This window comes from Ruegeria sp. BG11, assembly GCF_056538565.1.
Genome location: NZ_JBQFTH010000004.1, coordinates 287,978 through 340,031, shown reverse-complemented (window position 1 = coordinate 340,031; position 52,054 = coordinate 287,978). Strand labels below are relative to the sequence as shown.

Here is a 52,054-nt window from a genome sequence, read left to right as displayed (position 1 = left end):
TCAAAGACAAATGATCCCGCAAAAAACCAGACAATAACGTCCGACCCTCAACATCACCGCTCACAGACATGCCATTCACAGTCAGCGATATCTTCATCACATTTTCCTCCCTTAAATCCGTAGCTCAACCGCCCAAAACGCGCTTGAGCCAGCCTTTCTTTTCGGTTGCCTCTTCCGTCTGTTGTTCGGGTTCAGCTGCCGCTTCGCTAGCGGGGGCCTCTGGCTCGACCTCTACCGCGCTTTGGAAATTCTGAAAGAACTGGTCCGCCATTTTCTTGGCGAACCCGTCCACGACGCGACCACCCAGTTGGGCCAGCTTACCGCCCACGCGCGCATCCACGTTGTAGGTCAGCAAGGTGCCTTCGGGAACGTCAGACAGCGTGACATCTGCTGCGCCCTTGGCAAAACCGGCAGCGCCACCCTTGCCTTCGCCCGACAATTTCAGGCTTTCGCCGGAAATCATGTCGGACAGGGTCACTTTCCCTTTGAAAGTGGCTTTGACGGGGCCGACTTTCTGCACCACGGTGGCGTCGAACCCGTCCTCGGCGGTTCCGTTCATCTCCTGGCAGCCAGGGACGCATTCGCGCAGAACATCTGCCGACAGCAGGGCATTCCAAACCTCGGACCGTGGCGCGGCTATTGTGCGGCTGTCATGTAACTCCATGTCACTCCTCCAGAGTTTTTTCCAACCTAGGGCGTCGGGGCCGCAAAGCATATGCGACCTTGGGCGTAGTCAGCGAAGTTCGGGAGGGGTATGCGTCAGCCCGTAATCCTCGAAGATTTTGGCGATGCGGCCATCCTGAAGCGCGGCATAGATCGCGTCATCGACCGCATAGCTCAGGCCGCGATAGGCAAAATGCACGGCCACGCCGCTGGTCCAGGTGCTGACAGCAAAGCCGGGCAGCGGAGGGGAGTGGATATCCAGATCCGGGGTCAGTCCGGCCTCTAGCTGGGCGCGGGGGCCCATTGCGGCCATCGTTTCACCCGCGGCCAAAGCCTCCATCGCCTGATCTGCGGTTGGGAACCGGCTGACATTCTGAGACAGTTGCCCACCGGGAAAAGACGATAGGTAGAAATCGGCAATTGAATCGTTTTCAACCGCGACGGTGTCAAAACGGAAATACGCCGGAACCGGAGGGTCTTCGGGATAGGCATCGCGGCGAAAGGCGATTGCGATTTCCTCGTCATGATACTGACCGGTGAAAACCACCTGTTCGACTCGGCAAGCAAATTCGCTGTCATAGGGAATGTGCAGCATGACATTGGCCACGCGCCCGTTGATCAGCGGGCCCTTCCAAATCCAGTTTCGCAGATCGGCCTCTAGGTTTTCTCCCGCTGCGACCAGATTGAACCGAGGCTCGACCCCCAGATCCTGTGCGATCAGCTTGCCGATTTCGATGTCCACGCCCTGTATCTTGCCATCCTCTTCAAAGGACCAGGGCGCAAAGTCTTCGTAGGCAGCGAATTCGATATAGCCGCGCTCGACAATGGTATCGAGATCCGCGCCCACGATATCACGGCTGGCATTCTGGGGTTTGGGTTGGGGCACATGGTCTTCACACCTGGCCAGAGCCGACCCGGCGGACAGGGTGGCGACCAACAGGGAGAGAATGAAATGGCGTCCGATCATGTACCCCAGTCTGCCGTTCTATTGCGCGGCAGACAATCCGATAGTCAGCTGTTCCGCCGCTTGTGCGAAATCCGGGGCCTCGCCCGAGATCAGCACCGCAGCGCGCAGGGCCACCGAGTCGGCCACAGGCGCGCCTGAGCCGGTTTCGATTGTACCCGCGATCTCGGTCAGTTCGGATTGCAGGGCGGCTGTGTCCCCATCCGCGCCCTCGGCCATGGCAGCCAGCTCGTCGCGGATTTCCTTCAACCGGTCCGAATGATCATCCAACGCGCCGTCGTCAGGGCGGGTCTCGATATAGGTGCGAATGGCCCAGGCGGCCTTTTGGCCCAACAAATCACCAAAGGCGGGCATCTTGGTGATACCGTTCTGGGTATAGCCCTCGCGGAAGCGTTCGATATACCACTCATCGCCGTATTCTTCGGCCTCGAGGTAGCGCAGGTCGGGGGCCAGTCCGCCCGATACGACGCCCAGTCCGTGGCAGCGCGCGCAGTTCTGGTTGTAGCCGGAATCGCCGATTTCGATTGCAGCCTGCCAGACCTCTTCGCCCTGATCGCGATAGGGGTTTTCGATCAGCCATTCCTCGCTCACGTCGGGAAGGGCATCCGTATTTACTGGCTGGGGCGCGACATCTCCATGTGCCAGCGCCATTCCCGCTGTCACCGTTGCCGCAAGCGCCGCGCTGTAAAAACCAAGACGCATCTCATCCTCCTATTGAAGCTTTCCCCGGTCATAGCGCAGGCAAATACATCGCGACATTCGACCTTGGTTGCAGATGGGCAAAATCTGCGACTAAGGTCGAATGGCTTTCCCATTTTCGACCGGCTTTTACTTTTAGGGCCGGGGAGGAGGCGCAGAATGTTCAGGTTTTCTTTTGTTCTTGCAGCCTTGGCGCTGGCATCTGGCGCTGCGCAGGCCGAGGTTGCGATTTCAGTGACTTACCTGCAGCAAGAAGTTGAGCGTCCTCCGGTGCTGTCCAACCTTGATCCGATTCCTGAAGACCTGGGCATGGCGGGCGCCGAGCTAGGTCTGGCTGATAACCTGACAACAGCCAAGTTTCTGGGGCACAAATACGATCTGACAGTGACCACGGTGCCCGAGGGCGGGGACTGGGCCCAAGCCGCGCGGCAGGCTTTGGCCAATAGTCCCTTCGTCATTCTGGACGCGCCTGCGCAAGCGCAGCTTGAGGTCGCCAATCTGCCCGAAGCAGCGGGTGCGGTGCTGTTTAACGCCTCGGCTCCTGATCTGTCGCTGCGCGAGTCCGAGTGCCGTGCCAACCTGTTGCACACCTTGCCATCGGACGTGATGCGCACCGACGCTCTGGCGCAGTTCCTGGTCAAACGCCGGTGGGAAGATATCGTCCTGATCGCTGGCGAGCATCCGGGGGATCAGGCCTTTGCCGAGGCGCTGAAACGGTCGCTGCAAAAGTTCCGGTTGGAGTTGCAAGCAGAAAAGACATGGGTGTTCGATGCCGACTTGCGGCGCAACGCAGCGCAAGAAGTGCCACTGTTTACGCAGGATTTCGGCGACTATGACGTGCTGCTTGTCGCTGATGAGCTGGACGATTTCGGCCGCTATATCCCCTTCAACACGTGGGAACCGCGCCCCGTTGCCGGGTCCGAGGGGTTGCAGCCCGTCACTTGGTCGCGCGTGGTTGAACAATGGGGCGCTGTGCAGATGCAGAACCGTTTTGCCGATCAGGCAGGGCGGGCGATGCGCCCCAAGGACTACGCCGCATGGGCGGCCTATCGGGTCCTGGGCGAGGCGGTGACGCGTACTCAATCCGACGATCCGGCGGTTCTGCGCGACTATATCCTGTCGGATGATTTCGAACTGGCTGGTTTCAAAGGCCGCGCGATGAATTTCCGGGCCTGGAACGGCCAGTTGCGGCAGCCCATCCCTCTGGTCACGGATCGCGCCGTAGTGGCGATGGCTCCGCTTGAGGGGTTTCTGCATCAACGCACTGAACTGGACACGCTTGGCATTGATGAAGCCGAAAGTCAGTGTCAGGCATTTAAGGAGTAGTAGCGATGAGACTAGCAGCACTTCTGGCAGCGACCGCGCTTAGCGCTCCGGCCACTGCGGATGAGATCTGGATCAGCAATGAAAAGGACGACACGCTCAGCGTGATCGACATCGAAACGCTTGAGGTGATCCGTACGATCGAGACCGGAGAACGCCCGCGCGGGATTACGTTCTCCAAGGACTACTCGGTTCTCTATATCTGCGCGTCCGACAGTGACTCGGTTCAGGTAATGGACCCCGAAACGGGCGAGATTCTCCATGACCTGCCCTCGGGCGAGGACCCCGAACAGTTTGTGCTGCACCCAAATGACAAGCATCTCTACATCGCCAACGAGGATGACGCGATCACCACGGTGGTGGATACGGAATCGCGCACGGTGATTGCGCAGATCGACGTGGGGATCGAACCCGAAGGGATGGCCGTGTCGCCCGATGGCAAGATTGCCATCACCACGTCCGAAACCACCAATATGGCCCATTGGATCGACACCGAGACACAAGAGCTGTTCGCCAATACTCTGGTCGATTCCCGCCCGCGCCATGCCGAGTTCCTGAAGGACGGGACCGAGCTGTGGGTCAGCTCAGAAATCGGCGGCACCATCACCGTGTTCGACGTGGAAACCCAGACCGAAAAGGCCAAGATCGAGTTTGAGGTCGAAGGCGTCCACCCCGACCGGGTGCAGCCCGTGGGATTTGAGCTGTCCAACGGCGATGAGACCGCCTTTGTCGCGCTGGGGCCTTCGAACCATGTAGCGGCAGTTAATGCTGAAACCTATGAGGTTGAAGACTACATCCTCGTGGGTCGCCGCGTCTGGCACATGGATTTCAACGCCGACAAGTCGCTGCTGTTTACCACCAATGGCGTGTCTGGCGATGTGACCGTGATTGATGTGGCCAAGCGCGAACCGATCAAGACGATCAAGGTTGGGCGTTTCCCCTGGGGCGCGGCCTTCCGTCCGATCAACTGACAAGATTGAGGAGACTTAAGTGATGAAGCGACTGATATGCGTGGCCGCGATGTTGGCTATGACTTTGCCCGCTGCGGCTTTGGCCGACGATGATGATGACGACGGCTTTGGTCTGGCCGGAATACTGTCGGCCAAGAACAAGGAAGACCTGCCTCCGATCATTCTCTCCGCCGGTGTCCCCTTGGCCGAGGCCCCGTGGGAGCTGAAATCCGGCACCTATTATGAGTTCGAAATCCAAGGCGATGGCAGTCAGGAACTGGCTCTGGTCGGGCCAGAGTTCTTCCGCGCGATCTGGGTGGACGAGATCGTGGTCGAAGGGCTGGAAATCCGGCCTCTGGGCGTCGATTCCGTTGAGTTTGACGAGGCGGGCGAGATGGAAATAGGCTTTGTCGCGATCAAACCGGGCAGCTACTATCTGAAAGTGCCGGGCAGCACCGGCGAAACGCAGCGGCTGGAGATTACCATTAAGTGACAGGGCTTTCGGTCCGCAATGTCAGCTACGCCTATGGCGACAAACGCGCCCTTGATGACGTGAGCTTTCACGTCCCGCAGGGCGCGTTTTGCGCGTTGCTGGGGCCCAATGGCGCAGGGAAATCGACGCTGTTTTCCCTGCTGACCCGCCTGTTCACCACCCCTCAGGGGGTGATTGAGGTGGCGGGGTTCGATATCTCGAAACAACCCCGTCAGGCCTTGGCGCAGATCGGGGTGGTGTTTCAGCAGCCGACGCTGGATCTGGACCTCACTGTTCATCGCAACCTCAGCTATTTCGCTGCCTTGCATGGCCTGTCAGGGCGTACAGCCGAGAGCCGCATCGCCGCCGCTTTGGAACGTCTGGATATGGCCGAACGCGCAAGCGAACGCACCCGCGATCTGAATGGCGGCCACCGCAGACGGCTGGAGATCGCGCGTTGCCTGATCCATGCGCCCTCGGTCCTGTTGCTGGACGAACCGACAGTGGGGCTGGACGCAGCAGCCCGCAGCGCCATCACCCAACATGTGCATGATCTGTCGGCGCAGGATGGGTTGACCGTGTTATGGGCCACCCATCTGACCGATGAGATCACCCCCGACGATCAGCTTGCCATCCTTCACCAGGGCAAGATGCTGAAACAAGGCACCTGCCGGGACATCACCTGCGACCAACCCCTGCAACAGGTGTTTCTGTCTATGACCGGAGCCTCCGCATGACGGGCGCGCTGATCGCCCTGCGCGCGATCCTGATCCGCGAGGCGCTGCGCTTTGTCCGCCAACGCAGCCGGTTCATCGCCGCTTTGGTGCGCCCGCTGGTCTGGCTGATCGTCTTCGCAGCCGGGTTCCGCGCGGCCCTGGGCCTGTCGATCACGCCGCCCTATCAGACCTATATCACCTATGAGATCTACATCGTTCCGGGCCTCTGCGGCATGATCATGCTGTTCAACGGCATGCAAAGCTCCCTCAGCCTTGTTTATGACCGCGAGATGGGGTCGATGCGGTTGCTGCTGACCAGCCCTCTGCCGCGATGGTGGCTGTTGTTCTGCCGCCTGCTGGCCAGCACCACAATCTCGATCCTGCAGGTCTATACCTTTCTGGCGGTTGCCGCGATCTACGGCATCGATATGCCGTGGTACGGATATCTGTGCGTCTTTCCCGCACTGATCATTGCCGGGCTTATGCTCGGCGCATTGGGTCTGGCGCTGTCCTCGGCCATCAAACAGCTTGAGAATTTTGCGGGGGTGATGAATTTTGTCATCTTCCCGATGTTTTTCCTGTCCTCGGCGCTCTACCCGCTTTGGAAGATGGCCGAAAGCTCGGCCCTGTTGCGTGATATCTGCGCGCTCAACCCTTTTACCCACGCGGTCGAGCTGATCCGGTTTGCGCTCTATGGTCAGTTCAACGGCCCGGCCCTTGGCTGGACCATCGTCGCCGGACTGGCCTTCCTAGGCCTCGCGCTGTGGGGCTATGATCCGGCCCGCGGGACAAAACGCCCCGGTCGCTAGGCCGTCTACGACCATGGCAGAGGTGAAATGCGCCCCCCGATGCGCTAGGATGCCCTTCAAACGGAGGGTTCTTTCATGATCCGTATCGCAATTGCATTGCTGTTTCTGGGCACAGCGGCCTCGGCCCAGACGGTCGAGGATGAGTTCGGCACGCTCAACCCGCAGGACACGGGCTTTGGCCGCGTCATGAGCAATATTGAGAATGGCATCACCGATATGACGACCTGTGCGACCGGCTACTACATCACCAAATCCGGCCGTCACGAGATGGCGCGCAAGCTGTTCGAAAGCTGCGCCAATGCCGGGTATACCGGCGCGATGGCATGGATGGGGCAGTTGGACAATAACGGGCTGGGCGGAGAATATGATCCCGATGCCGCCGCCGCTTGGGACAAACGCGCCGCTGATTTGGGCGACCCGGTGGGCAAGTTCAACTATGGTCTGAACCTGCTGCGCGGCCACGGGGTGGTGCAAGACCCCGAGCTAGGCCGCGCCTATGTGGATGAAGCCGCAAGCGACGGCCTGAAGATCGCCAAACGTCTGCAAGAGTCTGGCTATGATCCGAACGAGGTCACGCCGGACGCAGATGAGTGGAAATACGCGCCACTATTCTGAGCTGGGTGCGCTGGAGTAGCCGAACACTGGAAAAGGCGCGGACGCCCGATGGTGCAAGGTTGCCCAAATCGCAACCAACCTCTGATCAGTCGATCACGACCTGCGGTAGCCAGTGACTGTCGGGATCGGCCTCGTGGATGTCTGCCTCAGATACGGGCCTCAGATCTCCGTCTTCGGGTGGGGCCGATAAGATGCCCATGTCCATTTCATGCAACTGTCCGATCAGGCGGTCGCCATCGCGCTGCAGGCGGTAGTAGACCCCGTTCCACATATCAATGCCGTATTCGGTGGCGCCCTTGTGGATAAACAGCAGGTCGTATTCCAGATCGGTCAGATCATCGTCCGAGACATCGCGCCGCAGAGCATAAGGGTAGGGGACATGGCACCAGTGTTTGTCCGCCCCCTCAAGACAGCGAAACGGGCGCATGGACAGGAAATGGTCTGCAAAGGGGCCCGCGCTCAGGTCGATTTGATAGGCTGTGGCGTCGCCCTTGGGTTCGAAAGTCACGTTTCCGATCAACAGCTTGTTGCCTTCTCCGTCGACCAGAGAAATGGTCTTTTGCCCGGACAGCGGATCGGCCAGCGCGGGCTGCGCGTAGATCAAAACCGCAGGGATAAACCAAGTGAAAAGCCGCCGCATCATCGCCTCGCGCATCAAAAAAGATGGCTCAACCTAGTTGAAATCGGGTGATAGCGCCCTACGACCAATGTGCAATTCCAACACCGGTGCCTGCCTGCGAATATTACTCTCGCCAACAATCCCGACGCGTCGGAGATTCGGCGTGGAGGAAAGACATAAGTCTAGGGAGGATACCGATGAACCGGTTTATCATGGCCGCCGCTGCGAGCATTGTCGCAACCGGCGCAGCCTATGCAGAAGTTACCGAAGACGATCTGGCCAATGACCAAACGATCACCACTCAGGTTGTGACCAATGGTATGGGGCGGCATTTGCAGCGCTACAGCCCGCTGGACATGCTGAATAAGGACAACGTCAAGAACCTGCTTCCGGCCTGGGCCTTCAGTCTTGGTGGAGAAAAGCAGCGCGGGCAGGAAACTCAGCCGCTGATCTATGACGGGATGATGTATATCACCGGGTCTTATTCACGCCTCTATGCGATTGATCTGGAGACCGGCAAAGAGGTCTGGCAATACGATGCCCGCCTTCCCGAAGGCATTCTGCCCTGCTGTGACGTGGTCAACCGGGGTGCTGCCATCTATGGCGACAAGGTCATTTTCGGCACGCTGGACGCACGGATCGTAGCGCTGAACAAAGACACGGGCGACGTGGTCTGGCGCGACAAGATTGCTGACTACAAGGCGGGCTATTCCTACACGGCGGCGCCGTTGATTGTTGATGGCCTGGTCATCACCGGCAACTCGGGCGGTGAGTTCGGTATCGTCGGCGCGGTTCAGGCCCGGGACGTCAATACCGGCGATCTGGTTTGGGAACGCCCCGTGATCGAAGGTCACATGGGCACGCTGAACGGCGAAGAAAGCACCATGACTGGTGAGCTGAACGCGACCTGGCCCGGTGACATGTGGAAAACCGGCGGCGGCGCGACCTGGCTGGGCGGCTCTTACGATGCTGACACCGATACGCTGGTCTTCGGCGCAGGCAATCCGGCCCCGTGGAACAGCTGGCTGCGCAATGCGGGCACCCCCACCGAAGGCAACAAGGGCGACAACCTTTATGCCGCCAGCCGCATCGGGATCGACCCCAAGACCGGCGAGATCAAGTGGCATTTCCAGACCACCCCGCGTGAAGGTTGGGACTATGACGGTGTGAACGAAGTGGTCGCTTATACCGACCGCGAGGGCAACCAGCGCTACGCCACTGCCGACCGGAACGGGTACTTCTATGTTCTGAACCGTGAGGATGGTGGGTTCGTCTCGGCGACACCTTTCGTCAAGGATATCACATGGGCCGACGGAATTGATGAGACCGGCCGTCCGATCTTTGTCGAAAACAACCGTCCCGGTGATCCGGCCGCTGCGGCCGATGGCAACAAGGGAGAGGTCATCTTTGCCTCGCCGTCCTTCCTGGGCGGCAAGAACTGGATGCCAATGTCGTTCTCGCAGAACACCGGCAATTTCTATGTGCCTTCGAACGAATGGGGCATGGATATCTGGAACGAGCCGATCACCTACAAGAAAGGTGCCGCCTATCTGGGCGCGGGCTTTACCATCAAGCCGAACTACGAAGATCACATCGGCTCGCTCAAGGCCATAGACCCCGATACCGGTGAGTGGAAGTGGGAATATAAGAACGACGCTCCGCTGTGGTCGGGCGTGATGACCACGGCTGGTGGTCTGGTCTTCTTCGGTACACCTGAAGGCGAGTTTATCGCGCTGGATGACGAAACCGGTGAGAAACTGTGGTCGTTCCAGACTGGCTCCGGCATCGTCGGTCAGCCTGTGACCTGGGAACAGGATGGCGAGCAGTATGTCTCGATCATCTCCGGCTGGGGCGGTGCGGTTCCGCTGTGGGGCGGTGAGGTGGCCAAGAAGGTCAACTACTTGAACCAGGGCGGTACCTTGTGGACCTTCCGCCTGCCGAAAGAGCTGGCCTCGGCGAATTGAGGCGGGTTCTGACTTCAAAGATCGCGCGCTCGGCATCCGGGCGCGCGTTTTCTTTGGTCTACGACCTTCCGCCAGTAGGCGTATGCCAACGGTGTTGCTAGACTCAGAGCAAAGAGAGTTTCAATGCAAAGGCGACCTTGATGCTTGCAGAACCCGCCAGACAGACCGACTTTGAGAATGTTCTGATTGTCGACGATCACCCGCTGTTCTGCGACGCCTTGTCGATGACCCTGCGCAGTGTGGCCGAGATCGGCGAAATTCACACCGCAGACCGTTTGGAAAACGCTATGGAGCTGGTGTCCAAAGGGCTGAAACCGGATGCGGTGATGCTGGACCTGAACCTGCCGGATGTGGATGGCCTGGATGGTCTGGTGCGCTTGAAATCCGCGGCGGATGCGCCGGTGATTGTTGTGTCCTCGTTGACCGACAACCGTGTGATCAGTCAAGTGATCAAGGCAGGAGCATCGGGATACGTGCCCAAGCATAGCCAGCGCGATGTGTTCCGCACCGCGTTCGAGACGGTGCATGCGGGGGGGATCTTTGTCCCCGATGGCTGCGTTCTGATCGAAGATGAGGAAGAGGATGAACATAGCGATGCGGTTAACCGGCTTGCCGCGCTGACCAATCAACAGGGCCGCATTCTGCAACTGATCTGCGAGGGCAAGTTGAACAAGCAGATCGCCTATGACCTGTCGATTGCCGAAACAACGGTTAAGGCGCATGTCACTGCAATCATGCGGAAACTTGGCGTTCAAAGCCGCACTCAGGCGGTTCTGATTGCCAAGAAAGCATCGTTTGCCAGCGTATTGCAAGAATAGGGTCAGATACTCTAACCTCTCAGCAATCGTCGGGCTTTAGGGAGGAGTCGCGATGAACCAAGCATTCGGATGGGCCAGCGCCCAGTCCGTCAGGCCAGGCATCGTAAAGACGGCATTTGCGGAATGCAGCGCCGATAACGCAGTCAGGGAACTGTCCAAGTCGTTGGGGGATGATCCCATGGCGCTGATCATTCTGTTTGTCAGCCCCAATGCCGATGCCGCGGCGGTGATCGCCGAGGCTGAACAGGAATTTGCGCCCACGATGGTGGTCGGATGCACCACCGCCGGAGAGCTTGCCGAAGGTGGCTATAACGAGGATCAGATCGTCGCACTTGCCTTGCCGCGCTCACATTTTGAAACGCGCACCATTCTGTTGCCGGACCTGAATGATTTCTGTGCGCAAGACATCATTGCCGAAATGATCCATAACCGAACCGCAATGACGCGCAGCTTTCCCGCTTGGGAAAACGAATTCACCTTCTTGATGATCGACGGCTTGTCCACCAAAGAAGACGAGCTGACATCCGAGCTGGCGATGGGGTTGGGGCCGGTGCCTCTGTTCGGTGGGTCTGCCGGCGACGGGACCGAGTTCGGCCATACCTATGTTCTGCATGGATCACAGGCGTTGGAGAACGCGGCCATTTTGGTGCAGGTGCGAACCTCGTGCCCGATCAAGGTGTTCAAGACAGATCATCTTGTTCCCGCCGCGCAGCGTATGGTCGTGACCAAAGCCGACCCCGCCAACCGCATCGTTCAGGAAATCAACGCAGAACCCGCAGCGCGGGAATATGCGCGCATCCTTGGCAAAGACCCCGAACAGCTGACCCCCTTTACCTTCGCGGCTCATCCGGTCGTCGTCCAGATCGGAGGTCAACATCATGTACGGGCCATTCAACAGGTTGCGGGTAATGGCGATCTGGTGTTCTTTTCGGCCATTGATGAGGGGCTGGTTCTGACCCTAGCCGAACCGCGCGACATGACGGTGCATCTGCAGGAAGAGATCGCGGCGCTGAACGAAAAGCAAAAGCCCGACACGATCCTGGCCTGCGACTGTATCCTGCGGAGGCTCGAGGCGCAGGAGAAACAGAAAACGCACGAAATCTCGCGCATTCTGTCGGACAATCATGTGGTCGGATTCTCGACTTATGGGGAGCAGTTCAACTCGATCCACGTCAATCAGACGTTGACCGGGGTCGCGATCTATCCGCCCGGGGACGACTAGCGGATGATCGAGCATCTAACCGACCCGCGGGATCCGATCGAGCGCCAGAATGAAAAACTGCTGAGGATCGTCGAGGCGCTGATGCGCCGGGTCGAAGAATCTACCGATGCTTCGGGTGCTGCCTATGCGCAATTCCAACGCGCCGCCGTGTTGGAACAAGAGATCCGCACCCGCACGGATGATCTGGAGCGTGCTCTGGACCTTCTGAACGCATCCAACGCGCAATTGGCCAAGGCCAACGAGGAGACCGAAGCTGCTCGGGCCAATTTGGCGAACGCGATCGAGGCGGTGAAGGATGGCTTTGCCCTGTTTGGGCGCGATGAAAAACTGGTGCTGTGCAACAGTCGCTTCGGGCTGCACATGCCCGATATCCAGGGCCGGCTGAAACCAGGTCTGCGTTTTACCGAATATGTCGAGCTTGTCAGCCGATCGAGCTCTCTGTTGCTGCCTGAAGGGGTTGCGCCTGTGGACTGGGCCGAACTTCGGTTGACGCGTCATGCGGATGACCATGTGGTGTTCAATGTGGGCCTGAGCGGTAATCGCTGGATGCAGGTCTCGGAGCATCGCACGAAAGATGCAGGCACGGTTATCCTGCAGACGGATGTGACCGATATCATGCGGGTCGAGCGGCTGGAGCGCGACCGCATCTTGGATGACAAATCGCGCCTGATTCGGGCCACGCTGGAACACATCGACCAAGGTGTCTGTATCTTCGACAACAAGCATCGATTGATTGGCTGGAACAACCGAGCCAGTGAGTTGCTGGCGATCCCGGTCGGGCAATTCCAGATGGGCACGCAGTTTGAAACGCTCTATGACCGGCTCGGTTCGAATATGAGTTTCCAACCGGGGATGAGCTGGGGTGATTTGTCCGACTGGACCAAGCGGGCCACCTCTCGGCGGCCCTTGCGGTTTCTGCTGCATCGGGGGCGGTCGAAAATCCTGTCTGTCTTTGCGCAGGAAATGCCCGACAAGGGCTATGTGATTTCATTTACCGATGTGACGGCGGAACGAAAATCGGCGCAGGCGCTTCAGGACGCCAAGGAATTGCTAGAAAAACGCGTTGAAGCGCGCACCGTTGAACTGGCCGACGCGCTGGGCGAGGCGGAACGGGCCAATGCGTCAAAGTCCCGGTTTGTTGCCGCTGCAAGTCATGATCTGTTACAACCTCTTTCTGCCGCTAAGCTTTATGTGGCTTCGCTGAAAAACGGGTTGGATCAGGCGGAAACGCATGATGTGGCCACAAAGGCGGAAAGTGCGCTCAATAGCGTGGAGCATATCCTTGAGGCTCTACTGGATATTTCGAAATTGGATTCCGGCAGCGCGACAGTCCACCTCTCGACCGTGTCGGTTGGCGATATGTTCAAGCAGATGGAGGACGCTTTCCGCCCGGTTGCACATGCCAAAGGATTGGAGTTGCGAGTGGTGCCGACCAGCGCCCTTGTAGCCAGTGATGCCAGCTACTTGCGCCGCATCCTTCAGAACCTGCTTTCCAACGCAATCCGCTATACCGATACTGGCAAGGTTCTGGTTGGGGTGAAGCGTCGTAAAACCCGCGTGTCGATCGAGGTTCTGGATACCGGAATTGGCATCGCCGCCGATCAGCGCGACATGGTTTTTCAGGAATTCAAGCGGGTGCAATCGGACGCGAGTGCGGCCGAAGGCATGGGCCTTGGTCTTGCTATTGTCGAGCGCGCCTGCGGGTTGCTCAACCACCCGATTCATCTGCGCTCCGAGTTGGGAAAAGGAACGGTGTTCTCCGTCGAAGTCCCTGTGGTACAGGACCAAGGGCAGTTCAGCGAAGGCCGCCCCGCTGCTGCTGACAGGAAAACGGGTCAACTGGCGGATATGATCGTTCTGCTGATTGAAAATGACGCAAATCTCAGAAATGCGCTGACGCTGACGCTCGAGTCCTGGGGCGTTCACGTGCTGGAGTGTGGCGGTGAGGAACAGGCCGTGGACCTGCTGCGTGAGATCGGTATCACACCCGATGCGATCGTCGCGGACTACCAGTTGGATAACGGAAGAATCGGGACTGAAGCGGTGCGTCGGATCAAAACGGAATTCAGCGATGTGCCCGCCTGCATCATCTCGGCCAACCGGTCGCCTGAAACGGCGGAAGAATGCAAGGCGAACGGGTTGGAGTTGATACACAAACCCATCGACGCCAAAGAGCTTAGACATCAATTGGTCAGCTTGATTTCGCGTTGATCTTTGCACGGGTCTGCTCGCGGACCGTGACAGCTAGATCTTGGCATTGATGTTGCTCAAGATCGACCCGCGCTGAACGAAGGGCTGTTGAGTCTCCGAATGCTGAGCCGGTTCGATTATGGGGAGTGATGCGTTGCGTAGTGTGAAACGGCGGTTGCTGAAATCGAGTATTCTGGCGCGATTCTCTTTTGGTAATTTTTTGTGAATAAAATGGTATTTAAGTTAAGAGCCATTGAGTGTTTTTGGGTATATCACTAGGGTGCGCGCCATGACCCAGACAACGAAAACAATCGGAACGACCTGCTATCGCCATCTCGGCAATGAAGGGCTGGAAACCGCCCGGTTCGATGATGAAACCTTCCTGCGGGTCTCGCCCGAGGCTGTCAGCAATTTGACCTCAACCGCCTTTGCGGATGTCTCGCATCTGTTGCGCACCAGCCATCTTGCCCAGCTACGCGAGATTCTCGATGACACGGATGCCTCGGCCAACGATCACTACGTGGCGCTGGAGTTGCTGAAGAACGCGGTGATCTCGGCCGAGCGAGAATTCCCGAGCTGTCAGGACACCGGAACGGCGATCATTCACGGCAAGAAAGGACAGAACGTTCTGGTGCAGGGCGATCTGCATGCGGCGGTCGAGCAGGGGGTCAAGGACACCTGGGAAACGCGCAACCTGCGCTTCTCGCAAATGGCCCCGCTCAGCATGTTTCGCGAACAAAACACCGGAACCAACCTACCCGCGCAGATCGACATCGAGGCGCTCAGCGGGGATGCTCTGGAGTTCCTGTTTATGGCCAAAGGGGGTGGCTCGGCCAACAAGACGTTTTTGTATCAGGAAACAAGGCGACTGCTGGAACCCGAACGGATACTGGTGTTTTTTGATGAGAAGATACGGACCTTGGGTACAACGGCTTGCCCGCCATACCATCTGGCGATTGTCATTGGGGGGCTGTCGGCTGAACACTGTCTAAAAACGGTCAAGAAAGCCTCGGCCAAGGAATTGGATGATCTACCCACGACCGGTAGCCCCGATGGGCGTGCCTTTCGCGATCTGGAGCTTGAGGCGCAGATTCTGGAGCTGACCCGCAACATGTCGCTGGGTGCCCAGTTTGGCGGAAAATATTTCTGCCATGACGTGCGCGTCATTCGACTGCCGCGCCACGGAGGAAGCCTGCCGGTTGGCATGGGTGTCAGCTGTTCGGCGGATCGCCAGATCAAGGGGCGGATCGACCGGGATGGGATCTGGGTCGAGCAGTTGGAACACGATCCGGCTCGGTTTCTGCCCGCGCAGGATGTCGCGGCGCAATCCGCAACTCGGATCAACCTGGACCAGCCGATGGATGATATCTGTGCTGAATTGTCCAAACTGTCCGTCTCAAGCCCGGTTCTGCTGTCCGGCACCATGATTGTCGCGCGCGATTTGGTGCATGCCGAACTGGCCCGGATGATCCGAGAGGGTCAGGAGCTACCGGACTACATCCGCGATCACCCAGTCTACTACGCGGGCCCGGCCAAGACGCCCGAAGGCTATGCCTCAGGCTCTTTCGGGCCAACCACTGCCGCGCGGATGGACCCTTATGTGCCGGAACTGCAAGCGCTGGGCGCGTCCCGCGTGATGATCGCCAAAGGCAATCGCGCGCCCTCGGTCGTACAAAGCTGCAAGGAGCATGGTGGGTTCTTCCTGGGCTCGGTTGGCGGGGCGGCGGCAGTTCTGGGCAAGGACGTCATCAAAAACATCGAAACGCTGGATTTTCCCAACTTCGGGATGGAGGCCGTCTTTCGCATAAAAGTCGTGGATTTCCCAGCATTTGTGACTATTGACGACAAAGGAGGAGACTTCTTTACCCGCAAACCCGCCTTCTAGCGCACAGGAGCCGCAATGCCGCCCACATCGGACAAGATTACCCTGCGCCAGTTGCAGATATTTCTGGTGGCGATCGAGACGCGCAGCTTTGTGCGCGCGGCTGAGCGCCTGTCACTTACCCCACCTGCGGTTTCGATGCAGATGAGCCGGCTGAGTGAGGAATTCGGCGCGCCTTTGTTCGAGAAATCTGGCCGCTCGGTGATCCCGACCGAAGTTGCAACGGCCCTGGTGCCCTACGCCGAACGCATGACCGAAACACTGGCCGAGGCGGTAGATATTGTGCAGATCATGCAGGGCAAGCTAGACCACCGGGTTCGGGTGGCCATGGTGACCACTGCGCGCAATTTCGGCCCACATCTGCTAGCGCAGTTTCAGCAGGAACACCCGGAATGCGATCTACAGTTCAAAATCGCCAACCGGCGCAGCGTGATTGAGATGCTGGATACCGATCAGATCGACCTTGCGCTCATGGGTCGCCCGCCGCGCCGGATAGAGACAACGGCGCATCAATTCGCGAAACATCCATATGTTTTGATCGGCCACCCGGATCATCCGCTGGTGCGCTCCAGACGCATCCGACGCTCGGACTTGTCGCACCATCAGTTCATCGTCCGCGAACGGGGGTCGGGCACGCGCATGGTGCATGAGTTCTTTTTCTCGGACTCTGGCCTGCCGCAGCCGAAGGCGCAGGAAATGGACAGTAATGCCAATATCAAACAGGCGGTCATGGCGAATATGGGGCTGGCCTTTATATCGGCCCACACGATTGCGCTGGAGGCGATGGCCGGAAAGCTGAAAATCCTGAACGTTGAAGGGATGCCTGAATATCGCGACTGGTTCGTTTTGCATATGCGCAACAAACCGCTGCGTCCGGCGGCGCGGTCCTTTCGGGATTTCGTGGATCAGAAAGGCCCGTCCTTCATGGATGATTTCTTCAAAGACGCCGGGATTGCAACATAGAGTGCGCCCGCGCCACGATGGGCGGATCGATCATTTTGCCACCCAGCATGACGGCACCCAGCCCCTGCTGAGTGGCCCGATCAAAGGCTTCGACCACGCGGGTTGCTTGTTCGATCTCGGAGGCGCTGGGCGTGAAAAAAGCGTTGACGATTTCGACCTGACGCGGATGGATGCACAGGACAGCGTCAAAACCAATTTTGCGCCCAAGGTCGACGCAGCTGCGGAAACTGTCCATATCGTGGATCTCGGCAATGCTGCCCGGTAGGCCGATGGCCTTCAGGCCACCCGCTTTGGCCGCATGGATCAAAGACTGCGCCGGGCCTTTCAACGCCTCGACTGAGGGCGCATGGCCGCAATCGGTCGAGAAGTCCTCAGTCCCGAATGCAAGTGCGGTCAGCCGGGGGGTCGCTTTCACGATACGCGCGGCGTTCATCAGCCCTTGGGCTGTTTCGATCAAGGCAATCAGTTTGATATGACCCTCGGGAAGTTTGGCCTGTCGCTCCAGCATCGACAGATAGACAGCCACCAGACGCAGGTGATCCGCCCCGATGACCTTGGGCAGCATGATTGCGTCAACGCTAGGCAGGATGGCAGCCTCAAGATCGCGGACGCATTCGCCCAGATCGGCATTGACCCGTATCACAACCGACACATCACGGGCGGTCAGCACAGAGACCGCCTCTGCCAACCCATCCCGCGCGGCCTGTTTGCGGTCGCGCGGGACGCTGTCCTCAAGGTCCAGCAGGATCGCATCCGCGCCCCGTTCATGCGCGCGGGCAATCAGCTCCGGTCGATGTGCCGGAGTGAACAGGTAGGACCGGATCATGCGGCAGCGGTCTCGGCGAATTCGGACCGAATGGTATCGGTATGTTCGCCAAGCGCGGGCACACGGCCAAAGCGCGGTGTTTCCGGATCAAAGCTGTGGCGCACGGGGGCTGCAACCAGATGCGCCTCATCCCCGTTTTCCAGCGTGACCGGCGTGCGGCGCAGCTGCGCGTGTTCGACAAAGGTGCTGACCGAGTTCACAGCCCCATAAGCGATGGCTGCCGCGAACAACTTGCCTTCCAACTCGGCCCGGCTGTGGCGGGCAAAGAACCCGGCCACGATGGCATCCAGTTCGGCGCGGTTAGCAACCCGCTGGGCCGCATCGCAGAACCGTGGGTCGGTGGCCAATTCGGGCTGCCCGATGACATCGGCGCAGAGGCGTTTCCACTCGCGTTCGTTCTGGATCGAGATCGCCAGAACCTCATCATCTTTGGTGGCAAACCCACCATAAGGCGCGATGGACGGGTGATGCAGGCCAACTGGCTGCGGCGCTTTACCCGCATAAACCGTATGCATCAAAGGCACGGTCATCCAATCGGCGGCCGTGTCGAACAGGGACAGCTTCACCGCGCTGCCCTTGCCGCTGATGCTGCGCGCGATCAGTGCCTTCTGGATGCCTATGATCGCATTCATGCTGGCGCCGATATCGCAGACCGAAACGCCAATCCGACCGGGATGGCCGGGCGCTCCGTTGACCGAGACCAGCCCGCTTTCGCATTGCACCAGAAAGTCATAGGCCTTCATGTCGCTGTACCGTCCATCCTCGCCATATCCGCTGATATCGCAGGTGATCAGGCGCGGGGTCCGTTTGCGCAGGACATCCTCGCCAAACCCGGCGCGGGCAATGGCGCCGGGGGCGAGGTTCTGGATGAACACATCCGCCTCGTCCAGAATACGGTGCAGCAGAGCGGCATCCTCGGGGTGTTTTATATCCAGACACAGGCTTTCCTTGCCGTGATTAGCCCAGACGAAATAGGACGCCGAGCCTTTCACCGCACCGTCGTATTTGCGGGCGAAGTCTCCGGTGTCACGCTCGATCTTGATGACGCGAGCGCCGCCCTGGGCAAAGTGGCACGACGCGAGGGGGGCAGCGACGGCCTGTTCCAGAGATACGACCAGCAGGCCTTCATAGGGTTTGAGTTGGGTATCGGTCATGCGGCAGCTCGTGTGTTCAAAAGCGCAAGGGTGCGGTGCATTTCGTTGGCGACGATGGTCATGCCTTCGTCAAAGCCCATGCCGGGTTTGACCAGCACGCGGTCGGGGCGGGTGGCCATGGCGGCGTGCAGACAGGCGCGGGCCGAGATGTCGGTCTCGTTGCAGGTGCCGCCCTGATACGCCGCGACACCGTTGGCCTTACAATAAAGGACCGCGTCGACCGTATTGTGCAGCGATCCCAGATCGGGGGTCTTGATCTGGACCATGTCACAGCAATCGGCGTCGACGAAATCGACTACGTCCTGATAGGTGTTGCACCATTCGTCAGCCACGATTTTCACTTTGCTGCCAAGCGCCTGCAGAGACGCCCGGATGTCGCGCAGCAAGGTGATCTGCCCGTCTTTTGAACCGGCGTCCGCAGGCCCTTCGATATACAGATCGAATGGGGCGGCGCGTTGTTCCAGCGTTGCCATATAGTTGGCGATTTTCACCGCGTCATTGTCAAAGATCATGCCCACCGTACCGTAGACGTCGATATGCAGTACCGGATGATAGCTCTCATCCGTGCGCAGAGCTTGAATGCGGCGCGACAGCCATGTGACATATTCGGCCAGTTTCCCGCCCGTCTGGCCCAGTTTCTGAGGGATGTTGTTGATAAGGCCGTGGGGCAGGGCATCGACCTGTTTCAACACCATCTTGTCCACGGCTTCATAGCGGTTGTCGCCGCTCTGCCCAAACAGGCGCAGAGGGGCCGCGATGGCCTCAAGCCCCCATTCGTCGCAGATCACCTCGAATTTCATCTTGCCTTTGGCAATCGAGGCCGCAGACAGCAAAGCCTGCGACAGGCCATAGCGTACGGCGGTGTGCAGAGGTTGGCCATCCACGACCAGCGTATCGAAGAATTCCGCGCTTTCGCGGAAGCTATGCACATCATGCCCGATCAGCTGCGGCGTCAGATGTTCCTGCAGGAATGGGATGACGAAGGAGGCCAGAAACAGCGGATCACGCCCGGCGGCACCGGAATATTGCACGGCGGCGCAATCGCCCTCGGCGATCTGGCCGTTTTCCAGTTCAAGCAGGATCGAGACACTTTCCCCAAATTGTCGGACGCGGGCGAAGCCGTCAGTCTGGGCCTGCCCGCAATAGACAAACCCGTCCTGCTTGGCCCCCTGTTTGATCGCTGCCTGATCGTCGAAATAGTACGAGGCCAGCCCCGGCGCGAAAACAACCTTCTTGATCTTCATGACACTCTCTGTGTGTTAAGCGGAAACCGAAGGCCGACCGATGAGTTTGCTGGCCGAGATGGCGCGGACGTCGTCGACGACCATGTCAAAGGACACCTCGCGCCCCTCAGACCGGGCGCGTTCCGCGATACGCTCGCGGTGGAAGGCCATGACGTCCTTGGGCAGCGGCACATTTCCGGTTTCGAAAATCCGCAGCGCGCCGTGGTTGTCTCGTACCGGTGTCAGTTTGCCCGCGTTCCCGATGGCGGGGGCGAAGGGGATATCCATGACGCCGCTCTCAAAGGCCAAAACGGCTCCGCGTGCGATGTCGCCCTTGCCCAGTTTCAGAACGGCGCGCATGACGGCGTGAACCTCGGCCTCGATCACCTCAACCTCGGTCAGGATTTCGTTGCCGTCATTGCGGTTCTGGTCTGCGATCATGTTGATCATCTGGCGGGTCGCCTTGAGCCCGGCCTGGTTCGCCTCAAGCGAGGGGATGCCGCTGGCCTCATGCGGGGTTTTCACGATGATCTTGGTGGCCCGCGCCTGTTTCGCGGCCAGTGCACCCAGACAGATCACGGCGGTAGCCTTGGCCTCATCCTCAGGGAAGCCGCCCATCCATTGGTGGAACACGGTGGTCAGCTGGTAATCATCATAGCCTGCGTTCTGGAAATAGTGGTGCCCCAGCCACCGCAACGACCGCAGCGCAGCGACGTCTTGCACCAGATTGCCCGCTTGACCATAGCCCAGTGTGATACAGCGCACGCCCTGTTCCAGCGCCAGCAGACCTTCGATGATGGCAACCACATGCGAGACAAAAGGCGGCACCAGCGTCCCGGTCAAAGGGCCAAACGGTTCGCGGTTGATGCGGATACCGTGTTCTTCGAACCGGCCCACCAGGCGGTCGCAATATTGCCAATGGCGGATCGACTGCTCTAGCGGAATGTTCTTTGCATAGGGGATGTTATACGAAATCCCGCCGCCCTCGTAGGACGAAAAACCTGAACTGAGTGTCACTTCGGCCAGCAGGCGTGCATCCGGTGTGCCGTGCCGGACCTGAATGGGTTTTGAGACGGCCTCGACCAGGCGTGTGCAGCCTTCCACACCATGATTGACCGCCGGAAATCCGTTCAGTAGCGAGGTGCCCGCCGCGCGGGAGCGGTCGATACCATCCTGCGCCTCATCATATCGGTTGTGACGGGTATAGGCGTCGATGGTGGTGGGCAGCACGTCGCAATAGGGGGCCAGCCCCTCCATCAGCGCGGTGTGTTCGCGCAACAGCGCAACGCCCGCACGGGATTGCAGCAGCGTCTTGCCGGTTTCATCCGCATCCGCCAAGGCCGCCGAGAACCGCTTTTCCGAGGGCAGCGCATGCTGACGGGCAAGACCTGCGTCAAAATCCACATCGGCTCCGGTGTGCCAGGATTGCAGAACGCCCTCACGCTCGGAGTCGAAAACGGAATCGGGCAGCTTGGAATTCGTGATTTCTGGCGTGCCGGTCATGTCACCATCTGCCTTTGCTAGATTGCGGCCCAATCGGCGAACCCGGTTGCGAAAGCGCCCGAGTTGTGGCCGAGGTTTGGAAGACGGCTCATGTCGATGTCGTCTTTCAACAGAGCCACGACCTCGTCGATGTTAGCTGAAGCTGGGAAGACGCGGTCATAGCCCATGTCTTTGAAGCGGGTGACGACGGTCGCGAAATCCTGTTTGCCAATCACGAGGTTCCCACCGACATAGAGCAAGATGTTCCCGATCCCTGCAGCCTCGCACCGGTCGCGCAGGCCCTGGCAATCGATCTCACCGTGCCCGTAGATGGATGAGACAAGGATCGCATCAGCTTTTTGAGCAACGGCTGCGGCGACGAATTCGCTCTGGCTGACCATGACGCCGAGGTTAACGACCTCGATCCCGGCCCGTGTCAGCAGGCTATCGAGGATCTTGTTGCCTACAGCGTGGCAATCTGCACCGATCACTCCCAAAACGACTTTATGCGTGGTGCTGGCGTCGAACATGTCTCGCTCCTCCTGTGTCGCGCTTTGGGGTGTCGTAGCCGTGATTCTCAAAACGGTAAAGAATGATGATGAAAAATAAAAAACAGATAAGGGTAAGTTACTAATGTGCGTCAGGCCGCTATTAGAGCTTGAAACGTCAAAACGGCGACACTCTGATGGCATCTGTCGCATCTGAGATAGCTTCTGTCCGAAATCGACACTGAAAACGTGGGCAACCTGGGTGCATAAAGTAAGCTGCAACGAATAGGAGCTTACATGCGATTCTCGGCGCTGCGACTTTTCAAAGAGGCTGTAACCGGCCACAAGGGCTGGGGTCCGCAATGGCGCGACCCAGAGCCTGCAGATGCTTATGACTATGTGATCGTGGGCGGTGGCGGCCATGGCCTGGCCACAGCTTACTATCTGGCCAAGGAATTTGGTGCCGCGCGTATCGCGGTGCTGGAAAAAGGCTGGATCGGCGGCGGAAACGTTGGGCGGAACACGACGATCATCCGCTCGAACTATCTGTTGGATGGGAATGAGCCGTTCTACGAGTTTTCTCTTAAGCTCTGGGAAAACCTCGAACAGGACTTCAACTATAACGCCATGGTCAGCCAGCGCGGTATTCTGAACCTGGTCCACACCGATGCACAGCGGGATGCGGCCCGGCGGCGGGGCAATGCGATGATCCTGAACGGATCGGATGCCGAACTGCTGGATACCGCAGGCGTCCGGGCCATGTATCCGTTCCTGAATTTCAATGACGCCCGGTTCCCGATCAAAGGTGGCCTGCTACACCGTCGCGGCGGCACGGTGCGCCACGACGCAGTGGCGTGGGGATATGCGCGCGGTGCGGACATGCGCGGCGTGGATATCATTCAGAACTGCGAGGTGACGGGTTTCCGCATTGAAAATGGCAAGGTTCTGGGGGTCGATACCACCCGCGGCTTTATTGGGGCCAAAAAGGTTGGCGTCTCTGTCGCGGGCAGTTCCAGCCGCGTGATGGAGAAGGCAGGGATGCGCCTGCCGATCGAGAGCCACGTGTTGCAGGCTTTCGTCTCCGAGGGTCTGAAGCCATTCATCGACGGCGTCATCACTTATGGGGCGGGGCACTTCTATTGCAGCCAGTCCGACAAGGGCGGTCTGGTCTTTGGTGGCGACATCGACATGTACAACACTTACGCCCAACGCGGGAACCTGCCCGTGGTCGAGGATGTGATCGAAAGTGGCATGGCGCTAATCCCGGCACTTGGGCGTGCGCGCCTGCTACGCAGTTGGGGCGGGATCATGGATATGTCGATGGATGGCTCACCGTTTATCGACAAGACGCATATCGACGGGCTCTATTTCAATGGCGGATGGTGTTACGGCGGGTTCAAGGCAACGCCGGCCTCTGGCTATTGCTTTGCGCATCTTCTGAAAACCGACCGTCCGCATGAAACCGCCACGGCCTACCGGCTGGACCGGTTCATGACTGGTCACATGATCGACGAAAAAGGGCAGGGCGCCCAGCCGAACCTGCACTGAGGACCATCGCCATGATCAACAAGTTTGCACGCGATCTGATTGAAAACTGGCATCTTGGCTTTGTGGCCACAGCGGATGCCGAAGGGAACCCGAATGTCTCGCCCAAGGGTACGTTTGTGACCCATGATGATACCACGATCAGCTTTGCCGAAATGCGGTCTCCGGACACTCTGACCAATATTGCGGTGCGTCCGCAGGTCGAGGTCAACTTCATCGATATCCTGACCCGTCGGGGCGTCCTGATCCAGGGCGACGCCAGCTATGTTCCGCGCGACGATGCACGCTACCCGTCGCTGCGCCCGGCCTATACCAACCGCTGGCCGGAGCTTGAGCCGATGTTCTCTGGATTTGTGGTCATCAAGGTGACAGCGTGCAAGCCTCTGGCCACGCCCGCTTATGACATGGGTGTCACCAGCGAAGAGCTGCGCGCCAAGTGGATGCAACGCGTGCGCGACATCAACATCATTCACAAAAGGTCGGAGGTCGAAGCATGCTGATCAATCACCCCCTGCTTGGCCCGCGCGACGCGCAGGAGTTCACCTATCTTGGCGATGCCTCGCTGATCAATCGTCCTGACTGGCAGGCCGAGGACGCGGTGCAGGTGTTTCACGATTACCTCTACCTCCGTGACAACCCGGCGGGCGAGCATCGCGAGCTTTGGTATCACGAACAAGGCGACCGGTCGTGGCTGGTGGTCACGCGCAACACGCTGACCCATGAAATCCTGAAAGTCGAACTGGCCCGTGACGTGGCCAAAGCGGCAGGGAAGGCTGCACAATGACTCAGAGCAATCGACTGAATGGCGGGCTGATCAACCACGACGCCAGCCTCAGCTTCACCTTCGATGGCAAGTCCTATCAAGGCTATGAGGGCGACACGCTGGCTTCGGCCTTGTTGGCCAATGGCGTGCGCCTGATGGGCCGGTCGTTCAAATACCACCGCCCGCGCGGCCCCCTAACCGCTGGCAGCGAAGAGCCGAACGCTCTGGTCGAGCTGCGCTCAGGTGGGCGGCAGGAGCCGAACACCCGCGCCACCGTGGCCGAGCTGTATGACGGCCTGAACGCCAATTCCCAGAACCGCTGGCCGTCGCTGGAGCGTGATTTCATGGCGATCAATGACCGGTTCTCGAACTTCCTGACCGCAGGGTTTTACTACAAGACTTTCATGTGGCCCAAGGCGTTCTGGGAAAAGCTTTATGAACCGATCATCCGCAAGGCCGCTGGTCTGGGTAGCCTGACGGGTGAGGATGATCCCGATCTCTATGACAAGGGCTTCCTGCATTGCGATCTGCTCATCATCGGCGCAGGCCCGACCGGTCTGGCGGCGGCGCTGACCGCCGGACGTGCGGGCGCTCAGGTCATTCTGGCCGATGAAGACTTCCGCATGGGCGGGCGTCTGATTGCCGAGACCAGCGTTTTGGCCGATATCTCTGGCGCGGACTGGGTCGCGCAGGCTCTGGCCGAGCTGGCATCGATGAAAAATGTGCGGGTCATGCCACGTACAACCGTGTTCGGGGCCTACGACCACGGTATTTACGGTGCGGTCGAACGCAACGGGGATCACCTGATCGCGCCCGAAGCAGACAAACCCCGCCAGACCCTGTGGCGGATCTACTCCAAGCGCGCTTTGATCGCGACCGGGGCCATCGAACGTCCCATCGCTTTTGAGAACAACGACCGACCCGGTATCCTGCTAGCCGGAGCGGTGCGGTCCTACGCCAACCGCTGGGCCGCGACGCCTGCGCAATCGGTTGTGGTTTTTGCCAACAATGACGACGCGCACCAGACAGCACGCGATCTGATGGCGCAGGGTATTAAGGTCCCGGCCATTGTGGACACGCGCCCGGATGCTGCGGATGTCGAGGGCACCGAGGTTCTGAAAGGGGCCGAGATCATCAACACCTCGGGCCGTTTGGGTCTGACCTCGGTGCAAGTGCGGACCGCGAAGGGCCACACGACGGATCTCTATTGTGAGGCGCTGGCGATGTCCGGCGGCTGGAACCCCAACCTGGGCCTGACCTGCCATCAGCGCGGTCGTCCGGTCTGGAACGCGGATATCCACGCCTTTGTTCCGGGGGACGGCCTGTCCGTTGGTCAGATCGTGGCAGGCGCGGCCAAGGGTGAGATGACCACCGAAGCGGCGCTGCACGGCGGTGCGGCGGCAGCGGTCTCCGCTCTGGGCGATCTCGGCATCACGGCATCCCCCGCTGATCTGCCCGCTGCAGTCGATGCGCCGGTCTCGATCAGCCCGTTCTGGCACGTCAAAGGCGCAAAGCGCGCATGGCTGGACTACCAGAACGACGTGACCGTCAAAGACGTCAAGCTGGCACACCAAGAGAACTTCACCTCGGTCGAGCATCTCAAGCGCTATACCACGCTGGGCATGGCAACCGATCAGGGCAAGACCTCGAACGTGGGTGCCTTGGCGGTGATGGCCGAACTGACCGGCAAGTCCATTCAGGACACGGGCACAACCATCTTTCGTCCACCTTACACACCGGTTGCGATGGGTGCCTTTGGTGGCCGTGCAGTGGGTAAGGACTTCCACCCGACCCGCCTGACGCCCAGCCACAAATGGGCCGAGGAGCAGGGCGCCGTGTTTGTCGAGGTTGGCAATTGGCTGCGTGCCCAATGGTTCCCGCGCAAGGGCGAAACCCATTGGCGCCAATCGGTGGACCGCGAGGTGCTGCAGACAAGAAACTCGGTCGGTGTGTGCGATGTGACGACACTGGGCAAGATCGACGTGCAGGGCGCGGATGCCGCAGCGTTTCTGAATATGGTCTACTCCAACGCGTTCGCCAAACTGCCCGTGGGCAAGGTGCGCTATGGCCTGATGCTGCGCGAGGATGGCATCGCCTATGACGACGGTACCGCCGCGCGCTTTGCCGAGGACCATTTCGTCGTGACCACCACCACCGCCAACGCGGTTCTGGTCTATCGCAATATGGAATTCGTCCGCCAATGCCTGTGCCCGGATATGGACGTGCAGCTGATCTCGACCACCGAGGCCTGGGCGCAATATGCCGTGGCCGGTCCCAACAGCCGCAAACTGCTGCAAAAGATCGTGGACCCTGACTTTGCCATCTCGAACGAGGCGTTCCCCTTCATGGGTTGCGGTGAGATCACTGTCTGCGGTGGCCTGCGGGCACGACTGTTCCGGATCTCGTTCTCGGGCGAGCTGGCCTATGAGATCGCGGTGCCCACACGCTATGGCGACGGGCTGATGCGCGCGCTGATGGAGGCGGGTGAAGAGTTCGATGTTACGCCCTACGGCACCGAAGCTTTGGGCGTCATGCGGATCGAAAAGGGTCATGCGACCGGCAACGAGCTAAACGGTACGACCACAGCACTGAACCTTGGCATGGCGCGCATGGTCAGCGCTAAGAAGGACTGCATCGGCAATGTTCTAAGCCGTCGGGAGGGGCTGAACACCCCGGACGCGTTGGCTCTGGTGGGGCTGAAACCAGTGGACGCGAATGAGACCGTTACGGCGGGCGGCCATCTGATGAATGCCACAGGCCCGGTCGATGCGGCCCATGATCAGGGCTATGTCACCTCGGCCGCTTATTCGCCGATACTGCAAAGTTCGATCGGGTTGGCTTTTGTCAAAGGTGGCTCTGACCGGATGGGTGAAAAACTGCGTCTGGTGAACCCGCTGGAAGGCCAAGAGGTCCTGGTAGAAATCGTCAGCGCTCATTTCGTGGACCCGGAAGGGGAGAAGCTTCGTGCATAAACTGAAACCCATCACCCCGCTGGGCGGCGACACGCCGCGTGTCGATACGGTCGGTTCGATCACGATCACCGAGGTCGTGGATCAGGCGCTGGCGTCGGTCGCGGCGCGCAAGGATCAGGCCGGTGCCGTGCAAAAGGCGCTGGCCGACAAAATCGGTCTGAGCTTGCCCGAGGTTGGTCAATCCGCTCAGGCTGCGCCTTATTCCGCGCTCTGGATGGGGCCGGAGCAATGGATGGTCATGGCCCCGCATGACAGTCACGAGTTGCTGGCCACCGAGTTGAAGCAGATCGTCGGTGACACCGCATCGGTATCCGAGCAAACGGATGGCTGGTGCCGGTTCGACGTGCAGGGCGCGGCTCTGTGCGATCTGTTCGAACGGCTCAGCAACGCGCCGGTCCGCATGATGGGGTCGGGCGCGGCGATCCGAACCACGGCGGAGCATCTGGGCGTCTTCCTATGGCGTCTGGCCGAGGACCACATGGCCGTTCTTGGCCCGCGCTCTTCGGCGGCGTCGCTGCATCACGGCCTGTTGGCCGCCGCGAAATCCATCGCCTGAAGCTTAGCCCGAGGGCAGCACATCGTCGCTGCCCACCCGCATCGAGTTCTTGGCACGCCGGTCGCTGATCGGCGTGACCCCAAACGTCTCACGATAGTGCCGCATGAAGGCGCTGGGTGTGGCGTAGCCGACCATATAGGCGACCTCGGCGATCGGGTCGTTCGTATACAGCACCAATTGCCGCGCCTGATTCATTCGCATCCGCCGATAATATGTCAAAGGGCTGTGCCCTGTGGCCTTTTTGAAGCTCCGTTCTAGTGACCGCGCCGAAAGGCCCACCGCATCGGCGACTTCGCTGATTTGGATGGGGTTTTCGATATGTTCTGCAAAGTGCTGAATGGCCTTTGCAACCTGTTTTGGCAAAAGGTCCTGACTCTGCGCGGTTGAGATTGCGGGCACCTTTTGCGTAACGGTCCCGCTGCGAATGAAGGGATGCTGGAACCAGCAGGCGACCTCGGCCATGACATCACCGCCAAGCCGTTTTTCGATTAGGGCCAGCATGTGATCGAACACGGCAGAGGCGCCCGAGATTGTGCTAAAGGCCCCTTCTTCGCAGATCACTGTCCCATGGATCGGGATTTCGGGAAATTCAGCCTGAAAAGCGGCCTCGTAGCACCAATGCACCGACAAAGGGTTGTCGCGGGTCAGCCGGGTGCGGGCAAGGGGGAAGACGCCGCCGCTGATTGCGCCGATACGGGTTTTGTTACGCATCAGGCGCTGAAGGGCCGCGTTCGCCTTGGAGGGGGTGTCGAACACACTGTTCGGGCTTGAGGCAAACAGCAGATGCGTCAGGGATTGAGCCTCGGCCAAGGTGCTGTCGGGGAAAAAGGTGACGCCAGCCGAGGACTGGATCGGTTGGTCCTTTTCGGCGATGACATGCCAGCTGAACGCCTCCTGCCCCGAGATCTCATTCGCCGCGCGCAGCGGTTCGATACAGGATGTCAGGCATGCCATCGGGAACCCTGGAAAGATCAGGATGCCCAGCGAAATTTTCTCGACCTGATCTGTCATGAACGTTGCTCTTTCATTAGGTCCTCGACGGTTTCGAGGATGTCATTTTCCAGTCTGCGCGCAGCAGGCGACAGTGCAGAATCAGCCTTGCGTATGAGGTGAATTTGACGCTTGGCGGTCTTGTCCGCCAGTGGGCGGAACACCAGATCGGACTGCCCCGAGGAAATTGCCGCCATCTCAGGCAGGAGTGTGATCCCGATCCCGGCTCGGACCATGCCCAGAATAGACGCGATGTTATGTGCCGAAAACCGAGAGCCCGCGTGAAGTTTTTCCGCCTCGGGCCCGGGGATGCTTTCGGACAGGCTGTTGGCGATCAGCTGCTCATTCTCTAGCGCGTCCCAGTCGATGGGGCCGGTGTCACGGGCCAGCGGGTGGTCCGGAGTCAGCAGCACGCCAAACCAGTCGGTCAGCAAAAGCTGACTGTGCAGGCCCGACCCGTTCCCGCGCAGTGTCGCGATGCCGATATCAATGCGCTCCCGCGACAGCTCGTGCAGGACGGACTTGGAATCCATGTCGCGCAGCTCAATTCTCACTTCCTCGTAAGCTTTTGTATTTCGGGATAAAACGCGTGGTATGATCGTGCCTGCCACCGATGGAACCGTCGCTATTCTGACATGTCCCATACTGGCATCGGCAAAGTTTTCGATGGCCCGGACCGTATTGTCGAAATGCTGTAATTCCAGCTGCGATTGCTCGAACACGAACTCTCCCAACGCGGTAAGCTTGTTTTTGCGGTCCGTCTCAAACAGCGGTTCGCCCAGATGCGTCTCAAACTGCTTGAGCATCATTGATACCGCCGACGGGGTGCGTTTCAGGACAACGGCCGCGTCCGTCAGGTTGCCAGTGCGGGCAACCGCGACAAAGCCGCGAAGCATTTCGATCTTGAGTGTCATGCTGGGAACTTCAAACTTTCTGAAGTAAACTTCAATAATTTTAGTTTGATTGATTGTCGAAAAAGAGTCCATACCCGCTTAGCAAATTCTCTATGGGGCAAACGGCTATGGCTGACATTCAAAAGAACCTGATCGCTGGAGAATGGGTCACCGGCGAAGGTGAGATCGAAAACCGCAACCCATCGGACCTGAGCGATCTGGTCGGCATATTTGCACAGGCCAGCGCGGATCAGCTTGAGGCGACACTGGATCAGGCGCGCGCCGCTCAGCAGGAATGGGCCGCCTATGGGCTGGAGCGCAAGCAGGCTGTTCTGAACGCGATCGGCATTGAGCTGATGGCCCGCGCCGAGGAGCTGGGCACCCTGCTAAGCCGTGAAGAAGGCAAACCGTTGGCCGAAGGCAAAGGCGAAGTGTTCCGCGCCGGTCAGTTCTTCACCTACTACGCCGCCGAGTGTCTGCGCCAGATTGGTGAGAACGCGGATTCCGTACGCCCCGACATCGAGGTCGATGTTCGCCGTGAGGCCGTTGGCGTTGTGGCCATCATCAGCCCGTGGAATTTCCCCACCGCAACTGCGTCGTGGAAGATTGCTCCGGCGCTGTGCTATGGCAACGCGGTTGTCTGGAAGCCAGCCAACATCACCCCGGCCTCGGCTGTGGCACTGACCGAGATCATCAACCGTCAGGATATCCCCAAAGGTCTGTTCAGCCTGGTCATGGGTTCGGGCCGGTCCATCGGTCAACGTCTGGTGGAAAGCCCCAAGGTCAACGCGATTTCCTTCACCGGATCGGTTCCGGTGGGTAAGGGTATCGCCGCTGCTGCGATCCAGAACCTGACGAAGGTTCAGATGGAAATGGGATCAAAGAACGCTCTGGCCGTTATGGACGATGCCGATCTGGATCTAGCGGTAACGCTGGCTCTGGGCGGTGCGTTTGGTGGCACCGGTCAGAAATGCACGGCGTCCTCGCGCCTCGTGGTCCATTCTGCCATTCATGACGCCTTTGTCGAAAAGCTCGTCGCGGGCGCGCAGGCGATGAAAGTGGGCCACGCGCTGGAAGAGGGCGTTCAGATGGGCCCCGTCGTCAGCCAGCGACAGCTGAGCGAAAACCTGGCCTATGTCGATCTGGGCAAATCCGAGGGCGCGGAACTAGTCTGTGGCGGTGCGCGTCTCGAGATGCCGCATGACGGGTACTACATGTCGCCCGGCGTGTTCGTGAACACCACCAACGACATGCGCATCAACCGAGAGGAAATGTTCGCACCGCTCACCAGCGTCATCAAGGTGGGTAGCTACGACGAGGCGCTGAACGTCGTCAACGACACCAACTTTGGTCTGACCTCGGGCATCGTGACCAAGTCGTTGGCCCGCGCCACCCATTTCCGCCGCAATGCGCGCACCGGTGTTGTCACCGTGAACCTGCCCACCGCAGGCACCGACTATCACGTGCCCTTCGGCGGCCGTGGCGACAGCTCCTACGGCCCGCGCGAGCAAGGCAAGGCCGCGGCGGAATTCTACACCACGGTCAAAACCGCCTATATCAGTGCAGGCCCCGTCTGATGCTGATCGATTGCCTGCAATATGTGAACTGGTCGGAGAAGGTCTTCCGCCAGTTGCGCGAGGGGGGCGTGGATGCGATCCACGTCACCATCGCCTATCATGAGAACTTTCGCGAAACGGTGTTGAATTTCGAACAGTGGAACCGCTGGTTCGAACAATACCCGGACCTGATCATGAAAGGTCAGTGGGCCAGCGACATAGACACGGCGCGGGAAACCGGCCGGACAGCAGTGTTCTTCGGGTTCCAGAACCCAAGCCCTATGGAAGACGATATCGGCCTGATCGAGATCCTGCACACGCTAGGCGCGCGGTTCATGCAGCTGACCTATAACAACCAGTCGCTGCTGGCGACCGGCTGCTATGAGGCCGAGGATTCCGGCATCACCCGCATGGGCAAACAGGTCATCAAAGAGATGAACCGCGTGGGCCTTGTTGTCGACATGAGCCACTCGGCCGACCGCTCGACTATCGAGGCAGCTGAGATCTCGGAACGTCCCATCGCTATCACCCACGCGAACCCCTACGACTGGTCGCCCGCCCTGCGAAATAAGCGTGAGGCGGTGATCCGTGCGGTGACGGAAAACGGCGGCATGCTGGGTTTCTCGGTCTACCCGCACCATCTGAAGGACAAATCCGACTGCACGTTGGAAAGCTTCTGCGAGATGATAGCGCGTACGGCGGACAAATACGGTGCGCAGCATCTTGGGATCGGTACCGACCTGTGTCAGGACCAGCCCGACAGCATCGTGGAATGGATGCGCGTAGGTCGCTGGACGAAGGAAATCGATTATGGCGAAGGCTCAGCCTCGGCCCCCGGTTTCCCGCCCATGCCGGGCTGGTTCAACGACAACCGTGACTTCGGCAACATCCGGGCAGGCCTGCGCGCCACCGGCATGAACGACGCTGAGGTCGACGGGATCATGGGGCGCAACTGGTACCGTTTCTTTAACGAGAACTTCAAACCGCTCACTTGATGTAGGTCAGCTAAACGACGAAGCTTTGGCCGCATTCCAGATAGAAACGGCCTTACTAATATTAACGGAGGAGAGATGTCTGAGGCATCTTTGAACACTGCCCCTGTACAGGAAAACCGCGTGAACAAACCGCTGTTCCTGATCTCTGGCGGTTTTATCGCGTTGTTCTGCATAGCGGCCCTGGTCGATCTGGACGCCCTTTCTGGCGCTGTGGATTGGGGTTTCAATGTCGCGGCCACCTATTTTGGCCTTTACTGGCAGGTGCTTCTGCTCGCCACCTTCCTGATCGGCCTGCTGCTGTGCGTTCTGCCCGGCGGGCGTGCCATCATGGGCGGCCTGGCTGCGCCCGAGTTCACCACCTTCCAGTGGGGCTCGATGGTCATGTGCACGCTGCTGGCCGGTGGCGGCGTGTTCTGGGCGGCAGGTGAGCCGGTTGCCCATTTCCTGTACCCCGCGCCGCTTTACGGTGGTGAAGGGGCAACGGCCGAGGCCGTGAACCCGGCCATCGCCCAGAGCTTCATGCATTGGGGTTTCCTCGCATGGGCCATTCTGGGGTCGCTGACCACGGTCATGCTGATGCACTACCACTATGAAAAGGGCCTGCCGCTGGCGCCGCGCACGCTGTTGTACCCGGTCTTCAGGGACAAGGCGATCAACGGTTCAATTGGCCTGATTGCGGATGCGTCCTCGATCATCGCTGTGGTTGCGGGCACCGTTGGCCCCATCGGCTTCCTGGGTCTGCAGGTGAGCTATGGCCTGGCCGATCTGTTCGGCTTTTCGGATACGTTTGCCCTGCAGGCGACCGTAATTGCTGGGCTGGCAGCGATCTACACGATCTCGGCCATGACCGGTCTGTCGCGCGGTATTCAGGTTCTGTCCAAGGTTAACGTGATCCTGGCGGCCATCTTGCTTTTGTTCGTTCTGATCGCAGGACCAACCGGATTCATCTTTGGCTCGTTCTTCTCGGGCTTTGGCACCTACGTGAGCAACTTCTTCCAGATGGCACTCTATCGGGGTGAGGCCGGTCTGTTCGGCGAACCCGGCTGGCTGGGCTGGTGGACCGTGTTCTTCTGGGGCTGGTTCATGGGCTATGGCCCACTGATGGCCATGTTCATCGCTCGGGTGTCGCGTGGTCGTTCGATCCGCTCGATCATCATCATGCTGTCGATCATCGCGCCGATCGTGACCAACTTTTGGTTCACCATCATCGGTGGCACCGGCATCGCCATGGAGCTTGAGAACCCCGGCACGATCGCCACCGCATTCGAAGGCTTCAACCTGCCTGCCGCCCTGCTGGCGATCACCAACAACCTTCCGATGGGCTTCGTGATCTCGATCCTGTTCCTGATCCTGACGACCATCTTTGTTGCTACAACCGGCGACTCGATGAGCTATGTCATCTCTGCGACCATGAGCAACGAGAACAACCCACCGGCAGCGCTGCGCGTGTTCTGGGGCATCGCGATGGGCCTTATGGCCATCATCCTGATCTCGGTTGGATCGGGCGGTGTGTCCAAACTGCAGAGCTTTATCGTGGTGACCGCTGTTCCGGTGTCTCTGATCTTGCTACCGTCGCTTTGGGATGCGCTGCGCATCACGCTGGCGAAGGGCAATGAGAGCTAAACGATCCAAGCCGGGCCGGACCATCCGGCCCGCCAAAACGCCTGAAGGTTTCAAGAGAAGACCAGATATTAGCACCTGAGGAGGCACAACCGAATGACTGACGTTCCCCGTCGTGATCCGAACATGGTGATGCGCCTTGCCCGTCTTGGCTCCATGCATCAGTCGCGCCTTTCGTTCATGCGTATCCTGACGCGACGACTGGCTCGGGAAAACTGGCGGTTTGAAAAAACTGCGTTCGAAATTGACGGCACAGGAGTTGGCCATGCCGTCTATACCGCACATGGGCCCGAGCGGTCCTATTCCCTTATCGCCTATGCCCATGATCTGCCGCCCGAAAAACGCTCGGACCGGGTGATCGCCGAGGCCTGGGATGCCACCTTCACCCTGTTTGACGGCGTGCCCTCCGACGCCGATATCGAGCGTCTTTCGCACAATATTCCCGTTCAGGAAGCTGGGCGCGTCACCGGTTCTGAACTGTCGGTGTCCCGCGCCAACCGCTCGGTGCGTTTGTGGGAGCATGTGGTGAGCGAATTGGCCGAAGGCCGCCAGCCCTCGACCGATAAGATTGATGCGGTGGGTTACCTGATGCGGACCACTGCGGTTTACGGGTCCGGCAAGTTGGGCGCTGCGGATCGCGAAATGATTGCCGACCGTCCGGAATTCCGTGCTCCGTTCCAGGTTGAGATGCTGTCGGTCTACCTTACCCGCTGGTTCGTGACTGATCTTGTGCAATACATGGCTGATACCCGCGCTGCAGCCAACGGCGCGCAGGCCGCGAAGCTGGATGCTGGGATTGCCCGCTCGATGGGGATTGGGAACTCGACCGGTCTAGGAATGGCGCCGTTTTTGCTGAACCATCCGGTGCTGTTTAACAACTGGATGGCCGCGCGCGAAGGCGCGATTCAGGTCGTACGCGGGGTTGAGAAGGCCAGCGATGCGGAAATCGTGGTGTTCCGTGATGTGCTGCTGCGCAACATGCAGATCGTCGAGACCTGGCAGTCCGAACACCCGATCCAGATCGAGAAACTCGCCGCCCTGCGGGCCGATATCGCCAAGCTTCAGGACTATCTCTCCAGCGCGGATCTTGGCGCGGACCACCCTTGGGATGCCCTCTATTCCTGGGCCGAAAAGTCGCTGACCCTTGAGGGTCAAGAATGGATCGCCTCGCTGATGCTGGAACCCTACGGGGCATTGGTCGACGCCTTTGCCGAAGGCATGGCAGCCGACAACACGGCCACGTTCCGCATCGCCGGGGCCATGAAGATCGGTGATCTGCGGGCGCTTCTCAAGGATATCTATGGCTGGGCCATTGAGACCGATTGGGCCACCCCCGCCAGCAAGGCGCGCGCCTGGTACGTCTCGGAAGAAAAGCTGGAGCCGCGTCTGGGTGAACGGTTCGAGGAACCGATCGAGGAATACGAGCAGCCCTTGGCCCCCGGTCGGGACGCCGCGCAGCTGTTTCAAGCGCTGGCCCATTGGTCGGATGATGCTCAGGTCGCCGATTTCCTGTTGCGCCACCCCGAACACCGCCACGTGCTGCGCCGCGTTCAGATCGTAGGGCGCGCGCCCTATGCCGAGATCCGTGACAACACGATTTCGGACCGGGTGCTGCCCATCGACATGCTGCGCTGCAAGCTGTCCTTCTTCGGGGCGACCAAGTTCGATCCCCGCTCGGACCGTTGGGTGCGCATCTGCATGTATGGCAACGCGCCCTTGCCGCATGAGCTGACATCTGAAAACGCCGATTTCTGGGTCTTCCCGGAACTTGAAGGGGCTGCTGCATGAGCCACTCTCTGAACGAAATCGAGGCTATGAGCAAACGCGCCGCACGCGGCGCGGGCCTGTCCTGGGGTCTGGCGGAAGAGGCCGCCAAAGGAACACGCTGGCTGGCGGCGTTTGGGTTTTCGGGCGCCGAATTGCTGGCGGACCTGTTGGAGATGAACGATCGTATCCCGTCGATCGACGTCTCGCCCGTCTCGCTGAGCGCCGAGATCTGGCATGCGCCCACACGCCGGATGAGCCCGCTGATCGCCGGAGCCTCGCTCAGCGATTGTGCTGTTCGTCTGATGGATCGCGGCTCAATCACCATGGAGAATGTCAGCCTGCCCTTGCTGGCCGTGCCCTTCATGGGCGGGGCTGCGCTGCGTTTGGGTGTACCGGTTGCGGCCGAATGGCAGGGTGCGCGTCTGGCAACGGATGGGCGGCAGATCTGTGTGCAAGCCACGCCCGAGGCGCTTGAGGCCCGTCACGCAGACAAGATGGTCTTCAGCGCGCCGGCCGAGATGACAGGCCGCCGCGAGCCGGTCCTGCGCGCCGAAGTGTCCGACGCAGATTGGAGCAGGCTCAGCGCTTTTGCTCACCGCACATTCGCACCCGCGACCGAGGAAAGCCGCCTGCGCGGTGCTGGCGCGGGCCTCAGCGACAACGACTGAAACTTCGCCCCTTGCGACAAGGGGCACATACTTACGAACGGAAAAGAAGAATGACCGCCACCGAAACCCTGACTCTGGCCGAGATCGAAGATCTGGCCTTCCGCGCCCTTGTCAAAGCCGGAACATCCGAGGAAAACGCCCGCCCTCTGGCCGTTGCGACTGCAATGACCGAAGCGGATGGCGTCGCCTCGCACGGGTTGGCCTATATCCCGATCTATGCCCAGCATGTGGAATGCGGCAAGGTTGACGGTGCCGCCAAGCCTGTTGTCGCCCAGCCACGCCCGGCAGTTGTCGCCGTGGATGCGGCCACCGGCTTCGCCCACAGCGCGATTGATCTGGGGTTCGAGAAGCTGATCCCGTTGGCGCGTGAGCAGGGCGTCGCGGTTCTGGCCATCAACAACTCGTATAACTGCGGCGTTCTGGGTGTGCATACCCAGCGTCTGGCGCAGGCAGGCCTGATGGGGATCGGGTTCACCAACGCGCCTGCCTCGATCGCGCCATCTGGTGGGTCAAAGCCGGTTGTCGGCACCAACCCGTTCTCGATCTCGGCCCCCGATGCCGATGGAAACGCGGCGCTTCTGATCGACCAGTCCGCCAGCACCATTGCCAAAAGCGAAGTCATGAAACATGCGCGCGAAGGCAAGCCCGTGCCCGAAGGCTGGGTTTTGGACGCTGACGGCCAGCCCACCACCGACCCCGAGGCTGGCCTTAAGGGCTCCATGGTCCCATCGGGCGGCTACAAAGGCGTGGGTATTGCCCTGACGGTCGAGCTTATGGCCGCTGCGATGACCGGCGCAACGCTGGGTTCGGTCGCCAGCCCGTTCTCGGGCACGGCGGGTGGCCCGCCGAAAACTGGGCAGTTCTTCATCGCGATTGACCCGCAGGCGACCTCGGGCGGAGCATTCCACGAGAAACTGGGTGAGCTGATTGCCTCGTTCCGCGACCAAGATGGCGCGCGCCTGCCGGGCGACGGCCGCCGCACCTGCCGCGAGCGGGCAGCAACCGAAGGTGTTGCCGTAAACGCGGCACTGCTGGAAAATGTGCGCGCACTTCTCTGAGGTGAAATCGCGTCAGAAGTAGACTTTGGGCGCCAATCCTCAAGGGACTGGACGACGTCATCGCTCACCGAGAAATGGAATTCGATCCGAGCGTGCTGTGAAAGAAGCATGCTCGAAGATCAACTGTTTACGTCATTGGTCCAGAAAGCCCCCTGTCAAAGGTCTTTCAACAGACGAAGGGCATCGTAAATCGCCGCGTGCGTGTTGCGCGCGGCGACGGCGTCTCCGATGCGGAACAGCTGGAACCGGCCCTCGGGGTTGGCAACACGGTTTTGCGGCTGGCCGGTGATCAGCGCCTCGTGGTCGACCTGTCCCAGATTCGACGACAGGGGCTTGAGGTCGAAATACAGATCGGCATTCGGCAATGTGCCATAGTTCAGAATGATCTGGTCATAGGGCCGGTCCTGCACTTTCGCGCTGTAATCCGATCCGATCACGGCGATCAGGCGGTTTCCATCCCGCCGCACGCCTTTAAGGCGGCGCGCCACGGTTACGGTCACGTCCTTGTCTTGCAGGTTGGTCAGATACGGCGTGAGGTTCAGCCCCATCACATCGGGGGCAAAGCTGCGGTCAGGGGTCATGATTTCGACCTGCGCGGTGTCTGCCGCAATATCGGCGGCCTGCAGTCCAGCGTGATCGCCAGCCTCGTCAAAGATCAACACATCGCCCGAGGCTTTCACGTCACCCGACAGAATATCCCACGAGGTGATGACATGGGGCAGATTCTCCATCCGCTCATACAGCCGCATCTGAGGCAGCCCGCCAGTGGCCACGATGACCAGGTCCGGGTTCAGGGCGGTGACGTCCTCGGCCTCGGCCCAGGTGTTGAAATGAAAACGCACATCCCGTGCGGCGCATTGGGCCATGCGCCAGTCGATGATCCCAATCATCTCGCGCCGCCTTTGGGACTGTGCGGTCAGACGTATCTGCCCACCGGGGTCCGAGGCGGCCTCGAACACCGTCACGTCATGACCACGGGCGGAAGCAACCCGCGCGGCCTCGAGCCCGCCGGGGCCGGTGCCGATGACCACAACCTTGCGCGGGGTCTTAGCCACAGGGATCAGATGCGGCATCGTCAGCTCGCGCCCGGTTGCGGCGTTGTGGATACACAGCGCCTCGCCGCCTTCGTAAATACGATCGAGGCAGTATGTGGCCCCGACGCAGGGCCGGATATCATCCTCGCGCCCCTCGACGATCTTTTGCACCAGATGCGGGTCGGCCATATGGGCGCGCGTCATGCCGACCATGTCCAGACGCCCCTCGGCCACGGCATGGCGGGCGGTGGCAACATCCGGTATGCGGGCGGCGTGGAAGGTGGGCAGGCCGATCTCGGCCCGCATCCGGCCCGCGAAAGCCAGATGCGGCGCAGCGGGCGACCCCTGCAACGGGATCACCTTTGACAGCGCGGCATCACTGTCGATCCGCCCGCGCGTCACGTTGAGGAAATCGACCAGCCCCTCATCCCTGAGAAGACGCGCGATGCGGAACCCTTCTTCCTCACTCACGCCGCCGGGGGTGGTTTCGTCCATCGAGAAGCGAACACCCAGAAGGAAGTCTTCACCCACCTTGTCGCGCATGCGGGCCAGAACCTCACGTGCGAAACGGGTGCGGCTTTCCAGCGTTTGTGGGCCATACGGCCCCTCAAGTTCGTTCGTCAGCGGGGACCAGAACTGGTCGGGCAGGTGACCGTAGCACTCGATTTCCAGTCCATCCATGCCGCCTGCCTTCATGCGTTCGGCCGCATCGGCATAGTCCTGAATGACCCGCGCGATGTCCCAATCCTCCATGAGTTTGGGATTGTAGCGATGCGCGGTTTCGTGATGATGCGTCGGTGCGACCGAGGGCAGCCAATCCCCTTTGCTCCAACCGGTACGGCGGCCCAGATGGGTCAGCTGGATCATCACTGCGCAGCCGTGATCGTGCAGCTCGTCCGTGAGGTTTTTGATCCAAGGCACCACCTCGTCACGATAAGCCAAAACGTTGTTGAACGCCGGAGGGCTGTCTTTGGACACACAGGCCGATCCGGCCGTCATCGCCAGCGCAACACCGGCCTTGGCGCGTTCCGCATGATAGGCGCGGTAGCGATCCTTGGGTATACCGTCTTCGGGATAGGCGGGTTCATGACTGGTGGTCATGATCCGATTGCGTAAGGTGAGGTGCTTTAACTGGTATGGCTGCAGAAGTGGATCGTTGCTCATTGCGATGCTCCCACGGAAAAGCTGGCGTATGCAGAGAAAAAGGCCCGGTATGATCCTGAACAGGTTGTGGATGCGAAGAAGGGGCTGAAGGCTACTCCTTCGCCGTATCGTCTGCGTTGAGGTTCAGAGCCGCCATACCGCTGCTGCCCAGATCAACGGCTGCAAATGGGCCACCGTGATGGATGTTGGCGGGATCAAGGGGGTCAAGCGGGCCGTCCTTGGCAAAGATCTCATCGGCGAATTGCTCGGCATTGTCCTTGGGCCGGAAACCCAGATGCCGAGCCTTGGAGTTGTCGACGGGCGCGCGGTCATTGTCGGACACGCCATAGACGATGCTGAATCCGGTGACCGGGGTCTTGATCGCCTGTTCCACCATATGGACCAGATCATCATAGCTGAGCCACGTCCCAATCGCGCGACTGTTCGTGACCTGCGCGCAGGACAGGATGCGCAAGCAGACGGCCTCGAGCCCGCGCTTGTCCCAGTAAAGCGAGGCGAGGTCTTCGGCGAAGCATTTGGCAAGCCCATAGAACGTGTCTGGTCTGTGTGGAGCGTCGATGCCGATGAAATCGGTCTTTTTGTGCATGCCAACCGCATGGATTGACGAGGCGTAGACTACGCGCCTCAGATTATTGCGATGGGCGGCCTCCCACACGATATAGGCGCCGTAGAAGTTTGGGCCCCAAAGCACATCCATCGGGGCCTCATCCGCGATGGCGCCGAAATGAACCACCATATCCGCGCCTTCCAGCAGCGCTACCATGGCCTCAAGATCGGCAAGATCGGCCTTCACGTAGCGTTCGTTCGGCGCGAGGTTGGGCACGCTGTCGGCAATGTCCGAGGAAACCAGCTCGTCGCATAGTTTCGACAGCGGCCCGCGCAAATATGATCCAAGCCGCCCCGCTGCGCCGGTGAGGACTAGTTTCTTCATGGGCGAACTCCTTTCAGATTGGCAACGGCATCGGCGATGCGGTTCAGGGCCGTGTTCAGAACGTCTTCGGACGCAGCAGTCGAAATGCGGAAAAAGGGCGACAGCTCATAGGCGCTGCCGGGAACAGCCGCCACACCGGCTGCGCTGAGAAGATAGGTGGTTACATCTGCGTCTGAGGTCAGGGTTGCACCGTCGGGCGTCGTGGCCCCGATCAGGCCCTCACAGCCGATCAGAGAGTAGAACGCTCCGCCCGGCGGGTCGAGCGTCAGGCCGGGAATGTCGCGGATACGCGTGACTACAAGGTCTCGACGGGCCTCGAACGCGGCACAGAAGCGGTGTACTTCATCCTGCGGTCCGTTCAAAGCAGCCGCCGCTGCGGCCTGCGCGATAGAGCAAGCGCCCGATGAAATCTGACTTTGCACCTTGGTCATTGCTGCGATCAGCTCTTTCGGGCCTGCGCCATAGCCGATGCGCCACCCGGTCATCGCATAGGCCTTGGAGACCCCGTTCACTGTCAGCGTCCGATCTTTCAGCGTCGGACACAGGGCTGCGAAAGACCGGAAGACGCGCTTGTCGAACAGGATGTGTTCGTAGATCTCATCGGACAGGATCAGGATGCGGTCGTGTTGTTCCAGAACCGCGCCGAGGGCTGCAATCTCAGCGTCCGAATAGACTGCGCCCGAGGGGTTCGAGGGTTGGTTCAGCAACAGCCAGCGTGTCTTGGGTGTGATCGCGGCCGCCAGCCTGTCAGGGGTCAGGCGAAATCCGTCCTCAGCCGGGCATTCGATGGTCACAGGCGTACCGCCAAGGATCAGCACGATGTCCTTGTACTGCCCAAAGTAAGGCGCGCAGAGGAGAACTTCGTCGCCCGGCTCGAGCGTGGCCATGAAAGCGTTGAACAGCACCTGCTTGGCCCCGTTCGACACGATGATTTCATCGGGTGCATAGGTCAGATCATTTTCACGCTGCAGCTTGTCGACAACGGCCTTCCGCATGGTCAGGGTGCCGTTGGTGGGCGGGTATTTCGTCTCACCCGCAAGAGCCGCCTGATGCGCGGCTTCCTTGATGTGGTCGGGTGTGTCGAAGTCGGGCTCTCCGAGGCCCAGATCAATGACATCCTCACCCCGCGCACGAGCCTCCTTCGCGGCCTGGCTGACCCAGGCCGAGGCCGAGGGTTTCACGGGTGCAAGGCGCGAGGCGGCAAAGCTCATTTCAGGAGATCTTTCGTCTGGGCCAGAGCCGTATCCGCTGCACGCGCCAGAAGGCCGGTATCAATGGCATTCGCAACGAAGGTGAACCCTTCGTTTAAAAGCTCGGCCGCAAAGGCTGGTTCTGTGACCAGGGTGCCGACGGGCACTCCGCGCGCGATCAGTTTCTGCGCGGCTTTTCTGATCTCAGACCAGACCTCGGGATGCATGGTATTGCCAACATGACCCAGATCGGCGGCAATATCCGCCGGGCCGAAGAAGATGCCGCTGACACCATCGACAGTGCCGATGGCCTCGGCTTGATCCAAGGCGGCGCGGGATTCCACTTGTAGCAGAACTGTCAGCTCGTCTTCGCAGCGCGTCACATAGTCCTTGATCCGCCCAAAACCCGTTGCGCGGCTTGCGCCTGCCATCCCACGAACCCCGCGCGGGGGGTAGCGCGTGGCCGCGACGGCGCGTTCGGCTTCTTCCACGGATTGGATCATTGGAAACAGAAGCCCCGGTGCGCCGAGATCAAGCAGGCGTTTGACCACAACCGCGTCATTCCATTCGACGCGGACAAGTGCGGTGGTCTGATACGCCTCAAAGGCCTGCAGCTGCGACAACACGCTGTGATAGTCATTCGCGCTGTGCTCCATGTCGATCAGCGCCCAGTCATAACCTGAGGTGGCTATGACTTCGGCTGCATTGTTGCTGCACAGGCTGACCCACACACCAACTTGTTTGTCGCCATTTGCGATTGCATGGGTGAAACGGTTGGGTGTTAGCTCCATCAGATCACTGCCTTTTCGATGATTGGTTGTCCGGCCGGGATACGTTCGTAGTTGAAGGGCGTCATGTCGAGCGCGCGGTATTCGCCATAGGTCAGCCACTCGGCCGTGCCGCGCCCCATCGCCGGAGATTGCTGCAGCCCGTGGCCCGAGAACCCGTTTAGGAAGATGAAGTTCGACAGCTCGGTATGCGGACCCATGATTGCGTTGTGATCGAAGGTGTTCATCGCATAGTGCCCGGCCCATTCGCTTTGCAGCTTGATCGCTTCGAATTGCGGGATTCGGGTGGCGAGAACAGGCCAGACGTGGTTTTCCCAGAAGGCGTGGTCCATGTTGAAATCATCGAAATCCACCGCCGGGTCGATGTCGGAATGCCCACCGCATTGATACGTTCCGCCTCCGACCTCGCGGACATGAACGCCCGATGGATCAATGGTCAGCGGTAGGTCGCGGTCTAGTGGCTGTTCTGCTTTAAAAATCCAGGAATAGCGCTTGCGGGGTTCAACCGGCACATCGATACCCGCCATTTGCGCGGTTCTGGCCGCCCGAGGGCCGGATGCGTTGACCACCTGTCCGCACGCAATAACTTCGCGCGAGGCGAGCGTGACGCTTTCGACCTTGGTGCCTGAGGCGTTTCGGGTGATCTCGACGACTTCATTCTGGATCCATTCGACGCCGCGTTCGCGGCTTTGTCGCCGCCACCAGTGGTCGAGGGCCGCACCGTCGAAATAGCCTTCGTCAACCAGATTGATCGAACCCAGAACGATGTCGTCGACATTGTAGAACGGGTAGGCGGACTTGATCTCATCTGCGTTCATCAGCTGCGTTGCCGCCCCTGCCGCCAACTGAACCTTCTGGTTCTCGCGCAGCACGTTGGCAAAGCCTTCGGTGTCCGCCAGATACATGTAGCCAAAGGAATGGATCGAAAGTTCTGGCACCCGGTCATCACCGCCCATATAGCCGCGCAGGTTCTTGACGAAATCGGCGGCAAACTGGCTGATCCGCACGTTCAGCTCGGCCGAGAATTGCTGCCGGATACAGGAGTTCGTATGCCCGGTTGAACACGAAGCGAAGGTCATGTCGCGTTCGATCACCAGAACCGAGCCATTGAAATCGGCATTGTCCGACAGGAACCAAGCGGTCGAGGCCCCCATGATCGCGCCGCCTATGATCACTACGTCATAGCTTTGCCGGGCCGGGCTTTGGTTGCTCATTCGTATTCTCCTTTTGCAACGGCACGGTGGATCTCGGAGATCTCGGACGCCGTGATGCGATAGTCGCGTGAGGCTGTTTCGTCTGAAATATATCCGAGCGCCAGATCACGCTTCACCATCTGTTTTGACCGTTCCGACGGGTCACCGTAGCCAGCGCCGCCGGGGAACGCCATCACGACTTTGCGCCCGTGTGGTACAAACTGTTTACCTTTGACCCGCATGTCGGACCCGTCGTCCTGAGCGATGGTTGTTGGTGCGCCATTTCCCCCTCCTCGGCGACCACGCGCGGGGTATTGACTGCGGTCGAACATGGCCTGAATGTCGAACTCGTACCCTTCTTGCGCACCGACCTCCATATACTGGCCCAGCCCGCCGCGCGTTTTCCCAGCACCGCCGCTGTCTGGGCGCAGTTCCTTGCGCCAGATGATGACCGGACCGGCGTGTTCGGTGGCCTCAATCGGCATGGTCATGACGCCTGAGGGGAAGGCGGTGGCGTTCATCCCGTCGTGGTCCGGCCGTGCGCCTGACCCGCCCGAGTTGAAGGTCAGCACCTCGGACCGGCGGGCGCCTTTAGGGGCCGGAGCATCGGTGCGGGGGCGCAGGCTGACCTGGAAGTTGCACAAACATCCCGCGCCTTCGGCAGGGACGAGGCCGGGGACGATCTTGTCGAACGCGTCATAGACCGCGTCGGGCACGAAATGGCCCACGATATGGCGCAGTGCGACCGGAGCCGGGTGCAGCGCATTCACAATGGTGTTCTCGGGCGCGGTGATTTCAAACGGGGCCAGCGATGCGGCGTTATTGGGTATCTCGGGCGCGATTGCGACCTTGAGCGCGTAGCATGCATAGGCTTTGGTATAGACCAGCGGGCAATTGATCCCCTTCTTGTCCACCCCCGAAGTGCCGGTGAAATCGGTCACGATCCTGTCGCCTTCAACGCTGATCCTGACCTTCAACGTGATCGGAGTATCAAACCCGTCCATCGTCATTTCACCCTCAGCGGTTTTCTGAGGCAGGGCGGCGATACGCTCCAGCGTCGCTCGGCGGGAGTTGTCGAGGATGAACGCGGCAATCCCATCGAGGGTTTCGAGGTCGAACTCCTCCATCATGTCGATCAGGCGGCGGTGGCCGATTTCGTTACAGGTGGTCAGCGCGTATATGTCTCCGATCAGCTGATCCGGCTCGCGCACATTGCCGCGAATGAGGCGCACCAGTGTTTCATCCACATCGCCGCGATCCGCAAACTTCATGATCGGGATATACAGCCCTTCTTCATAGACGCTTTGCGCATCGGCCCCGAAGCCGCGCCCGCCGATATCCACGATATGCGCGGTACAGGCAAAGAACCCGACCAACGCCCCCTTGTGAAAAGATGGGGTGACCATCGTGATGTCATGTAGGTGGCCTGTGCCCTCCCACGGGTCATTGGTGATGTAGACGTCGCCGTCATGCATGTTCTGTCGGCCAATTCGGCGAATGAAATGCGCGACCGCATCTGCCATCGCGTTCACGTGGCCCGGCGTACCCGTCACGGCTTGTGCCAGCATGTTCCCATGTGTGTCGTAGACCCCCGCCGACAGGTCCCCGGCCTCGCGGACCGAGGTTGAGAACGCCGTCCGAACCAACGCCTGCGCCTGTTCCTCAACAACCGAGATCAGACGGTTCCACATGACCTGATAGGTGACTTTGGACTGCTCGTTGCTCATCACGTGGCTCCTTTGGTCACAACGTCGATACAGCCATCGGGCTGGCGGATGGCGTCCCGGCTGACGGGGACAACGATGGTTGTTTCATCCTCGGTTACGATTGCAGGCCCTTGGGCGCGCTGCCCCGTCTGCATGCTTGCGCGGTCGACAGTATCAGCGTCCAGATAGCGACCGGATGCAGCATCAAAGACCTGTCGCGTGCCGTCGGAAATGGCCGGGCCTGTTGCGCACGTGACGGCAATCGACGTGACCTCTTCAGGCGGGGTGCTGGCGTTGACCGACCAGACGGTAATCTCGATATCCATGCCCGCGACCGGGCGGCCAAAAAGCTTGGTATAGCCTGCCTCAAACCGGGCCTGATAGGCGGCCGCGTCGGGGTTCATCGCCTGTTCTTCGGTCAGTTCGATCGGGATTTCCCAGCCCTGACCGGAATAGCGCATATAGGCTTTGAAATCGGTTCGGATCGGGCTGGTCGCATCGCAGGTTCGCACGAAGCCCGTTGTTTCGTCCCTCAGATCGGACAAAAGCTGCCTGATCCGTCCCGCATCAAAATCGCTGAGCTTCATGTAGACCGAGCGGTTGGCCTCGAAACTGAAGGGCGCGCGTAAAAACCCGATGGCCGAGCCGACCCCAGCCCCTGGCGGGACCAGCAGGCGTTCGACCCCGAGCTTTTCACACAGACGCCCGGCGTGCAGAGGGGCTGCGCCTCCAAAGGCGATCATGGTGTATTCGCTCAGGTCTTCGCCATTCTCGACGGCGTGAACGCGTGCGGCGTTGGCCATGTTTTCGTCGACCACCTCGGCCACGCCAAAGGCGGCCTCGACCGGGTCCATGTCCAGCGTGTTGCCAACGTGGACGGTCAGCGCAGATTTGGAGTTGTCCGGGTGCAAAACGATCGAGCCAGCGGCGAAGTTGTTCGGGTCCAGCTTCCCGAGAACCAGATCAGCGTCCGTCACACCGGGGCGCGTGCCGCCGCGTCCGTAGCAGGCCGGGCCGGGCTCCGACCCCGCGCTTTCCGGACCCACGCGGATCTGGCGCATCCCGTCCACATGAGCCAGGCTGCCGCCGCCCGCGCCGATTTCTACCATGTCGATAACCGGGATCGAAATCGGCATGCCCGAGCCTTTCTTGAACCGATAGGTCCGCGCGACCTCAAACACGCGGCTGGTTTTGGGCGTCTGGTTTTTGATCAGGCAGATCTTGGCCGTGGTGCCGCCCATGTCAAAACTCAGCACTTTGTCCAACCCGTAGCGCGCTGCGACATGAGCCGCGAAAACCGCGCCCCCAGCGGGGCCGCTTTCGACCAGCCGCACCGGGAAATCGGCCGCATTCTGGATTGAGATGATGCCGCCACCCGAATGCATCAGGAAGATCCGGCATTTGACACCTTGGGCGCGCAATCGATCCTCGAGCCGACCCAGGTATGAGGCCATCAGTGGCTTGATATAGGCGTTGGCAACCACCGTGTTGAACCGCTCATACTCACGCATCTGAGGCGAAACCTCGGACGAGATCGAAACCGAAACGTCAGGCAGTTTCTCGGCCAGAACCTCGCGCACCAGATGCTCGTGGGCCGGGTTGAGGTAGGAGTGGATCAACCCTACCGCCACCGATTCAAACCCAGCTTGCGCAATCTTGTCCACCACCGCTTCGACATCGGCGCGGGTCAGAGCAACCAGAACTTCGCCACGCGCATCGACGCGGCCGGGAACGGTAAAGCGCATGTGGCGTGGCAGCAGCGGGTCAGGCAGTTTGAGGTTCAGGTCATACTGCTCAAACCGGCTTTCGGTGCGCATTTCGATCACATCGCGGAACCCTTCCGTCGTGATCAGCGCCGTTTTCGCCCCCCGGCGTTCGATCAGCGCGTTGGTCGCAAGCGTGGTGCCGTGGATGATCTGGTCAATCTGGCCCGGAGTGATCCCGGCCTTGGCACAGACCTGCTGCATCCCATCGATGATTGCGTCTTCCGGCGCGGCATAGGTTGTCAGTACTTTGGTTGAAAATGTCTGTCCATCCTTTTCCAGAACGACATCGGTAAAGGTGCCGCCGATATCAACGCCCAGTCGGATAGAGTGTGAGGTCATGCCCGTGCCCGCTTGAAAGAGTACCTGTCAAACGCGACTAAAACCCAGCTCGGGACGAAAAATCAAATTGCTTTAATTTCTACTCCTGATCAGTTTTCTTTATCCTGTTTGCGGCCTGAGCTGTGCGGCGATTTCCGCCGCATGTTCCACAAAACGGGCGGCCCGCGTTGGATCGTAGCGGGCGAAAAACCGCAGCGACTCGGCCGTCCAGTCGGATTGAAGTTCCAGCAGGGCACCCGCGTCGATCTCACGCTGGACTAGCGGGCGTGGCAGCAACGCGATCCCGAGACCTTCTGAGACCATTGGAACGCAGGCGGACAATGCGTTTGAATGCACGATTTTCTGCGCATCCAGCCCACGTTCCTGTGCCATCGCATGCAGGCTGTGCCCTGCAATTGTGTGGCGAGCATGGGTCAGAACGGAGAATGCGAAAAACCGGTCGACGCTGGGCCCTTCGGGCAAAGCCGAGACGAGCGTCGTGTTGGCCACCCACACATAGTCTTCGCCGGTCAGTTCTCTTGTCCCGTCCAGTTCCGTTTTGAATGGCCCGTTCTGCACGGCAAGATCAAGTTGCCCCTCCAGCAGCTTTTCATCAATCGTGCTGGACAGGTCCACCACAAGCTCGACGCTCAGATTGGGATAGTGCTGTTTGAGGCAACGCAGAAAATCTTGCAGCCATGTGCAGGCGACCAATTCGGTGACGCCAAGACGCAGCCGCTCCTGAATCAGATCTTGTCGGTCGGCCTCTTCCAGCAAGGCTTCGGTCGCGCGGAGAACCGTTCTGGTTTTCTCCAACAGCGCCTCTCCTTTCGCTGTCAGACGCACGGAGCCTGCATCGCGATACAGCAGCTTTGTGCCCAACGCCTCTTCCAGCGTGGCGATGCGTGACGAGATATTGGGCTGCGTCGTGGCAAGCGCGTTCGCTGCGGCGCGGAAGGATCCCATATCGACTACGAAGGTGAAGGCTTCGAGCTGTTTGAGAGTGATTTGGTTCTTTATCATTCAAGCTTTTGAGCATCAGAGAAACTGATCGTCAATCGTTCAGGGGAAGAACCCGTCTGTTCCGTCCGTTTGATGTCTGGTCGGTGGAGAATTGGTTTGCGTGCGGTGGCGAATAGAGCGATCAACGGGGCGACTCGACCACTTGCCGGAAAACAGGAGGCAAACATGAGGCTTGGCTATCTTGGGTTTGGAACCATTGCGCGGGCCTGCGCCGAAGGTTTGGTCAGCGATGGGCATGACATTGTTGTCAGCGAAAGAAGCCGGGCCAACTCATCCGAGCTGTCGGCTCGCTTCGACAATGTGACCGTGGCTAACAATCAGGGTGTCTTGGATGCCAGTGACGTGGTCTTTGTCGGATCGACCGCCGAACAGGCCGAGGCTATGCTGTCCGCGCTGCGGTTTCGCGAAGGCCAACGGGTGATCTCGTTCATGGTTGGCATCTCGCCGGCACAGGTTCAGGCCCTCGTTGCACCGGCCACGTTCGAGACGTTGATGATCCCGTTCCCATCCATTGCCTTGGGCGGGTCTCCGGTTCTCGTCTTTCCCGCGTCACCAACTGTTGAGGCGCTTTATGGTGGTTCGAACACCGTTATCACCATGAAGTCCGAGAGTGATTTCAACGAGTTTCTGGCCGCTCAGGCCCTGCTATCGGTTGTAGCGAAATCGCTGGCCGTTGGGATTGACTGGCTGGGCCATAAGACCGGCAGCGCCCATGAGGCCGAGAAATTCCTGCGTCTTTTGATCGGAGGGTCGATCATGGCCGCGCCGATGGAGACCGAGAACGCGATGGCCGATCTGGTCGAATCCCTAAACACGCAGGGCGGGCTGAACCAGCAATTGCGAGAGTACATGGCCGATCGCAACACCTATGACGATCTGGTCCAAGGGATCGAGGTTCTGTCGGCCCGCCTGTCCGAGGGCTGATTGTCCTGACTGTAAGTGCGCGCGACGACATCATGTCGCTGATGGGGGATGAGTTTACCCGTTGGGATCGCTGCGACTACCGCTATGTTTAGCCTTCGCGGTTTGACATTGGCCCTTTGGTCTGGTGATACCCCTCATCGGATCAGACGCTTTTGTCGACCGAAACTGAAAAGGGAACCCAGGTGCGCGCCAAATCTACGTTCGTGACTCCGCTTCCAACCCAATGGGTCGGGCCGATTCTGTTCAGGGGGGATCTGGTGTCCGGTGAGGTCAGCGTCCCTCTGGCAACCTTCGAGACGCCCTTATGGCCCTCCACGGCGCGCGGTGCGGGCGTTTCACGGCATGCAGGCGGCATTCAGGTCACCTTGGTTGATGAGCGGATGACACGTTCCATCGCCGTGCGGGCGAAGGACGCGGCCTCGGCGTATCAAGCCTGGCAACGGATCGAGGCGCAGACCGATAAGGTGGCTAAGATCATCTCCTCGACCAGCCGCTTTGCCCGACTGATCAAGCTGAATCGCCAGATCGCCGGGAACCTGCTGTATATTCGGATTGAGTGTTCCACCGGGGACGCCTCGGGTCACAATATGGTGACCAAGGCAGCCGAGGCGGTGTTGAACTGGGTTTTGGACGACCAGCCGCATTTGGCCTACGCGTCGATCTCGGGCAACCTGTGCACCGACAAGAAGGCGTCCGCTGCGAACGGGCTTTTGGGGCGGGGCAAATACGTCATTGCCGAAGTGGAAATTCCGGGTCGACTGCTGCGGCGCATGTTGCGCACCACGCCAGAGCAGATGGTTGCGCTCAATCTCGAAAAGAACCTGATTGGCGGAAATCTCGCGGGATCTCTGCGCAGCGCCAATGCGCATTTCGCAAACATACTGCTGGCCTTCTATCTGGCCACCGGTCAGGACGCCGCGAATATCATTGAGGGTAGCCAAGGTATCGTTCATTGTGAGGCGCGCGGCGAAGACCTGTATTTCTCATGCAGCTTGCCGAACCTGATCGTCGGTTCGGTCGGGGCGGGAAAAGGCAATGAGCAGGTTGAAGAAAACCTGCGCCTGATGGGCTGCAAAGAGGAACGCGAGGCGGGCGAAAACGCCCGTCGGCTAGCTGGCATCTGTGCCGGTGCGGTGCTGTGCGGTGAGCTGTCCTTGATGGCCGCGCAAACCAATCCCGGAGAGCTGGTGCGCACCCATATGGAACTGGAACGATGACCAAGCCCAAACCCGCCGACCGCAGCGTGGCCGGGCGCAAGCTGGACCATCTGCGCGCTGTACTTGAGGACCCCGATGTCGAACGCGGGCGCAGCGGGTTTGACGCGATCTCTCTGACCCATCGCGCTCTGCCTGAGCTGGATCTGGATGCGATCGACACCAGCACCCGGTTTCTGGGCAAGCCGCTCAGCTTTCCGCTGCTGATTTCATCGATGACGGGCGGAACCGGGGATGAGATCGCAAGGATCAATCGCAATCTTGCTGAGGCGGCCGAGGCGACCGGGGTCGCGATGTCCGTCGGCTCACAACGTGTTTTGTTTGCGGATCCTGCCTCCAGGGGCAGTTTTCAACTGCGCGATGCCGCGCCGAGCATACCGTTGATCGGCAATATCGGCGCAGTGCAGCTGAACGCAGGACTAGACGCAGGCCACTGTCTTCAGGCCGTTCAGGCGCTTGAGGCAGACGGGCTTTACCTGCACCTCAACCCGCTGCAAGAGGCCGTGCAGGTCGAAGGGGACCGCGACTTTTCCCACCTGTCTGGCAAGATCGCTGATCTGGTGTCGAACATGCCGGTGCCGGTGCTGATCAAAGAGGTTGGTGCCGGGCTGTCCGGCTCTGATGTCGAGCTGGTCTATGACGCCGGTATTCGCCATTTCGACGTGGCTGGACGCGGCGGTACCTCCTGGAGCCGGATCGAATATCACCGCCGCGCGGACGAGGGGGACGATCTAGGGCTGGTTTTTCAGGATTGGGGTCTGACAACGGTCGAAAGTCTGCTTGAAACTCGGGACGTCTTGGTCAAAAAGACCGATCCAACAACACTCATCGCCAGCGGCGGTTTACGAGACGGTGTGGACATGGCCAAATCTATCATTCTGGGCGCAGATCTGTGCGGAATGGCCGCGCCGTTTTTGGCCGCAGCGCAGGAGTCTAGCGCGCAGGTCATCCGCCAAATCGAAAAGTTACGTCGCGAATTTCAGACGGCGATGTTCCTTTTGGGCTGCGCTGACGTATCTCAGCTGAAGGCAAATGTCTCACTGATCCGATCAAGGTCAAAGTTTTGGTAATCTCTACTGGTATCAGCGCGATGAGCTTTTTTACGCCTCATCGCTATATTTCGCTGGACACTCTGGCCCAGCATCACGGCATTGATCCCGCCAAGTTCTCACGTGGGATCGGGCAGGAAAAGATCGCCATGCCCGGGCATGACGAAGACGTGGTGACCATGGCTGCCGAGGCCGCGAAGCCGATCATTGATCAACACGGAGCAGACGGGATCGACACCATCCTGTTCGCGACGGAAACAGGGATTGACCAATCGAAATCGGCGGGTATCTATGTGCAGCGGCTTCTGAGGCTGCCTTCGAACCTGCGT

The 52,054-nt window shown here is 59.8% G+C and carries 46 protein-coding genes and 1 pseudogene (1 of these 47 only partly in view); 27 read left to right on the top strand and 20 right to left on the bottom strand.

Annotated elements, in window-relative coordinates; translation table 11 throughout:
- The 4 genes and pseudogenes from ACR0JF_RS09215 to pedF form a co-directional block, all read right to left on the bottom strand.
- Positions 1-97: pseudogene (locus ACR0JF_RS09215) on the bottom strand ((2Fe-2S)-binding protein); the annotation flags it as partial.
- A gap of 27 nt (positions 98-124) precedes the next feature.
- Complete coding sequence (locus ACR0JF_RS09210; protein WP_170643214.1) at positions 125-664, bottom strand: SRPBCC family protein; 540 nt, start codon at positions 662-664, stop codon at positions 125-127.
- 69 nt (positions 665-733) lie between these two features.
- Complete coding sequence (locus tag ACR0JF_RS09205) at positions 734-1,630, bottom strand: transporter substrate-binding domain-containing protein (RefSeq protein ID WP_170658863.1); 897 nt, start codon at positions 1,628-1,630, stop codon at positions 734-736.
- An 18-nt stretch (positions 1,631-1,648) separates the two neighbouring features.
- Positions 1,649-2,329, bottom strand: a complete 681-nt coding sequence (pedF, locus tag ACR0JF_RS09200; protein WP_170549083.1) for a cytochrome c-550 PedF — start codon at positions 2,327-2,329, stop codon at positions 1,649-1,651.
- A gap of 156 nt (positions 2,330-2,485) precedes the next feature.
- Here pedF and ACR0JF_RS09195 point away from each other — a divergent pair, with 156 nt between their 5' ends.
- The 6 genes from ACR0JF_RS09195 to ACR0JF_RS09170 all read left to right on the top strand — a co-directional run bounded on the left by ACR0JF_RS09195 (position 2,486) and on the right by ACR0JF_RS09170 (position 7,211).
- Positions 2,486-3,652: an ABC transporter substrate-binding protein gene (locus ACR0JF_RS09195; protein WP_170658865.1), complete on the top strand. Its 1,167-nt coding sequence runs from the start codon at positions 2,486-2,488 to the stop codon at positions 3,650-3,652.
- A gap of 5 nt (positions 3,653-3,657) precedes the next feature.
- The gene (locus tag ACR0JF_RS09190; protein ID WP_170658867.1) at positions 3,658-4,620 is read left to right on the top strand and encodes a YVTN family beta-propeller repeat protein; all 963 of its coding nucleotides are present in this window, start codon (positions 3,658-3,660) and stop codon (positions 4,618-4,620) included.
- Between the two features lie 22 nt (positions 4,621-4,642).
- The gene (locus tag ACR0JF_RS09185; RefSeq protein WP_170658869.1) at positions 4,643-5,092 is read left to right on the top strand and encodes a cupredoxin domain-containing protein; all 450 of its coding nucleotides are present in this window, start codon (positions 4,643-4,645) and stop codon (positions 5,090-5,092) included.
- The gene (locus ACR0JF_RS09180) at positions 5,089-5,808 is read left to right on the top strand and encodes an ABC transporter ATP-binding protein (protein ID WP_170658870.1); all 720 of its coding nucleotides are present in this window, start codon (positions 5,089-5,091) and stop codon (positions 5,806-5,808) included. The genes ACR0JF_RS09185 and ACR0JF_RS09180 overlap by 4 nt, the downstream gene beginning before the upstream one ends.
- Entirely contained in the window at positions 5,805-6,596 is a 792-nt protein-coding gene (locus ACR0JF_RS09175; RefSeq protein ID WP_170658873.1) for an ABC transporter permease, read from the top strand. Before ACR0JF_RS09180 ends, ACR0JF_RS09175 begins: the two co-directional genes overlap by 4 nt.
- Positions 6,597-6,671: 75 nt before the next feature.
- Entirely contained in the window at positions 6,672-7,211 is a 540-nt protein-coding gene (locus tag ACR0JF_RS09170; protein WP_170658875.1) for a sel1 repeat family protein, read from the top strand.
- A gap of 85 nt (positions 7,212-7,296) precedes the next feature.
- Here ACR0JF_RS09170 and ACR0JF_RS09165 read toward each other — a convergent pair whose 3' ends face one another.
- Positions 7,297-7,851, bottom strand: coding sequence for a hypothetical protein (locus ACR0JF_RS09165; protein WP_480669170.1), 555 nt, complete (start codon positions 7,849-7,851; stop codon positions 7,297-7,299).
- A 176-nt stretch (positions 7,852-8,027) separates the two neighbouring features.
- On the opposite strand from ACR0JF_RS09165, the gene ACR0JF_RS09160 reads away from it, so the two are divergent.
- The 6 genes from ACR0JF_RS09160 to ACR0JF_RS09135 all read left to right on the top strand — a co-directional run bounded on the left by ACR0JF_RS09160 (position 8,028) and on the right by ACR0JF_RS09135 (position 16,869).
- Positions 8,028-9,794, top strand: coding sequence for a PQQ-dependent methanol/ethanol family dehydrogenase (locus tag ACR0JF_RS09160; RefSeq protein WP_170658879.1), 1,767 nt, complete (start codon positions 8,028-8,030; stop codon positions 9,792-9,794).
- Positions 9,795-9,934: 140 nt separating this feature from the next.
- A complete protein-coding gene (locus ACR0JF_RS09155; protein ID WP_170658881.1) occupies positions 9,935-10,612 on the top strand; it encodes a response regulator transcription factor in 678 nt (225 codons plus the stop codon).
- 52 nt (positions 10,613-10,664) lie between these two features.
- The gene (locus ACR0JF_RS09150) at positions 10,665-11,834 is read left to right on the top strand and encodes an FIST N-terminal domain-containing protein (protein ID WP_170658885.1); all 1,170 of its coding nucleotides are present in this window, start codon (positions 10,665-10,667) and stop codon (positions 11,832-11,834) included.
- A 3-nt stretch (positions 11,835-11,837) separates the two neighbouring features.
- Positions 11,838-14,045: a hybrid sensor histidine kinase/response regulator gene (locus ACR0JF_RS09145; protein WP_170658893.1), complete on the top strand. Its 2,208-nt coding sequence runs from the start codon at positions 11,838-11,840 to the stop codon at positions 14,043-14,045.
- Between the two features lie 268 nt (positions 14,046-14,313).
- Complete coding sequence (locus ACR0JF_RS09140; RefSeq protein ID WP_170658895.1) at positions 14,314-15,909, top strand: FumA C-terminus/TtdB family hydratase beta subunit; 1,596 nt, start codon at positions 14,314-14,316, stop codon at positions 15,907-15,909.
- A 15-nt stretch (positions 15,910-15,924) separates the two neighbouring features.
- A complete protein-coding gene (locus ACR0JF_RS09135) occupies positions 15,925-16,869 on the top strand; it encodes a LysR family transcriptional regulator (protein WP_170658897.1) in 945 nt (314 codons plus the stop codon).
- On the opposite strand, the gene ACR0JF_RS09130 is transcribed toward ACR0JF_RS09135, so the two are convergent.
- The 5 genes from ACR0JF_RS09130 to glmS are packed head-to-tail and all read right to left on the bottom strand — an operon-like array spanning position 16,844 to position 22,084.
- Positions 16,844-17,695 carry an HpcH/HpaI aldolase/citrate lyase family protein gene (locus ACR0JF_RS09130; protein WP_170658899.1) on the bottom strand — a complete coding sequence of 284 codons (852 nt, stop codon included), beginning with the start codon at positions 17,693-17,695 and terminating at the stop codon, positions 16,844-16,846. The genes ACR0JF_RS09135 and ACR0JF_RS09130 overlap by 26 nt on opposite strands.
- The gene (locus tag ACR0JF_RS09125; protein ID WP_170658901.1) at positions 17,692-18,849 is read right to left on the bottom strand and encodes a CaiB/BaiF CoA transferase family protein; all 1,158 of its coding nucleotides are present in this window, start codon (positions 18,847-18,849) and stop codon (positions 17,692-17,694) included. Before ACR0JF_RS09125 ends, ACR0JF_RS09130 begins: the two co-directional genes overlap by 4 nt.
- Entirely contained in the window at positions 18,846-20,093 is a 1,248-nt protein-coding gene (locus ACR0JF_RS09120) for a methylaspartate ammonia-lyase (RefSeq protein WP_170658903.1), read from the bottom strand. Before ACR0JF_RS09120 ends, ACR0JF_RS09125 begins: the two co-directional genes overlap by 4 nt.
- A 15-nt stretch (positions 20,094-20,108) precedes the next feature.
- On the bottom strand, positions 20,109-21,575 hold the full coding sequence (locus ACR0JF_RS09115; protein WP_170658905.1) for a methylaspartate mutase subunit E: 1,467 nt from the start codon (positions 21,573-21,575) through the stop codon (positions 20,109-20,111).
- Positions 21,576-21,592: 17 nt separating this feature from the next.
- Positions 21,593-22,084 carry a methylaspartate mutase subunit S gene (gene glmS / locus ACR0JF_RS09110; RefSeq protein WP_170658907.1) on the bottom strand — a complete coding sequence of 164 codons (492 nt, stop codon included), beginning with the start codon at positions 22,082-22,084 and terminating at the stop codon, positions 21,593-21,595.
- 255 nt (positions 22,085-22,339) lie between these two features.
- On the opposite strand from glmS, the gene ACR0JF_RS09105 reads away from it, so the two are divergent.
- The 5 genes from ACR0JF_RS09105 to ACR0JF_RS09085 are packed head-to-tail and all read left to right on the top strand — an operon-like array spanning position 22,340 to position 27,878.
- Positions 22,340-23,590: a sarcosine oxidase subunit beta family protein gene (locus ACR0JF_RS09105; protein WP_170658909.1), complete on the top strand. Its 1,251-nt coding sequence runs from the start codon at positions 22,340-22,342 to the stop codon at positions 23,588-23,590.
- An 11-nt stretch (positions 23,591-23,601) separates the two neighbouring features.
- Positions 23,602-24,087, top strand: a complete 486-nt coding sequence (locus tag ACR0JF_RS09100) for a pyridoxamine 5'-phosphate oxidase family protein (protein ID WP_170658911.1) — start codon at positions 23,602-23,604, stop codon at positions 24,085-24,087.
- Positions 24,081-24,371: a sarcosine oxidase subunit delta gene (locus ACR0JF_RS09095; protein WP_170658913.1), complete on the top strand. Its 291-nt coding sequence runs from the start codon at positions 24,081-24,083 to the stop codon at positions 24,369-24,371. The genes ACR0JF_RS09100 and ACR0JF_RS09095 overlap by 7 nt, the downstream gene beginning before the upstream one ends.
- Positions 24,368-27,322, top strand: a complete 2,955-nt coding sequence (locus ACR0JF_RS09090; protein WP_170658916.1) for a sarcosine oxidase subunit alpha family protein — start codon at positions 24,368-24,370, stop codon at positions 27,320-27,322. The genes ACR0JF_RS09095 and ACR0JF_RS09090 overlap by 4 nt, the downstream gene beginning before the upstream one ends.
- Positions 27,315-27,878 carry an aminomethyltransferase family protein gene (locus tag ACR0JF_RS09085; RefSeq protein WP_170658920.1) on the top strand — a complete coding sequence of 188 codons (564 nt, stop codon included), beginning with the start codon at positions 27,315-27,317 and terminating at the stop codon, positions 27,876-27,878. The genes ACR0JF_RS09090 and ACR0JF_RS09085 overlap by 8 nt, the downstream gene beginning before the upstream one ends.
- A gap of 3 nt (positions 27,879-27,881) precedes the next feature.
- Here the strand turns inward: ACR0JF_RS09085 and ACR0JF_RS09080 are convergent, their stop codons facing one another.
- Together ACR0JF_RS09080 and ACR0JF_RS09075 are read right to left on the bottom strand one after the other, a co-directional pair.
- Positions 27,882-28,889: a helix-turn-helix domain-containing protein gene (locus tag ACR0JF_RS09080; RefSeq protein WP_170658929.1), complete on the bottom strand. Its 1,008-nt coding sequence runs from the start codon at positions 28,887-28,889 to the stop codon at positions 27,882-27,884.
- On the bottom strand, positions 28,886-29,782 hold the full coding sequence (locus ACR0JF_RS09075) for a LysR family transcriptional regulator (protein ID WP_170658940.1): 897 nt from the start codon (positions 29,780-29,782) through the stop codon (positions 28,886-28,888). Before ACR0JF_RS09075 ends, ACR0JF_RS09080 begins: the two co-directional genes overlap by 4 nt.
- Positions 29,783-29,889: 107 nt before the next feature.
- Here ACR0JF_RS09075 and ACR0JF_RS09070 point away from each other — a divergent pair, with 107 nt between their 5' ends.
- The 6 genes from ACR0JF_RS09070 to ACR0JF_RS09045 all read left to right on the top strand — a co-directional run bounded on the left by ACR0JF_RS09070 (position 29,890) and on the right by ACR0JF_RS09045 (position 37,425).
- The gene (locus tag ACR0JF_RS09070; RefSeq protein WP_170658943.1) at positions 29,890-31,338 is read left to right on the top strand and encodes an aldehyde dehydrogenase family protein; all 1,449 of its coding nucleotides are present in this window, start codon (positions 29,890-29,892) and stop codon (positions 31,336-31,338) included.
- The gene (locus tag ACR0JF_RS09065; RefSeq protein WP_170747454.1) at positions 31,338-32,312 is read left to right on the top strand and encodes a membrane dipeptidase; all 975 of its coding nucleotides are present in this window, start codon (positions 31,338-31,340) and stop codon (positions 32,310-32,312) included. Before ACR0JF_RS09070 ends, ACR0JF_RS09065 begins: the two co-directional genes overlap by 1 nt.
- 75 nt (positions 32,313-32,387) lie before the next feature.
- Entirely contained in the window at positions 32,388-33,935 is a 1,548-nt protein-coding gene (locus ACR0JF_RS09060; protein ID WP_170747455.1) for a BCCT family transporter, read from the top strand.
- A 93-nt stretch (positions 33,936-34,028) separates the two neighbouring features.
- Positions 34,029-35,720, top strand: coding sequence for a hypothetical protein (locus ACR0JF_RS09055; RefSeq protein WP_170658960.1), 1,692 nt, complete (start codon positions 34,029-34,031; stop codon positions 35,718-35,720).
- Positions 35,717-36,367: a DUF3726 domain-containing protein gene (locus ACR0JF_RS09050; protein ID WP_170479086.1), complete on the top strand. Its 651-nt coding sequence runs from the start codon at positions 35,717-35,719 to the stop codon at positions 36,365-36,367. Before ACR0JF_RS09055 ends, ACR0JF_RS09050 begins: the two co-directional genes overlap by 4 nt.
- Positions 36,368-36,417: 50 nt before the next feature.
- Complete coding sequence (locus tag ACR0JF_RS09045) at positions 36,418-37,425, top strand: Ldh family oxidoreductase (RefSeq protein WP_170658963.1); 1,008 nt, start codon at positions 36,418-36,420, stop codon at positions 37,423-37,425.
- 155 nt (positions 37,426-37,580) lie between these two features.
- On the opposite strand, the gene ACR0JF_RS09040 is transcribed toward ACR0JF_RS09045, so the two are convergent.
- From ACR0JF_RS09040 to ACR0JF_RS09005, 8 genes are all read right to left on the bottom strand, one after another.
- Positions 37,581-39,623 carry an NADH:flavin oxidoreductase gene (locus ACR0JF_RS09040; protein ID WP_170658965.1) on the bottom strand — a complete coding sequence of 681 codons (2,043 nt, stop codon included), beginning with the start codon at positions 39,621-39,623 and terminating at the stop codon, positions 37,581-37,583.
- A 91-nt stretch (positions 39,624-39,714) separates the two neighbouring features.
- Positions 39,715-40,554 (bottom strand): NAD-dependent epimerase/dehydratase family protein, encoded by an 840-nt coding sequence (locus ACR0JF_RS09035; protein WP_170658967.1) that lies wholly within the window; start codon positions 40,552-40,554, stop codon positions 39,715-39,717.
- Positions 40,551-41,765 carry a pyridoxal phosphate-dependent aminotransferase gene (locus ACR0JF_RS09030; RefSeq protein WP_170658969.1) on the bottom strand — a complete coding sequence of 405 codons (1,215 nt, stop codon included), beginning with the start codon at positions 41,763-41,765 and terminating at the stop codon, positions 40,551-40,553. The genes ACR0JF_RS09035 and ACR0JF_RS09030 overlap by 4 nt, the downstream gene beginning before the upstream one ends.
- A complete protein-coding gene (locus ACR0JF_RS09025) occupies positions 41,762-42,535 on the bottom strand; it encodes an HpcH/HpaI aldolase family protein (RefSeq protein WP_170658972.1) in 774 nt (257 codons plus the stop codon). The genes ACR0JF_RS09030 and ACR0JF_RS09025 overlap by 4 nt, the downstream gene beginning before the upstream one ends.
- On the bottom strand, positions 42,535-43,746 hold the full coding sequence (locus ACR0JF_RS09020; protein WP_170658974.1) for an NAD(P)/FAD-dependent oxidoreductase: 1,212 nt from the start codon (positions 43,744-43,746) through the stop codon (positions 42,535-42,537). The genes ACR0JF_RS09025 and ACR0JF_RS09020 overlap by 1 nt, the downstream gene beginning before the upstream one ends.
- Entirely contained in the window at positions 43,743-45,452 is a 1,710-nt protein-coding gene (locus ACR0JF_RS09015; RefSeq protein ID WP_170658976.1) for a hydantoinase B/oxoprolinase family protein, read from the bottom strand. The genes ACR0JF_RS09020 and ACR0JF_RS09015 overlap by 4 nt, the downstream gene beginning before the upstream one ends.
- Entirely contained in the window at positions 45,452-47,536 is a 2,085-nt protein-coding gene (locus ACR0JF_RS09010) for a hydantoinase/oxoprolinase family protein (protein WP_170658978.1), read from the bottom strand. Before ACR0JF_RS09010 ends, ACR0JF_RS09015 begins: the two co-directional genes overlap by 1 nt.
- Before the next feature lie 99 nt (positions 47,537-47,635).
- Positions 47,636-48,538: a LysR family transcriptional regulator gene (locus tag ACR0JF_RS09005; protein ID WP_170658980.1), complete on the bottom strand. Its 903-nt coding sequence runs from the start codon at positions 48,536-48,538 to the stop codon at positions 47,636-47,638.
- Between the two features lie 165 nt (positions 48,539-48,703).
- Between ACR0JF_RS09005 and ACR0JF_RS09000 the strand changes: the two genes are divergently transcribed.
- The 4 genes from ACR0JF_RS09000 to ACR0JF_RS08985 all read left to right on the top strand — a co-directional run.
- Positions 48,704-49,462 carry an NAD(P)-binding domain-containing protein gene (locus ACR0JF_RS09000; RefSeq protein WP_170658982.1) on the top strand — a complete coding sequence of 253 codons (759 nt, stop codon included), beginning with the start codon at positions 48,704-48,706 and terminating at the stop codon, positions 49,460-49,462.
- A gap of 182 nt (positions 49,463-49,644) precedes the next feature.
- Positions 49,645-50,679: a hydroxymethylglutaryl-CoA reductase gene (locus tag ACR0JF_RS08995; protein WP_170658984.1), complete on the top strand. Its 1,035-nt coding sequence runs from the start codon at positions 49,645-49,647 to the stop codon at positions 50,677-50,679.
- Positions 50,676-51,746, top strand: coding sequence for a type 2 isopentenyl-diphosphate Delta-isomerase (gene fni / locus ACR0JF_RS08990; protein WP_170658986.1), 1,071 nt, complete (start codon positions 50,676-50,678; stop codon positions 51,744-51,746). Before ACR0JF_RS08995 ends, fni begins: the two co-directional genes overlap by 4 nt.
- A protein-coding gene (locus tag ACR0JF_RS08985) for a hydroxymethylglutaryl-CoA synthase (RefSeq protein WP_480669162.1) crosses the window boundary here: on the top strand, positions 51,740-52,054 show its 5' portion. The gene runs 852 nt beyond the window's last position; 315 of the gene's 1,167 nt are visible here — the first part of the coding sequence; its start codon is at positions 51,740-51,742; its stop codon lies off the right edge, out of view. The genes fni and ACR0JF_RS08985 overlap by 7 nt, the downstream gene beginning before the upstream one ends.

Bases quoted from the DNA above. Each gene is read 5' to 3' on its own strand.
- ACR0JF_RS09035 (WP_170658967.1), bottom strand. From the start codon at position 40,554: ATGAAGAAACTAGTCCTCACCGGCGCAGCGGGGCGGCTTGGATCATAT.
- ACR0JF_RS09100 (WP_170658911.1), top strand. From the start codon at position 23,602: ATGATCAACAAGTTTGCACGCGATCTGATTGAAAACTGGCATCTTGGC.
- ACR0JF_RS09080 (WP_170658929.1), bottom strand. From the start codon at position 28,889: ATGACAGATCAGGTCGAGAAAATTTCGCTGGGCATCCTGATCTTTCCA.
- ACR0JF_RS09070 (WP_170658943.1), top strand. From the start codon at position 29,890: ATGGCTGACATTCAAAAGAACCTGATCGCTGGAGAATGGGTCACCGGC.
- ACR0JF_RS09210 (WP_170643214.1), bottom strand. From the start codon at position 664: ATGGAGTTACATGACAGCCGCACAATAGCCGCGCCACGGTCCGAGGTT.
- ACR0JF_RS09120 (WP_170658903.1), bottom strand. From the start codon at position 20,093: ATGAAGATCAAGAAGGTTGTTTTCGCGCCGGGGCTGGCCTCGTACTAT.
- ACR0JF_RS09205 (WP_170658863.1), bottom strand. From the start codon at position 1,630: ATGATCGGACGCCATTTCATTCTCTCCCTGTTGGTCGCCACCCTGTCC.
- ACR0JF_RS09150 (WP_170658885.1), top strand. From the start codon at position 10,665: ATGAACCAAGCATTCGGATGGGCCAGCGCCCAGTCCGTCAGGCCAGGC.
- ACR0JF_RS09000 (WP_170658982.1), top strand. From the start codon at position 48,704: ATGAGGCTTGGCTATCTTGGGTTTGGAACCATTGCGCGGGCCTGCGCC.
- ACR0JF_RS09140 (WP_170658895.1), top strand. From the start codon at position 14,314: ATGACCCAGACAACGAAAACAATCGGAACGACCTGCTATCGCCATCTC.
- ACR0JF_RS09105 (WP_170658909.1), top strand. From the start codon at position 22,340: ATGCGATTCTCGGCGCTGCGACTTTTCAAAGAGGCTGTAACCGGCCAC.
- ACR0JF_RS09160 (WP_170658879.1), top strand. From the start codon at position 8,028: ATGAACCGGTTTATCATGGCCGCCGCTGCGAGCATTGTCGCAACCGGC.
- ACR0JF_RS09030 (WP_170658969.1), bottom strand. From the start codon at position 41,765: ATGAGCTTTGCCGCCTCGCGCCTTGCACCCGTGAAACCCTCGGCCTCG.
- ACR0JF_RS09020 (WP_170658974.1), bottom strand. From the start codon at position 43,746: ATGAGCAACCAAAGCCCGGCCCGGCAAAGCTATGACGTAGTGATCATA.
- fni (WP_170658986.1), top strand. From the start codon at position 50,676: ATGACCAAGCCCAAACCCGCCGACCGCAGCGTGGCCGGGCGCAAGCTG.
- ACR0JF_RS09115 (WP_170658905.1), bottom strand. From the start codon at position 21,575: ATGACCGGCACGCCAGAAATCACGAATTCCAAGCTGCCCGATTCCGTT.
- ACR0JF_RS09060 (WP_170747455.1), top strand. From the start codon at position 32,388: ATGTCTGAGGCATCTTTGAACACTGCCCCTGTACAGGAAAACCGCGTG.
- ACR0JF_RS09195 (WP_170658865.1), top strand. From the start codon at position 2,486: ATGTTCAGGTTTTCTTTTGTTCTTGCAGCCTTGGCGCTGGCATCTGGC.
- ACR0JF_RS09055 (WP_170658960.1), top strand. From the start codon at position 34,029: ATGACTGACGTTCCCCGTCGTGATCCGAACATGGTGATGCGCCTTGCC.
- ACR0JF_RS09130 (WP_170658899.1), bottom strand. From the start codon at position 17,695: ATGATCCGGTCCTACCTGTTCACTCCGGCACATCGACCGGAGCTGATT.
- ACR0JF_RS09170 (WP_170658875.1), top strand. From the start codon at position 6,672: ATGATCCGTATCGCAATTGCATTGCTGTTTCTGGGCACAGCGGCCTCG.
- glmS (WP_170658907.1), bottom strand. From the start codon at position 22,084: ATGTTCGACGCCAGCACCACGCATAAAGTCGTTTTGGGAGTGATCGGT.
- ACR0JF_RS09005 (WP_170658980.1), bottom strand. From the start codon at position 48,538: ATGATAAAGAACCAAATCACTCTCAAACAGCTCGAAGCCTTCACCTTC.
- ACR0JF_RS09125 (WP_170658901.1), bottom strand. From the start codon at position 18,849: ATGACCGATACCCAACTCAAACCCTATGAAGGCCTGCTGGTCGTATCT.
- ACR0JF_RS09175 (WP_170658873.1), top strand. From the start codon at position 5,805: ATGACGGGCGCGCTGATCGCCCTGCGCGCGATCCTGATCCGCGAGGCG.
- ACR0JF_RS09040 (WP_170658965.1), bottom strand. From the start codon at position 39,623: ATGAGCAACGATCCACTTCTGCAGCCATACCAGTTAAAGCACCTCACC.
- ACR0JF_RS09185 (WP_170658869.1), top strand. From the start codon at position 4,643: ATGAAGCGACTGATATGCGTGGCCGCGATGTTGGCTATGACTTTGCCC.
- ACR0JF_RS09190 (WP_170658867.1), top strand. From the start codon at position 3,658: ATGAGACTAGCAGCACTTCTGGCAGCGACCGCGCTTAGCGCTCCGGCC.
- ACR0JF_RS09165 (WP_480669170.1), bottom strand. From the start codon at position 7,851: ATGCGGCGGCTTTTCACTTGGTTTATCCCTGCGGTTTTGATCTACGCG.
- ACR0JF_RS09155 (WP_170658881.1), top strand. From the start codon at position 9,935: ATGCTTGCAGAACCCGCCAGACAGACCGACTTTGAGAATGTTCTGATT.
- ACR0JF_RS09050 (WP_170479086.1), top strand. From the start codon at position 35,717: ATGAGCCACTCTCTGAACGAAATCGAGGCTATGAGCAAACGCGCCGCA.
- ACR0JF_RS09145 (WP_170658893.1), top strand. From the start codon at position 11,838: ATGATCGAGCATCTAACCGACCCGCGGGATCCGATCGAGCGCCAGAAT.
- ACR0JF_RS09010 (WP_170658978.1), bottom strand. From the start codon at position 47,536: ATGACCTCACACTCTATCCGACTGGGCGTTGATATCGGCGGCACCTTT.
- ACR0JF_RS09095 (WP_170658913.1), top strand. From the start codon at position 24,081: ATGCTGATCAATCACCCCCTGCTTGGCCCGCGCGACGCGCAGGAGTTC.
- ACR0JF_RS09090 (WP_170658916.1), top strand. From the start codon at position 24,368: ATGACTCAGAGCAATCGACTGAATGGCGGGCTGATCAACCACGACGCC.
- ACR0JF_RS09025 (WP_170658972.1), bottom strand. From the start codon at position 42,535: ATGGAGCTAACACCCAACCGTTTCACCCATGCAATCGCAAATGGCGAC.
- ACR0JF_RS09075 (WP_170658940.1), bottom strand. From the start codon at position 29,782: ATGACACTCAAGATCGAAATGCTTCGCGGCTTTGTCGCGGTTGCCCGC.
- ACR0JF_RS09135 (WP_170658897.1), top strand. From the start codon at position 15,925: ATGCCGCCCACATCGGACAAGATTACCCTGCGCCAGTTGCAGATATTT.
- ACR0JF_RS09065 (WP_170747454.1), top strand. From the start codon at position 31,338: ATGCTGATCGATTGCCTGCAATATGTGAACTGGTCGGAGAAGGTCTTC.
- ACR0JF_RS09015 (WP_170658976.1), bottom strand. From the start codon at position 45,452: ATGAGCAACGAGCAGTCCAAAGTCACCTATCAGGTCATGTGGAACCGT.
- pedF (WP_170549083.1), bottom strand. From the start codon at position 2,329: ATGCGTCTTGGTTTTTACAGCGCGGCGCTTGCGGCAACGGTGACAGCG.
- ACR0JF_RS09045 (WP_170658963.1), top strand. From the start codon at position 36,418: ATGACCGCCACCGAAACCCTGACTCTGGCCGAGATCGAAGATCTGGCC.